Source organism: Pseudomonas sp. DVZ6, assembly GCF_024259445.1.
GTDB classification, from domain to species: Bacteria; Pseudomonadota; Gammaproteobacteria; order Pseudomonadales; family Pseudomonadaceae; genus Aquipseudomonas; species Aquipseudomonas peradeniyensis.
This window is the reverse complement of sequence record NZ_JANCLM010000039.1, coordinates 1-55,881: the sequence shown is the minus strand read 5'-3', so window position 1 is coordinate 55,881 and position 55,881 is coordinate 1. Positions and strand designations below refer to the sequence as shown.

Here is a 55,881-nt window from a genome sequence, read left to right as displayed (position 1 = left end):
GCATCGCACATCGGATCGTAGGCCGGATGCACGGCGACCAGCTGGCCGATCATGTGGGTGGTCAGCTCGCTGACCTGCAAGCCGCGCTCGGCCAGTCGCCCCTTGATCTCATCGCAGTAGCCCGTGCTCTGCGCGGCCAGTTCCAGGTCGAACAGCCGGGCATCCCAGGCCGGTACCTGCAGCCCCTTGAAGCCAAGCCCCGCCGCCCAATCGGCAATACTGTCCAGGCTGTCGAACGGCGGTTTTTCGCTGCTGAACTGCGCGAGGTGCAGGCTGGGTCCCTTGAGTGTTCTCATAATGCGATCTCATTATTTGTCGATCGACAAACAATAGAATCGAACGACGCTTCCCGTCAATCGCAAATTGGCTAGAATGCGCGTTTTGCGTAATCAGGCAGACGAGCGATGGCAGGGCGACCTCGGGAATTCGACAAGCAACAGGCGCTGCGCAAGGCGATGCGGTTGTTCTGGGAGCATGGCTACGAGGGCACCTCGATGTCGGCCCTGGTATCCGCGCTGGGCATTGCCTCCGCACGTATCTACGCGGCCTTCGGCAGCAAGCAGCAACTGTTCGAGGAGGCCGTGGCTTTGTACGAGTCAGCCGAGGGCGGCTTCGCCGACCGCGCCCTGGCCCTGCCGGACATCCACCAGGCCCTGGCGCGGATGTTCGAGGACGCCATCAGCACCTACACCCGCGCCGACGAGCCCAGGGGCTGCCTGGTGGTCAGCGCCGCCAGCGGCGTGGCGCCGGACAACCTGGCCGTCCAGCAGTGGTTGTCCGGGCACCGCCGGCAACGCACCGAGTCGATCGTCGAGCGCCTGCGTCTGGCCCGTGAACAAGGGCAACTGCCGGCCGACACGCAGGTCGAGGCACTCGGCCACCTCTATGCCACCTTCCTCCACGGCATTTCCGTGCAGGCCCGCGACGGCGTACCCGCGCACGACCTGCGCGACGCAAGCCGCCAGGCATTGACCCTGCTGCCGAACACCCAGGGCTGACGCGCTCACCTGTAGGAGCGGCCTCGTGCCGCGAAAGGGCTGCGTAGCGGCCCCAGGATTTCAGCTTCGCAGCCGAAATTGCCGGGGCCGCTCTGCGGCCCTTTCGCGGCACGAGGCCGCTCCTACAGGGATCGCGCACGGCCGTTTACCTCGGGCACGGCAAAGCTGTTAGCCTTGCCCTGTTCAGGTCACCACGGACAGCCCATGGCCAACCACAAGATCGAGATCCGCCGGCGCAATGTCGAGAAGATCCTGCAAGCCGCCGAGCAGGTGTTCGCCGACAAGGGCTACGGCGCCACTTCCATGGGCGATATCGCCGAGCTGGCGCAACTGCCGCGCTCCAATCTGCACTACTACTTCAGCACCAAGGACGAGCTGTACCGCGCCGTGCTGCAGGACCTGCTGGATGTATGGAAGCAGGACGCCCTGTGCTTCGAGCACTTCGACGACCCGCGGGTGGTGTTGACCAGCTACATCCGCGCCAAGATGGGACACTCGCGCTCAAGGCCGTTGGGCTCGAAGATCTGGGCCGAGGAGATGCTCCATGGCGCCCCGCTGCTCGGCGCCAGCCTGGACGACATCCTGGTGCCCTGGGCGCAGCTCAAGGAGGCGAAGATCCGCAGTTGGGTCGCGGACCGGCGCATCCTGCCAGTGGAGCCGTCGGCGCTGCTGTACATGATCTGGGCCGCGACCCAGCACTACGCCGACTTCGGTTACCAGGTCAACCTGCTCAATGGCGGCGAGCCGCTGTCCGACCTGGCGTTCGAGCAAGCGGTGCAGACCGTCACCGGCGTCATCCTGCGCGGTATCGGCCTGGAGCCTTAGCGCCCCAGGTGCTCACACAGGAAGTCGATGAACACCCGGGTCTTGTGCGGCACATGGTTGCCGTTGGGGTAGACCACGCTGATCGGCTGCGCCGGCAGACTGTAGTCCGGCAACACCCGCCGCAACTTGCCGGCGACCAGATCCTCCTCGACCAGCCAGGCAGGCAGCACCGCCACTCCCAGCGCGGCGCAGGCCATCGCGCGGATGGCGTGGGACGCATTGGACTGGTAGGCCGCCCTGCCCACCACGCTCGCGCTGCCCGTCCGCGCGCCGTGCAAGGTCCAGCTGGTCGGGCTGCGCAGGTTGCTGTTGGCGATCCAGGGCACATCCGCAAGGTCCGCGGGTTGGGCGATTACATGGCGGGCAAGAAACGCCGGTGAGGCCACCAGCAGAATGTCGTAGTCGGCCAGCTTGCGACTGCGCAGGTTCGAGTCGGTCAGGGCACCGAGGCGCACCACCAGGTCGAGCCGCTCGGCAATCAGGTCGCTCAGCGACGAATCGGTCTCGTAACTGATCGACAGCGCCGGGTAGCGCTCGGCGAACAACGGGATCAGCGGCAGGATGAAGCGCTCGCCGTACTCCCCGGTGGTACTGATGCGCAGCCTGCCCGATACGCCGTTGTGCCGACGCAGCACACTGTCGAAGGCGCCCTCGACATCGCTGACGATCACCTTGAAATCGTCGTAGAAACCCTGGCCGGTTTCGGTCGGGGCGATGGCCCGGGTGCTGCGCGCCAGCAGCGTCACCCCCAGGGCCTGCTCCAGTGCCTTGACGTGCTGGCTGGCCATGGCTTTGCTGATGCCGAGAAAATCCGCCGCCTTGGTGAAGGAGCCGAAATCGACCACCGCCAGAAACGTCTGCACCCGGTTGAGCTGGGTGTGGAGGGCCGTGCGCGGCATTGTTCACTTCCATCAAACAGAGTTTCAAGGGTAGCGACATCGACAGGGACAGTCCACGGCACCTACGCTGCGCGCCGAAAAGGAGTGGCAATGACGTACCGGTATCGCGTGGCAACGATCTTCCTGATGGGCTTCTTCATCGACTGCATCAACCTGTTCATGCCGACCGTGGCGTTGCCGCGGATCGCGGCCGAGTTCGCCATTGGCAATGCCAGCAGCGCCTGGGTCGGCAATGCCTACATGCTCGGGCTGACCCTGGCCGTGCCGGTGAGCACCTGGCTGGCAAGCCGCTGGGGTGCGCGGCGGCTGCTGTGTGCCGCCATGCTGGGGTTCAGCGTGGCCGTGTGGGGCTGCGGCGAAGCCACAAGTTTCGCCGCGCTGATCACCTGGCGCCTGCTCCAGGGCATGGCCGGTGGTTTGCTGATTCCGGTGGGCCAGGCGCTGACTTTCGAGCGGTTCCAGGGCCCGGAGCGCGCCCGCGTGTCCACCCTGGTGATGGCCGTGGCGCTGCTGGCACCGGCGCTGTCGCCCACATTGGGTGGGATGATTGTCGACCATGGCCGCTGGCCGTGGGTCTTCCACTGCAACATTCCGCTGGCCCTGCTGACGGCGGCGCTGGCCTGGGCCTGGATTGACCAGACACCAGGCCCGGCAGCGCCGCGCCCGGACTTCAAGGGATTGCTGCTGGTCAGCGCCGCCCTCGCCTGCCTGCTGCTGGGCCTGTCACTGTACGGCGCCGGCCATGGTGTCGCGCTGGCCAGCGCCTGCCTGCTGGCCGGCTTGTCCTGCGCCCTGCTGTACCGCGCTCACTACCAACGCTCGGCCGGGGGCATCATCGAGCTGAAACTGCTCGGCAGCCCTCGCCTGCGGGTCTCGATGCAGGTCTACCATGCGATCCCTGGGGTGTTCACCGGGGTCAACCTGCTGAACATCTTCTACCTGCAGGACGTGCTGGGCCTGAGCGCCCAGGCCACCGGCCTGTTCATGCTGGTCTATGCCGCCGGGGCCTTCGCCGCCATGCTGCTGGCCGGCCGGCTTTACAACCGCGTCGGTGCCGCCCGCCTGTTGCTGCTCGGCCTGCTCCTGCACAGCCTGGGTATCGGCCTGCTGGTGATGGTCGACGCGCAGACCGATAGCGCCGTGCTGATTGCGGCCTATGGCCTCATGGGCATTGGCGGCGGCATCGGCGCCAACACCGCCCAGACCACCGCGCTGCTCGACTTCAGCGGCAAGCGGATGCAGCAGGCCAGCGTGCTGTGGAACCTCAATCGGCAGATGGCTTTCAGCATTGGGGCCGCCTTGCTGCTGATGATCTTCAACCTGTTGCTGGTGGGCCTGAGTCCACCCGCAGCCTATCACCTGACCTTCACCCTGGCCGCGTTGCTGGGGCTGACGCCACTGCTGGCACTGAACACACTGCCCAAGGAGAACCACGCCCATGCCTGAACACGCGATTGCCCGCGCCGAACGCAGCATTCACCACGTCCATGAACTGATCCAGATGGTCTTCACTCGCCCGGTGGCCGAAACCCAGTCGGTGCTCGGTGGGTTGATGGCGGTGTTCGCCGATGATTTCAGCATGGTTGGTACGACAGGCACGCAGGTCTCCCGCCAGCAGGTCGAACAGTTGTTCAAGGGGGCCGCCGGGACCCGGCCAGGCCTGCAGATCACCGTCAGCGATGTGCAAGTGGTGTGGCAGGCCGGATTGAATGTGGCGATGCGCTACAAGGAAACCCACCATTCGCAGGGCATGGCGCAGGCGCGCTGGTCGCTGGCGTTGCTCGAATGCAGCGACCGCGGGGTGGTGTGGCGCTGCCTGCATGAAACCGCGATTGCCTAGGCGATTGCGCGTCTGCGGTCCCGCGCCAGTCAACCAGACAAGGACGGTTCCACAGCGTCGTGGGTACGCTCGAACTGCAACGGCGTCACCGTGACATGGCCACGCGCCAGTTCCGCCATTTCGCTGCCGGGCTCATCCTCGGTGCGGTGATTGTTCAGCTGCAACCAGTGGTACTCGAAGTGTCGCGGGTCGACCTCGGTACGCACCGAGACGCTGTTCAACGGCCCGACACCCTGGCGCGTCACCTTCAACGGCCGGACAGCCTTCAGGGCACAATCAGGGAAGTTGACGTTGAGGCAGGCATCGACCGGCCACGGCATGTCCAGCACGCCGAGAATCACCTCGGGCGCCAGGTTCAGGCCGATGTCCCAGGGCACCGCGTCGCGGTCGCTGTAGGCCTGGCTGAGGGCGATCGAGCGTACCCCCAGCAGCAGCCCGGTCATCGCCGCGCCGACCGTTCCGGAGAATACGGTTTCAGTGCCCAGGTTCGCCCCACGGTTGATACCGGATAACACAAGGTCAGGCCTGGCGTCCTTGAGCAGATGCCCCAGCGCCAGCGCCACGCAGTCACCCGGCGTGCCGGTGACGGCGAAGCGCCGCTCGCCATGGTTGCTGACCCGCAGCGGGGCGTGCAGGCTCAGCGAATGGGAAGTGCCGCTCTGGTCGCGGTGCGGCGCCACCACCCACACCTCCCTGGCCAGCCGTGCCGCCACCTGTTCCAGCACGGCCAGGCCGGGCGCGTCGATGCCATCGTCGTTGGTCAACAGAATGCGTTCGAATCGGTAGGTCATGGTTCATCCTGTGAAGTTGCCGGTCAAAGGTGCCCCGGCAACGATAGCTCAGACATGCTCCTCCACACGCCCGATGGTGCGCACGCCCTGCTTCCAGTCGAGCCCATCGGCGCAGCTGGCGGCATGGCGACCATTGATGTCCAACGCGGAGGTGAAGAAGAACTGGCCAACCGTCAGCTCGCCCACCGCATGGATCTGCCGGGTGCTGCCAGTCCGGCCCTGCACGCGATAGCTCGTCGGGTCGATGCAGATCCCCCCCTGCGGGTGGCGGGTCACCGTGCCATTTTCCAGCAGCGTGGCGAGCAACGGCGAGTCGAGCAGGCCGGCGTCGCGCGGAGAGCCGATGGCATGGATCAGCCGGTCGTAGACATGGCGCCAGCCGCTGCCCTGCACGACCAACCCGTCGCCGCCCTGCTGCGGCGCGGCGAATGACCCGGCGACGAACTCCAGTTGGCCACTGCGCAGGTAGCTGAGGATCTTGCGCGCATTCTGCGCCGGGATGGAGACCCGATAGGCCATGAAAAAGCTGAAGTACTCGCGCAGGAAGCGCGCCTGCGCGGCATCGTCCAGTGCCTGCCAGATGTCTTCGACGAAACCGTTGGTGGCATAGAGGATCGCCTGCCAGGTCCGTGGTGAGCGCGCATGCTCGAGTTCAGCCTCGATGAAACCGGCGATGTCGGCCGGCGGCGCGGGCATGGGGATCACCGCGCTGGCCTTGCCCGGCTCCTGGAAAGCCAGTTCCTTGCGGAACAGGCCGACCAGGTCGCTGATCTGCAGGCGGCCGTTCTGCGCCACCAGCGCATGGAGGCCTTCGCGGGTGAGGTAGCGCAGCGTGACCGGCTCCTGGGTACCCCGCACCACGGGAAAGTAGCCACTGCGCGAATGCATGCGGATGGGGCCTCTATGCCCCCGCTCGATCAGGGCTATGACGGTGTCGATGGCGCTCAGCCGTGCGCCGACCACCGCCACCCGCTCGTGGGGCGCCACCACGCGCAGCAGGCGGGAAACCGGATACGGCGTATCCAGCACCCGCGGGTCGCCGGACGGCTCCGGCTTCTTGCCCAACGGTCCGCAACACAGCACGACCTTGCCGGTCGGCAGGCTGAGGCCGCAGCGGGTGCGCAGGGTTTCCACGCCATCGATCAGGTCGATGGCGCAGACCTCCGCGTGCAATTGCACCAACTGGCAACCCAGGGTCGCGCCGCGCAGCACGATCTGCTTGAGCTGATGCTGCAGGTAGATGCCGAACAGGGCCCGAGGCGCGAAACCGTCCGCCTCGGGACGAAAATCGGGGTACGCGCGGCGCCAGGCCTGCGGGCTCTGCTGCAACCACTGCAGGAAATGCCCGGGCAGATGCGGGTATGGCGTAATGAGGCCGGTCCTGGTGTTGAGCAGGTTGCTCTCCAGGTCGGCCTCGTAGGCCGCGCCGCGCCCGAAATCATCCCGCTTCTCGAACAGGTGGATGACGCCGGCCGGCGCGCTGCCGGCGGCCACGCGGTCCAGATGGCGTTGCAGGAAGGCGATGGCCGTCGCGCCGCAGCCGACGATTGCAAAGGTGTTTTTCATCAACGTGCGTCCCTCTCCAGTAATGCGTCCCTGTCCACGGATTGCGTTCCAGCCTCAGGCGAGCTCGCCCAGGAAGGCCTTGATGCGCTCGGCACCGCCCAGGACGTTGCCGGCTTCGCCGGAATACGACAGCCGGGCATGCCCCGCCGCGCCGAAGAAACTGCCGGGAATCAGGGCAACGCCGAAGTCCCTGAGCAGTACGTCGCAGAACGACTCGTCATCACTGATCACCTGCCCGCGGAACGACCGGCCCAGCGCCTGGCCGATATCGAGGAACAGGTAGAACGCCCCGGCCGGCTCGCAAAAGCGCAGCAACGGCGTACCGCGCAGCACCTCGAGCAAGGCCTGGCGCTGCCCGGCCAGACGCTGCCGGGCGGCGATGGAGAACGCCTGGTCACCGTCGAGTGCCGCCGTTGCCGCCGCCGCCGCGGGGGCCGGCAGGTTGGAGATCGAGTTGGAGTTGAGCGTGGTGACCGCGTCGGCGATCCGCCGGTCCGCCGCCAGCAAGCCGACCCGCCACCCCGGCATGCCATAGAGTTTGGAGACGCTGTCGATCTTGATGATGCGCCCGGCGAGATCCGGCGCTACCGTCAGCAGGTCGGGACAGCGGTCCATGTCGTAGACGAAGCGCTGGTAGACGTCATCGCAAATGATCCAGACGTCATGCTTGCGCAGCACTTGCGCCAGCCCCTGGAGCTCCTCGACCGAGTACACGGCGCCCGTAGGGTTGCCGGGTGAATTGAGCAGCACCACCCGCACCTGTTCGTCGAGCGCCTGTTCCAGGGCCTGGGGGGACATCTTGTAGCCGCTCTGCGCGGTGCAGCGCACATCGACAACACCCGCCCCGACCAGATCGGCGATATCGAAGTAGGTCGGCCAGCACGGGGTCGACACCAGCAGCTTGTCGCCCGGGCGGATGATCGCCCGCAGCACGCTGAACAGCAGGTGCTTGGCGCCGAGGCCGGCGACCAGGTTGCGTTCGTCGAAATGCATGTGGCCAAGACGCCGCAGGTAACCCAGGTAGGCCTTGAGCAATGCCGGATCGCCACGGCTGGCGCCATAGCCGCCGGTGTCCTCGTGGGCCGCCCGCACTGCCGCCTCGACGATATGGGGCGCCGGCAGGAAGCCGGGCACGCCGACACCCAGGTCGATGACCGGCTGCGGCGCCTCCCTGACCTTCTGCGCCACCCCGAGGATCGGACAGAATCGCGCGAATTCCAGGTCTGCTGAAAGCGTAGGCATGCAGGATTCTCCAGAAGTCCGTTTCAGGCGGCGCGCACGGCCATGCGGCCACGCGCCATGAGCGCGGCCATGTGGGTGGCCGTCGCAGTGATGATGTCGAGATTGCCGGCACTCGGATCGAGGTAGTCCCCCGCCCCCTCGACCCGCACCATGGTGAACAGGCGACCTTCGCTGTAATGCAGGTCGACGATCACCTCGTAGCCCGGCACGGCCTCGCGCACCAGCGCCACGGCCCGCTCCACCTCGCGACGGGTGGCGGCCAGGTCGGCCTGGGCGATCAGTGCCGAGACCGCCGTCTGCATGTAGACATTGGGCTTGGCCGGGTTGATGTTGAGGATCGCCTTGACCTGAGCGCAGCCGGTGAAGCGCCGCAACGCCTGTTCGGTGGTGGTGATGTAGTTGCTCAGGTTGCGGCGGGTGGCGGGGCCTGCGCTTTCGGCGCTGATCGACGACACCACCTCGATGTAGCGCACCCCCGGGTTGGCCCGGGCGATGGCGGCGGCCAGCGGAATCGAGGCCTGCCCCCCACAGGTGATCATGTTGACGTTGCTCGCCCCGGTCAGCTCCAGGCCGTTGAGCGAAGGCACGCACAGTTGACCCAGGGCCGCCGGGGTGAGGTTGATGATCACCTTGCCGGCCTCGATCAGGTGTGGCGCGTGGCGCTCATGGTCGGCGGCCGAGGTGGCGTCGAACACCAGGTCGAACTCGCCGATCCGGGCGAACAGACCGTCGATGCCATCGGCGGTGGTGGCGACCCCGCGCTCCCGGGCGAAGGCCAGGCCCGCGGAGTGCGGGGAACGTCCGGCAACCAGCGTGCAGTCCAGGTCCGGGTGGGCCAGGACCTTGCACAGGATGTCGCAGCCAATGTTGCCGCTGCCGATGATGGCGGTTTTCAGGGACATGAATGCACTCCAGGGTCAGGCAACGGAAGGTTGGGAAAGGCGGCTGGCCACCGAGATGATCAGGTCTTCCTGGCCGGCCACCGCATTGCACTCGGCCAGGGCTTCATAGATTCGCCGTGGTTCGACGCCGAACTCGCTGGCGGCGCGCGCGACATGTTTCTCGAAACCGCTGCACACGCCATACAGGCCACTGATCAGGTTGGCGGTCTTGACGACCGTGGGCGTGCTGACCGGGGCGATGCTCTCCAGCTGCTCGATGGCGCGGCACAGGGCGAAGATGTCCACGCCGGTGGCGAAGCGGTAGCGCTCCAGCACCGCGCACAAGGTCTCCAGCTGGGTGTTGCCGGCGCCGGCGCCGAAGCCGCGCATGCAGCCGTCGACGATGGTCGCCCCGGCCTGGACCGCGGCCAGCGAGTTGGCGATGGCCAGGCCCAGGTTGTTGTGGCCATGGAAGCCCACCGGAATCGACAGTTCGCTGCTGAGCAAGGCAATACGCTCACGGGTGCTGTCCGGATCGAGGTGGCCCGCCGAGTCCATCAGCACAATGGCGTTGGCACCATAGCCCTGTTGTTTCGATGCCTCCTCGAGCAACCGCTCGGGGCTGGCCATGTGGCACATCATCAGTACGCCATGCACATAGGCGCCGTTGCCGCGGGCATGCTCGATATAGCTTTCGGTCACGCTCGCCTCGGTGCAATGGGAGGCGATGCGCAACACCTCGACACCAATCCGCAAGGCGGTATCGATATCGTCGAGCCTGGCGAAGCCTGGAATCATATGGATGCCCAGGCGCGTGCGACTGAGGTTGGCACGCGCCGTCTCGAGCATCTCGGTGTCAGCGTGGCGGGCCAGGCCCAGTTGCAGGGACGATGCCCCCAGGCCGTTGCCGTGGCCCACCTCGACCACGCTCAGGCCGCAGCCGTCTACGGCACGGCAATAGGCGGCGATATCCTCCAGGCTCAACGAATGGGAAACGGCATGGTTGCCGTCGCGCAGGGTCGGATCATGAATGGCGATTGCAGCGGTCATCGAGATCGAGTCCTTGTGATCGAAGGTTCAGTTGCGTGGAGCGTCGGCAGCCGGCTCGGGCTGGAGCAGCCGCTTGGGCAGGAACGCCGGCGAGATATGGATGATCGACATGCGCACCACGTGGTTGAGCATGACGAAGGCAGGGTCGAGCTTGAGCAACAGGGCTGCCGCGGTCATCACCTCGACACCGCCCGGCACCCAGGACATGAACAGCGCCAGGAAGGGCTTGCCGGTGATCTGGGCGGCGAGCGCGGCCACCAGCAAGGTGGTGCAGAACGTCAGCGTGGTCACCACCAGGCCAGCACGCACGTATCGCAGCACGTCCCCCAGGGTGATGTCGCGCAGGCGGATGCCGATCAAGCCGCCCAGCAGGATCAACGCCACCATCGCCACCGGGTCGGGCACATGCAGGTTGAACTGGGGCATGCCGATGTTCACCGCGGCGGCGCACACCAGCCCGGTCAGCATGTAGGGCGCAGGCACGTCCAGACGTTCCAGCAAGTAGCCGGCAACGACCGCGACGACCGCGACCGGCACGATGCGCAGGTAGTCGCCCAGGGTTCCGGCCGCATGCGCCGCGCTGTCGCCATGGCCACCGGCGATCAGGGTGACCACCAGCAACAGCGCGAGCAGGCGGACGATGTGCACGAAGGCGATGCGTCCGGAGGCCGGCCCCTCTTCCCCCGACACCGTCATCACCGCCGCCATGGCGCCCGGGATGGCACTGAGCAGGCTTTCGATATGGCCCCACTTCTCCATGCGTCGCAGCCAGTTGTAGCCCACCAGGATCTGCGTGGTCATGCACACCAGCAGCCCGAGCAGGATGCTGACGTCGGTGAGCTCGTGCATCATCGAGGCGGTGACCGTGGAGCCGACGCTGATGCCGAGCAGCAACTGCACGGTGGCCACGAACGGAAACGGCATGCGCATGCGCACGCCCCACTTGCTCAGCGCCGTGACCGCGCAGATGGCGCCGATCAGTTCACCGAGCGGCAGCCCGGTGAGAAATCCCAGCCAGGCGCCCAGGGCCGCGACCGGAATGGGGATGAGGCTCTCGATCAAAGGTTTCATGGCATCGTCACCTGTCTGCAGGCATGACCGTCCCGACTGGCGGCACGGTCAGCAAAAGTGATGGAGGAACGGGACGGATCAGCGGCTAGACGGCGGCCGCTTCGTTGCCCGCCCAGTCGCAGCTTTCGTGGAACCAGCGCTCGACTTCGCCAAGGCGCAATTGCAGTTCACGCTCGTTGCGCCCGGCGACGATGGCGTTGAGGATTTCCGAGTTGGTGAACTCCATCGACCGGTAGGCGGTCATCCGGCTCGCCGAGATGCGGTACTCCAGCACGCCGTCGAGCGGGCAGTCGCTCGGCACCTCGCGCAACAGGCCGACCCGCGGTGGAATGCTGATGTGCCCGACCATCTGCCGCGGCTCGATCATGGCCGCCGGACGATACTCGGGATCGCGCAGCGCGCGCAGGAAGCTCATGCGCGGGTCCAGGCCCCAGGCATGGCTGATCTCCTGGTTGAAGAACACCCCGCCCAGCCGCGAAGCGATTTCGCACAGGACGATCTCGCCCGCGTCGGTGACGAACAGTTCGAGGTGGAACAGCAGGGTCGGCTCGGAAGGCAACACGTCCTCGACCAGCGCGCGGGCGTAGCGCACCAGCTTGTCGCGCATCGGATTGCCGGCATCGAGCATGTGCAGGTCGTGGGCCTTGCCGCCGAGGAAGTCCAGCGCCGAGGTCATCACCCGTACCGGCGACACCAGGATCGGCTTGCCGTCGATGTACAGGCCGTTGACGATGTAGTGGCTGCCCCGCACATAGCGCTCGATCATCAGGTTGTGGAAAGTGGTGGCGCCGCGCGCGGCCAGCCACTGGCGCAGCTGCGGCAGGTCCCTGAGCACTTCCACGCCGTTCGAGCCACGACCATCGCGCGGTTTGACCACCACCGGGAAGCCGTGTTGCTCACTGAACTGGATCGCCCCGGTGGCGTGGGTCAGCGGCGCCATGTCGGCGACGGCGAAACCACGGTCGCGGGCCCGCTGCTTCATGAAGAACTTGTCGCGATAGAACATCGCGCGCCCCTCGGCGCCCTGGCTGACACCCAGTCGGTCATTGATGCGCGCCACCCGCAGCACGTCGATCTCGGCCAGTGCCACGCACAGCGGATCGCGCATCTCGCGGGCCATGTCATGGACATCCACCTCGACCAGCGCGTTGTCGTTGAAATAGTCGAACAACCGGTACGCCACCTGTTCGCCAAGGTGCGCGGTGATTTCCTGGGCGCGGGAGTTGCAGCTCAGCAGCATGCCTCCCGGCCCTAGCGCGTCGGCCCAGCTTTGCGCGCTGTGCTGGAGAATGATCTTGGGGGGACAGAAGACGATCAGCTGCATGGGGCGTTCCTTGCGTGCTTACATGAGTCAGAAAGTGACCAGGCATCAGGGCCAGGCTCACCAATGATTCTGCTGAGGAGTCGGTGGCCGATGCCAATACCGATTCAGTCGTTATTGATACTCCTCGCCTTGCCCGCGCAGGCGGTTTGCAAGGCGCGCGAAAGCGCTGCCATGTCGGGGAACATGGCAGGCGACTTTCACGCAGGATTCAGCCGGTCAGATCAGGCAGGCGGCGCAGTCGCGCATCACCTCGGCCTTGCGCTGCAGGTACTGGGCAAAGACTTCACGGGCCGTGGTCCTGTCCACCGCGATGCCCATGGCCTTGACGAAGGCCTCGACCGCCTCGACCGCGTGGGCGAAATGATTGCTCTCGGTCCCCCCGGTATGCACGGTGACCCAGGCCACGGTCTTGCGCACCTGCTCGGGCGGGACACCCATGTCGCGCTCGAACCAGCGGGTGTACAGCGGATGGATGTACTCCACCTCACCGTGGGTGTAGACCTCATGCACCAGCGTGGTCAGCAGGCCCTGGAGCAGGTCGCGATCACGCAGGCGGCGGGCATCGGTCCAGTCCTTGAACGCCTGCGCCGACGGCAGGCAGTTTTCCTTGAGCAACCACTGGTCGTCGCCGCAGAGGGGCGTGGCCATGTTGTAGAACAGGTCGGCATGCAAGGTGTTGCCCAGCGCCCCCAGGTCCTCGTCGGTGATCCGCTGCAGACTGCCACACACCTGGTAGATCTGCTGCGCCGCGGCGCTGCCCTGCTCGGAACGCACCAGCAGGGTCAGGCGATTGGCCAGGCCGGAGACGCTGGCGGCTGAATTGTTGGTCTTCGACCAACTGGCGAAGAACTTGCGCAACGCCGCGGCGCCATGGCGCCGCGAAGTCAGCACCTGGAACGCCTGCTCGATGTCGACCAGCGCGGCCTCCTGGTTGCGGAACTCATCCCATAGCGCCTGTTTCAGCACACCGGCAGGCATCTCCTGCAACACCGGTTCAATCACATACAGCAACTGGCTGTGCACGGTCGGCAAGTTACTCACGGTCATCTCACTCTTTTCCTTGTTGGATGATGATGTAGCGCGTTGAGGAAGCGATTCATTGCAATGGCTGGACCGCCGGCCCACGGACCGGCGCCACCCGCCAGCTGCCCCGCGCGATCAGCAGCGGCAGCAGCTGGAACACCACGATCAGGGCGACGCAGCCGCCCCACCCCCAGCGTTCCCACAGCCCGCCGGGCACGAAGGCGCCGAAGCTGCCACCCAGGTAGTAGCAGCTCAGGTACAGGCCGACCGCGGCGGATTTCTGCCGTGGCGCCTGGGCGGTGATGAAGGCATTGGCAGCGGCCTGGGCGAGAAACACGCCGGTGGAGCTGAGCGCCAGGCCCAGCACGATCAACCACAGCGACGCGGACAGGGTCAGGGCCGAGCCGGCGATGCCCAGGCAACCGGCTACCCGCACCAGGTCGGCATGGGGCCGCGCCTTGCTCAGGCGCCCGGCCAGCGGCACCACCACCAGCGCCAGCAGGAACACGGCGTAGATGGCACCCAGCGCGGCGGTACCCAGGGCAAACGGGGCCTCGCTCAGGTGCAGGCCGACATAGGTGAAGGTCGCGACCTGGGCAAACAAGACGCAGAACCCCACGGCATAGGCCCCCAGCAATGGCCTGCTGGCGAGTTCGCCAAGCGCCAGCGGCTCGCGCCTGGCTGCGGGTGGATTGCGCGGCAACAGCAGCGCGATACCCAGCGCGACCGCCAGGCTGAGCCCCGCCTGGACCGTCAATGCCACGCGCCAGTCGGCAAGCTCGGTGACCAGACCGGTGAGGAAACGCCCACAGAAACCGCCGAAGATCGTGCCGGCAACATAGACGCTGGTCATTTCGGTCACAGCACCGCCCTGCCAGCGCACGCCGATGTAGGCCACGCTGGTGGCGAACACCATCGGGATGAACATCCCCTGCACCGAACGCCACAGCAGGAATTCGCCATAGCTGCCCGCCCACGCCGCCAACAATGCAGGCAGCGCCAGCAACAGCGCCGCCCCGGCGATGACCCGGTGCTGTTCGCCGCGTGCCGTCAGCCAGCCGACAAAAGGCGCGGTCAAGGCCACGGCGAGGATGGTCACGGTAATGCTCCAACTGGCCTGGCGCAGCGTTACCGGAAAAGCCCGGGTCAGTTCCGTGAGCAGGCCCTGGGTGGAATAGAGGTTGAGAAATGCGGCACATCCGCCAAGAAATAGGGCAATTCGGGGGAAATCGGCGGGAAAACGCATACAAACACTCGTAAAAAATTGTTACAGGTTTATAAGGTAGGACGAACTTTGGATCCAATACCTATTCCCGACCGATTGATACTCAAGGATGAACATGATGGATTTGCGCCGTCTGCGCTGTTTCCTGGTTGTCAGCGAGGAATTGCACTTCGGCCGAGCGGCAGCGCGCCTGCACATGGCCCAGCCGCCGCTGACCCGACAGATATCGGCCCTGGAGACGGAGCTCGGGTTTCGCCTGTTCGACCGCAGCACCCGCAACGTCAGCCTTACCACCGCGGGCCGTCACCTGCTGCCCTACGCCCGCGGCGTGCTCGAACAGGTCGACCTGACCACGGCGATCACCAGCAAGCTGGCGGCGGGCTCGGCCGGCCAACTGACGGTCGGCTACGCCAGTTCGATCGCCCTGTCGGACACCTTCAGCCATACCATCCAGGCGTTCTGCTCGAAGTACCCGGATGTGCAACTGAATGTGGAGGAAGGTGCTTCCAGCACCCAGTGGACGCAACTGATCGAAGGCCGCCTGGATATCGGCATGAGCCGCATGCGCCCATCAGGTGACGATCCTCAGGTCCAGGCCATCTGTGTGGACAACGAGCCACTGGTCGCGGCCGTTCCCAGCGACAGCCCCCTCGCCCAGCAGTTGCAGGTCAGCCTGGCCGAGCTCGGCGAACTGCCGCTGATCACCTTCCCCCCGGACTACGGCTCGGGCTTGAACGAAATCATCCTCGGCCTGTACCGCCGCCACGGGCTGACGCCGCGCCCGGCGCCAAGCGGTCGGCAGATCACCTCGATCATCGCCCTGGTTGCCGCGGGTCGTGGTGTCGCGGTGGTGCCGCAGTGCACCCGGACCTTGGTCAGGCGTGGCGTGTCCTACCTGCCGCTGGCCGAGCCCGGCGCCTGCGCGCCGCTGCTGGTGCTGACCCGCAGGCACGAGCGCAGCCCGCTGGTGCGGGCGTTTGTCGAGGTGATCGAGCAGACCTTGCGCGGCGGTCTGGCCGGGTAGACGAAAACTTCGTGGGAGCGGGCTTGCCCCGCGATAGCGTTCGACCTGCGTCCAACGCTATCGCGGGGCAAGCCCGCTCCCATGAGAGAACTGCATGAGGTCTGCCTTGCGCCGACCTCAACCCGCCTCGCGATAGGGATTACGGGGATCCTGCGTCCAGTTCATGTACGGCTTGCCGGTGTCCTGCGCCTGCATGTCGATGCAGCCCTCCACCGGGCAGGTGATCTGGCACAGGTTGCAGCCGACGCACTCGGCCTCGATCACGCTGTAGGCGTGGGTGCCGTCGGCCTTGAGGGTGCTGGCGATGGCCTGGTGGGAGGTGTCCTCGCAGGCGATGTGGCAGCGCCCGCAGCCGATGCAGGCGTCCTGGTCGATGTGCGCCACCGACTGGTAGTTGATGTCCAGGTACTTCCAGTCGGTGGTGTGCCCCACGGCCTGGCCGCGAAACGCCTCGAGGTTGCGGTGGCCGTGCTGGTCCATCCAGCGCGCCAGGCCGTCCTTCATGTCGTCGACGATGCGAAAGCCGTGCAGCATCGCCGCCGTGCATACCTGCACCGCGCCACTGCCCAGGGCGATGAACTCGGCGGCGTCGCGCCAGGTGCCGATGCCGCCGATGCCGCAGATCGGCAGCCCATGGGTCTCCGGGTCACGGGCGATTTCCGCGACCATGTTCAGGGCAATCGGCTTGACCGCCGAACCGCAATAGCCGCCATGGGTGCTCTGGTCGCCGACGATGGGGTGGGCGACCATGCGGTCGAGGTCGACGCTGGTGATCGAGTTGATGGTGTTGATCAATGACACCGCATCCGCCCCGCCCCGGTGCGCGGCGCGCGCCGACTGGCGGATGTCGGTGATGTTGGGGGTGAGCTTGACGATCACCGGCAGCGCGCAGTGGGTCTTGCACCAGCGGGTGACCATCTCCACGTACTCCGGCACCTGGCCGACGGCCGCGCCCATGCCGCGCTCGGGCATGCCGTGGGGGCAGCCAAAATTGAGCTCGATGCCGTCGGCGCCGGTGGCTTCCACCAGCGGCAGGATGAACTTCCAGGATTCTTCGATACACGGCACCATCAGCGACACGATCAGTGCGCGATCGGGCCAGTCCTTCTTCACCTGGGTGATCTCGCGCAGGTTGATCTCCAGCGAGCGGTCGGTGATCAGCTCGATGTTGTTGATGCCCTGCACCTGGCGGTTGGCGCCGAAGTGCGCCGAGTAGCGCGACGACACGTTGACCGCCGCCGGATCCTCGCCCAGGGTCTTCCACACCACCCCGCCCCACCCGGCCTCGAAGGCGCGGACCACGTTGTAGGCTTTGTCGGTGGGTGGCGCGGAGGCCAGCCAGAACGGATTGGGTGCCTTGATGCCGGCGAATTCGATGGACAGGTCGGCCATTTACGCAGCCTCCACGTTGAGCATGAGTTGGGCATGAATGGCTTCGGCGGCCAGCTTGCCATGTTGCACGGCCTGGACGGTGAGGTCCTGGCCCAGCGCGGTGCAGTCGCCGCCGGCGTAGATGCCGGGGACCGAGGTCTGCATATGCGCGTCCACCTGGATGCGCTCGCCGTCGCGGGCCAGTTGCGCCGCCAGCGGGTCAGCCAGGCTTGCGTCGTCGAAGCGTTGGCCGATGGCCTTGAAGATCGCGTCGGCGGCCAGCTCGAAGGTCTCGCCGGTATCGCCCAGGCGTCCGTCGATCAGTTGCGTGTGTGCGAAGCGCATGCCGCGCACACGCCCGGTATCATCCAGCAGCACGGCATCGGGCCGGGCCCAGGTGTGCAGACGCACCTGGTTGTGCTTGGCAATCTCCTGCTCATGGTCGGTGGCGCCCATGTCGGACACGCCACGGCGGTAGACCAGGTTGACGTCGCGGGCGCCCAGGCAACTCATCTGCACGGCCATGTCGATGGCGGTGTTGCCGGCGCCTAGCACCAAGCAGCGGTCGGCCAGCGGCAGCTGGGTGAGGTCGTCGGCCTGGCGCAGCTCGCGGATGTACTCGGTGGCGGCGAGCAGGCCTGGCGCGTCTTCGTCCGCCAGGCCCAGCTGGCGCACGGCAGCCAGGCCCAGGCCGAGGAACACCGCGTCGTACTGGGCATGCAGCTCGCCCAGCGACAGGTTGGCGCCCAGGCGCTGGCCATGGCGGATCTCGATACCGCCGATACCCAGCAGGAATTCCACTTCGCGCTGGGCGTAGTCGTCCACCAGCTTGTAGCGGGCGATGCCGTATTCGTTGAGGCCACCGGCTTTCTCCCGCGCCTCGAAGATCACCACGTCATGGCCGTGCATGGCCAGGCGGTGCGCGCAAGACAGCCCGGCGGGGCCGGCGCCGACCACGGCGATACGCTTGCCGCTGGCCGGCGAGCGCTGGAACGGATGCTCGGTGAAGCCGGCGTGGTCCAGGGCGTAGCGCTGCAGCTGGCCGATCAGCACCGGCGCGCATTCCTGGGCGTTGTTGCGCACGCAGGCCTGCTGGCAGAGGATCTCGGTCGGGCACACCCGGGCGCAGCTGCCGCCGAGGATGTTGGCCGAGAGGATGCGCTCGGCGGCGCCCTGCAGGTTCTCGTCACTGATGCGGTGGATGAACGAGGGGATGTCGATTTCGCTGGGGCACGCATTGACGCAGGGCGCGTCGTAGCAGTACAGGCAGCGCGCGCTTTCGACGGCGGCCTGACGGGCGGTGAGCGGGGGCGCGAGGTCGCTGAAGGCCTCGGCCAGCTGGTCGGCGCCGGCCCGGGGGCGCGGCAAGTGGTTCAGGGCATCGATCACGGTGAGTAGCCTCTTTTTTATAGGTGCAGGCATGGCTCAACGTGGGAGCGGGCTTGCCCCGCGATGGCGGCCATGGTCATCGCGGGACAAGCCCGCTCCCACGCAGATCAGGGCATCAGCGCGAAACGGGGGTCGGTTTTTGGTGCTCGGCCCGGCGCTCCAGCACCTCGTACACCGACGGATACGCCGGCCGCTCCACGTAGCGCCCCGCGCCCGGCTCGGCACGCAGGTCGCCATCGGCCCAGAGCACCCTGCCCTGGCTGATGGTGTGGCTGGGGATGCCGCGCACGGTGCGGCCTTCGAAGATGTTGAAGTCGACCCGCTGGTGATGGGTCTGGGCGCTGATCGTGCGCGTGCCCTGCGGATCCCACAGCACCAGGTCGGCGTCGGCACCGACGCGGATGGCGCCCTTGCGCGGGTACAGGTTGAAGATCTTCGCGGTATTGGTGGAGGTCAGCGCGACGAACTCGTGGATCGACAGGCGCCCGCTGTTCACCCCGGCATCCCACAGCACCGCCATGCGGTCCTCGATGCCGGCGGTGCCGTTGGGAATGCGGCTGAAGTCGTCGCGGCCCATGGCCTTCTGCTCTGCGCAGAAGCAGCAGTGGTCGGTGGCCGTGGTGTGCAGGTTGCCCGACTGCAGGCCCCCCCACAGTGCGTCCTGGTGCTCGCGCGGGCGGAACGGCGGGCTCATCACGTAGCCGGCGGCGGTGGCCCAGTCCGGGTCGCGGTAGACGCTGTCGTCCAGCAGCAGGTGGCCCGGCAGCACCTCGCCGTACACCGGCTGGCCCTTGGCCCGGGCATAGGTGATCTCGTCCAGCGCCTCGCGGCTGGAGACATGCACCAGGTACAGCGGCGTGCCGAGGGTCTCGGCGATGCGAATGGCGCGGCTGGCGGCCTCGCCCTCCACCTGCGACGGGCGCGACAGCGGATGCGCCTCGGGCCCGGTCAGGCCCTGGGCCAGCAGTTTCTTCTGCAGGTGATAGACCAGCTCGCCGTTCTCGGCGTGCACCGTCGGCACCGCGCCCAGTTGCAGGCAGCGTTCGAAGCTGGCCACCAGGGTGTCGTCGGCGGCCATGATCGCGTTCTTGTAGGCCATGAAGTGCTTGAAGCTGTTCACCCCATGCTTGGCCACCAGCTCGCCCATCTCCTCGGCCACCTGCTCGCTCCACCAGGTGATGGCGACGTGGAAGCCGTAGTCGCTGGCGCTCTTCTGCGCCCAGCCGCGCCAGGTGTGGAACGCCTCGAGCAGCGATTGCTGCGGGTTGGGGATGACGAAGTCGATGATCGAGGTGGTGCCCCCGGCCAAGCCTGCGGCGGTGCCGCTGAAGAAGTCCTCGCTGGCCACCGTGCCCATGAACGGCAGTTGCATGTGGGTATGCGGATCGATGCCACCGGGCATCAGGTACTGGCCAGAACCGTCGAGGACTTCGCAATCGGTGGGGGTTTCGAGGTGGCTGCCGATGGCGCGGATCAGGCCATCGACACACAGGACATCTGCACGGTAGCTCTCTTCATGGGTAACCACGGTGGCGCCACGGATCAACAGGGACATGCCGTTTTCCTCGCAGGCTGACCGGTCTTCTGGCCGGTTCTTGGAATTGTTTCGGGCCGGGCGCTGGAGGCGATTCGTTCAATCCTGTCAGGCCTGACAAGAATCGAGGCTAGTATCTGATCGGATATTGATCAAGAAAAAATATATGCAAATATCTTATTTTGTATCTTATTGATTATTAACAATAATTTATCAAAATCACCAAAATGTGACACCCCTTCACCATTTTGACGCACTTGACAGGAAGCCAAATTGGTCAAGATTTCCTATGCAAAATCAGCTGTTTGTTTCCTGGCTGGATGGCGCAGGCCGCGCCGGTGGTTTCCCAGGTTGCACCCGTTTGAACCACGCGGGTGATGGACCGGCCAGACAGACGGCGTACCAGGGTGCCCACCCCGCCCTCGTCGTCGCGCTGAAGAATGCCTTTGCAAGACAGTGAGTTACCTCCGGTTGGCGGCGGCCGTCGGGAAGGCGCGGGCTTTCCCGGCACGTTTGTTGAAAACGCAGGCCACAACCGCCTGGCCGGGCCGCAGGTGCAGTACTGGTGGTGTGTGTACTCCGGCCATCGCGTCAGCCCGATGAGCGACAACTACAAGAAAAAAGACCTGGAGAACCCCATGCAACAGAGCAGATCGCAAGTGGTCGAGCAGCATGGCCTGTTCGAGCTCGACGCCGGCAGCGACGTCCTCGACAGCCCCCGCTACAACCACGACATCGCCCCGACCAAGGTGCACCAGCGCACCTGGAACAAGTGGCACATCACCGCGCTGTGGGTGGGCATGTCCATCTGCGTGCCCACCTACACCCTCGGCGGCGTGCTCACCGCCTACTTCGGCCTGAGCGTGGGCGAGGCGCTGCTGGCGATCCTGCTGGCCAACCTCATCGTGCTGATTCCGCTGACCCTCAACGCCTTCCCCGGCACCAAGTACGGCATCCCGTTCCCGGTGCTGCTGCGCGCCTCGTTCGGCGTCTTCGGCTCCAACGTACCGTGCCTGATCCGCGCCGTGGTGGCCTGCGGCTGGTTCGGTATCCAGACGATGTTCGGCGGGCTGGCCATCCACCTGTTCCTCGGTTCGCTGTTCGCCGAGTGGAAGGCCCTGGGCGGCACCGGTGAGGTGATCGGCTTCATGCTGTTCTGGTCGCTGAACCTGTGGGTGGTGCTGCGCGGCGCCGAATCGATCAAGTGGCTGGAGACGCTGTCGGCGCCGCTGCTGGTGGCGGTGGGTGTCGGCCTGCTGTTCTGGGCGCTGCCGCACATGTCGATGAGCGAGCTGCTGGCGCAGCCACCCAAGCGCCCCGAGGGCGCCAGCGTGGTCGGCTACTTCTGCGCCGGGCTTACCGCCATGGTCGGCTTCTGGGCCACGCTGTCACTGAACATCCCCGATTTCAGCCGTTACGCGAAAAGCCAGAAGGACCAGATTCTTGGACAGATCTTCGGCCTGCCCCTGACCATGTTCCTGTTCGCTTCGCTGGGCGTGATCATGACTGCCGCCTCCGCCTCGCTGGTAGGCAAGACAGTGTCCGACCCGGTGAGCCTGATCGGCCATATCCAGAGCCCCGGCTGGGTGGCCCTGGCCATGGCGCTGATCATCATCGCCACGCTGTCGACCAACACCGCGGCCAACATCGTCTCGCCCACCAACGACTTCCAGAACATCGCCCCACGCCTGATCGGGCGCAGCCGCGCGGTCTGGCTGACCGGCTTCATCGGCCTGGCGCTGATGGGTCACGAGCTGCTCAAGAAGCTTGGCTGGATCGTCTCCGACCTGAGCCTGGAGAGCGTCTACTCCAACTGGCTGCTGGGCTACTCCAGCCTGCTCGGGCCGATCGCCGGGATCATGGTGGTGGACTACTTCCTGGTGCGCCGCCAACAGCTGGACCTGGCCGGGCTGTACCGCGACGACGTGTACCCGGCCTGGAACTGGGCCGGGTTCGTCGCCTTCGGCGTGCCGGTGGCGCTGACCGTGATGGCCATCGGCAACAGCAGTTTCAGCTGGTTCTACGACTATGGCTGGTTCACCGGTTCGCTGCTGGGTGGCGGGCTCTACTACGCACTCGGCGGCCTCGCGGTGCGCGGGCCGGCGCGGCTGGCCAAGCCGTTGCCGTGATGCTCCCTGTGGGAGCGGCTTCAGCCGCGAAGCAAGCGACGCAGTGGATGGCACCGGCTTGGCCGGTGTTCGCGGCTAAAGCCGCTCCCACAGGCCCCTGCTAAATCGATAAGTGATGTGCAGCGCCATGAGAGCCGACTTGCCGGCGAACAGGGCCGAAGAATAAAACAACCTGAGGAGGCACCCATGACCACTCCCGCCAAGGAAGTCCTGCAGTCCACCGAACAGCATGTCAGCAGCGCCCGCCTGTGGCAGTCACTGATGGACCTCGCCTGCCTCGGCGCCACGGCCAAGGGCGGCGTCTGCCGCCTGGCGCTGACCGACCTCGACCGCCAGGCCCGCGACCTGTTCGTGCAGTGGTGCGAGGCGGCCGGCTGCACGGTGAGCATCGATGCGGTCGGCAACATATTCGCCCGCCGCCCAGGCCGCAATCCCAAGCTGCCACCGGTGATGACCGGCAGCCATATCGACACCCAGCCCACCGGTGGCAAGTTCGACGGTTGCTTCGGTGTGATGGCCGGGCTGGAGGTGATCCGCACCCTCAACGACCTGGGCGTGGAGACCGAGGCACCGCTGGAGGTGGTGGTGTGGACCAACGAGGAAGGCTCGCGCTTCGCCCCGTGCATGATGGGCTCGGGGGTGTTCGCCAGCAAGTTCACCCTCGAACAGACCCTGGCCAAGCGCGACGCCCAGGGCGTGAGCGTCGGCGAGGCGCTGAACGCCATCGGTTATGCCGGCAGCCGCGTCGTGACCGGCCACCCGGTGGGCGCTTACTTCGAGGCGCACATCGAACAGGGCCCGATCCTCGAGGACCAGCGCAAGACCATCGGCGTGGTGCTCGGCGCCCTCGGCCAGAAGTGGTTCGACCTGACCCTGCGCGGTGTCGAGGCCCACGCCGGCCCAACCCCCATGCACCTGCGCAAGGACGCTCTGGTCGGCGCCGCCGCCGTGGTCGAGGCGGTCAACCGCACCGCCCTCGCCCACCAACCCCATGCCTGCGGTACGGTCGGCTGCCTGCAGGCCTACCCTGGCTCGCGCAATGTGATCCCCGGCGAAGTGCGCATGACCCTGGACTTCCGTCACCTCGAAGGCGAGCAACTGGACGCGATGATCGCCGAGGTGCGCCAGGTGATCGAGGCCACCACCGCGAAACACGGGCTGAGCTACGAGCTGGTGCCCACCGCCGACTTCCCCGCCTTGTACTTCGACAAGGGCTGTGTCGAGGCGGTGCGCAACTCTGCGCGCAACCTGGGCCTGGCGCACATGGACATCGTCAGCGGCGCCGGGCACGACGCGATCTTCCTCGCCGAGCTGGGCCCGGCCGGGATGATCTTCGTGCCCTGCGAGGGCGGCATCAGCCACAACGAAATCGAGAACGCCGCCCCCGAGGACCTCGCGGCCGGTTGCGCGGTGCTGCTGCGGGCGATGCTGGCGGCATCGGAGGCGATTGCCAGCGGGCGGTTGGCGGCCTAGCAGCTTGTATGAGCCCTTGCGGTGAGAGGGCTGCGTGGGAACGGGCTTGTCGGAACGCCGCACCGCCCGGAATGCAGGCGACGCGATGCATGGCACGGGCGGTGCCGGTGTTCCGGGCGGTGCGGCGTTCCGACAGGCCCGCTCCCACGTTACACATTCACCGTCCGTGAGCCTTGGCTTAGCCCGGTGTCGGCCCCTTGGCGCAAAATTCCCGCGCGCGGCGGTATACTCGCCCACCTTCGAACCGCGCCCGGGAATCCGCCATGCAGCAAGTCCTGCTCATCGTCGATGTGCAATCCACCTTCAGCCCCTCCGAGAAACTGGTGGATGGCATCCGCGTGCTGTCGGCGCACATCCCCACCATCGCCTCGATCGAGCTGCACGACGAGCAGGTGACCCCGTTCCAGCGCCAGCTCGGCTGGCACCCGGCTGCTGAAGATGTGGCCCTGGTCGAGGCGGACAAGGTGTTCGTCAAGCATGGCTACGGCCAGACCACCGAGACCCTCGACTACATCAAGCGCCTCGGCGTCGAGCGGGTGCTGGTCTGCGGGTTGCAAACCGAAACCTGCGTGCTGGCCGCCGGCTTCGCCCTGTTCGATGCGGGCCTGACGCCAACGCTGGTTACCGACCTGACCATGGGCTCTTCGCTGGACCGCTCCGGGCAGCTGGGCATCGACCTGTGGAAACACCACTTCGGCCACGTCACTACCGCCGCCGAGGTGCTGTCCGGGCTGCGCGACCCACGAGGCAACCCATGAGCGCCAAGCGCGTATTGATCGTCGAGGACGACGCCGATAGTGCAAGCATTCTGGAAGCCTACCTGAAGCGCGATGGCTTCGAGGTGGACATCGCCGAGGACGGCGCCCGCGGGCTGGCCCTGTTCCGCCAGCGCACGCCAGCGATCGTGCTGCTGGACATGATGCTGCCAAAAATGTCAGGGCCGGAGCTGCTGACCGAGATCCGCCGCGGCGCCGACACCCCGGTGATCATGGTCACCGCCATCGGCGACGAGCCGGACAAGATCGGCGCCCTGCGCTACGGCGCCGACGACTACGTGGTCAAGCCCTGCAACCCCAAGGAAGTGGTGGCCCGGGTACACGCGGTGCTGCGCCGCTACGGCGCATCGGCCGACAGTCGCCAGCGCCTGGAATGCCTGGGCGTCTGGGTCGATGCCGAGCGTTTCGTGGCCGGGGTGCGGGCCAGCGATGGCGAGGAGCAGGTGCTCGACCTGACCCGCTCGGAACTGCTCCTGCTCGCCGCGCTGCTGCGCACTCCGAGCAAGGCCTTCAGCCGCGAGGAACTGCTCGAATTGTGCATGCCCGAGAGCGATGCGCTGGTACGTATCATCGACACCCACGTGCTCAACCTGCGGCGCAAGCTCGCAGCCCTGGGCGTCAGCGGCGCGCTGGTGACCGTGCGCTCCGTTGGCTATCGGTTCCGCTGACCGCCATGAGCAAACGTCCGCTATGGCTGTGGGTCGGCCTGAGAATGACCCTGCTCGCCGTTGGCGCGGTGATCACCATCACCGTGTGCATGTACCTGTACTTCTGGATCAGCGACTACCTGGTGCTGCAGTCGATGCGGCCCGAGGACCGCGCCGCGCTGCTGGCCGGCCTGGCCGATGTGCCGCGCAACGAGTCCCGGCTGTGGCAGTTGCTGCAGACCTACTACGACATCCACGACTTTCTCCCCGGCCCCGGCAACAGCATCGACTGGCTGGTGCTGTACGGCTTTGTCATCGTAGTCATCCCGTTCACCCTGATGGTCGGCCTGTACCTGTCCAGGCCGCTGTCCCGGCAGTTCCGCCAGATCGCCGTAGGGGCACGGCGGGTGGCCGAGGGCGACCTCAGCGTGCGGGTCAGCCAGCACCCGCGCCAGCCCAAGGAAATGCAGCGCCTGTGCACCGACTTCAACAAGCTGGTCGAGCGCCTGGCGCTGTACGAAAGCGAAGTGGCCGAGTCGAGCTCCAACCTGGCCCATGAACTGCGCACCCCACTCAATGCCGCGCTGGGCCGGGTACAGGGGATGCTCGACGAGGTGTTCCCGCTGTGCCCCGAGCAACTGCGCCTGGTGCAGAACCAGCTGTACAACCTCAATACCCTGGTGGGCGACCTGCACCTGCTGTCCCTGGCCCATGCCGGGCAGCTGCCCCTGCACATCAGCCTGTTCTCCCCGGCCAGGCTGGTCGAGGAGCGCCTGGCCTGGTTCGCGCCGCAGTTCGAGGCAGCCGGAATGCAATTGCACACGGCGCTGGCCGATGACGTGGTGATCGAGGCCGACCCGGCGCGGGTTGGCCAGCTGATCAACATCCTGATCGAGAATGCCCTGAAATATGCCTCCGACGGCCGCGAGCTCAGCGTCGCCGTGTGCCAGGCCAAAGGCTGCGTGCTGCTGGAGTTTCTTGATCGTGGGCAAGCGGTCGAGCAAAAGGACCTGGGCAACATGTTCGTGCGCTTCTGGCGCGCCGAACAGTCACGGGCACGGGTCAGCGGTGGTGGTGGCCTGGGCCTGTCGATCGCCCAGGCGATCTGCGAGGCCCATGGCGGCCGCATTTCAGCGCAGCGCCGGGCCGAGGGCGGGCTGGCGCTGCAGGTGACATTGCCTCTGGTCACCACAGCCTGAAGGCTTCACACGTTGCCCTGTAGGAGCGGCCTTGTGCCGCGAAAGGGGCGCGTAGCGGCCCCAGGATCTCTACATCATGCAAAATCGCCGGGGCTGCTACGCGCAGCCCTTTCGCGGCACAAGGCCGCTCCTACAGGGGAACACAAGCGCGGCTCCTGCCCTGATCGAGCTTCAGGGACACTGGCAGGTGGTTGGGCCGAACACCGGCCCGGCACATGGATCCTTACCTGGACCAAACACCGGGCACGACGCCTGGGCCGTGGCGACGAGCCCCCACGATAGCAGCACAGCCAACATGGCTTTCTTCACGGATAACCTCCTGGTCAATGATTGATTCTTCCTTGCGCCCTCAGGCGATCAGGGCTCGCACACGCAGGTCGTGGGGCCCAGCACCGGACCTGCGCACGGATCCTCCCCTGGCCCCAGTACCGCGCAGTCGGCCTGTGCCGTCAGCGAGAACATCCACAGCAGCATCGCGGCTGCCAGCCATTTTCCATTCATGATGACCTCCCTGGTCGAAACATCGATTGCGCCCATACGCTCGAACGTCGGGCATGCAACAGAAAAGACCATCCCCGCAAATGCGCCAATAGACCAATGTCTAGTGCTGCAAAACCGCACCCGATCACCAACGCAGCAGCCGAGGCCCTGCCAACGCCCCGACGACGGTCGGCAGCAACATCCCCAGCAGGTACCACAGCCCCCAGAACGGCACCGTCATTTCCGGGCAGTGCAGGCAGTACACGAGGGTCGCGGTGGATCCGGCGAGCAACCCGCCGGCGGCGCCTGCCTGGCGCAGCCGGGTCGGCGCCAGGCCGCGCAGGGCCCAGAACACGGCGGCGAATACGGGTGCCGAGAGCAGGGCGATGTTCAACGCGCAGGTGCGCCAGGTGCGGCCGAAGATCAGGTCGGCGCGGGCCTCCACCGGCGCGCCGGCCAGGCTGACGGCTGCCCCCAGCCACACCAGCAGCAGCGGCAGGCCGAGCAATCCCCACAGCGCGCCGCCGCGCACACCTGGCCTGGCCAGGCGCTGGGTCAGCCACAGGGCCAGCAGGCCCAGGCTGGTGGGCAAGGCCAGCTTGGCCCAGAACAACGGCGTGCGCGCCACCTCGGCCAGATCGCTGCGCACGCCGTAGATGGCCACGGTCATCAACAATGCGCCCAGCATGCCGGCCAGCAGCGCCAGCAGCAGGCGGCGCGCCAGCACGTGACGATCCACCGGCTCTGCGGCGGTCGCCAAAAGGCTGATCAACTCATCGGTCTTCATGGTCGTCTTTACCTCGAATCAACCTTCCCAGGGCCTTGAGCCCCCGGTGTATGCCCACCTTCACCGCCGAACTGGACAACCCGGTGATACGCGCGGTTTCCTCCACCGACAGCCCTTCCAGCTTGACGTGGACGATGGGCAGGCGCTGGCGGTCGGGCAACTGCCCGAGCAGCTTGTTCAGGTCCCGGCTGGCCTGGGCCGGCTCTTCTTCGCCACAGGCGAACAACTCGCTGTCATCCTCCAGCGGCTCGTGGCGCGCCTCGCGCCGGGCCTGGCCGCGCCAGTGGTCGGCCAGCTTGTAGCGGGCGATCGCCTGCACCCAGGCGGTCAACGGTTGCTGCGCCTGGTAGGTGTGGCGGGCATTGTGCACCGCCAGCAGCACCTCCTGCAGCAAGTCTTCGACCTCGGCCGGTCGTTGCGCCAGGCGCCGACGCAAAAAACCACGCAAGTGCACCGCCAGCGCCGCGAGGAATTCGCGATAGGCCCCGGCGTCACCGGCCAGACCAAGCAACAGCAGGGCCTGCAGCTGTGATTCGCGTGCACTGAGCACATCCTGTGGGTTAGTTCGTTGCATCGGCCGCCGGGGTTACACCGTCTGTGGGTTTCTTTTTTATCCAACCATCGCCGCAACGCCCTGCGCAAGCACCGACGCCGCTTCCTTACCTTAGGTGGCCGGCGCAGGTGGCGAAAAATATTTTGCAAGCGCTGTAACCGCCTCGCCTATCGCCGCGAACTACTCCATGAGCCGCCGGTACATCGCCACGGCCCCATCTTCTGGAGACGACACCATGAAAACCCTCGCCCTCGCCACCGCCGCCCTCGCCCTTGCCTCGCTGGCAGGCGCAGCCCTGGCCGACGACACCACCAAGGCGGCCACCATGGAGAAATGCTACGGCGTGGCCATGGCCGGCAAGAACGACTGCAAGGCCGGCGCCGGCACCACCTGCGCCGGCAGCGCGAAAAAAGACTACGACGGCATGCAGTGGAAAAACGTGCCGACGGGTACCTGCACCTCGATCAAGACCCCCAACGGCATGGGTTCGCTGACCCCGATCAAATCCTGAGCACAGGCCATCGACCATGAACGGAAATACGCCGATGGGCGCAGGGCTCGGCCTCAAGGCCGAGCACTATGACCAGGCCTGGGCCTGCCACGCCGAAGGGTTGTGGTTCGAAGTCCATCCGGAAAACTACATGGTCGGCGGCCCTCGCCTGGCCTGGCTGGCGCGGATGGCCGAGCGCCATCCGCTGTCGCTGCACGGCGTGGCACTGTCACTGGCGGCGGATGCCGAACCTGACGCCACGCACCTGCGGCGCCTGCGTACCCTGATCGACCAGGTACACCCGGGCCTGGTGTCGGAACACCTGGCCTGGTCGACCTGGCGCGGCCAGTATCATCCGGACCTGCTGCCCTTCCCCCGCAGCGACGAGGCCCTGGCCCGCATTGCCGACAACATCCAGCGCACCCAGGACGCTTTGGGGTGCCGCATCTCCATCGAGAACCCCAGCCACTACCTGCACCTGCAGGGCCATGACCTGGATGAGATCGACTTCCTCGCCGAGCTGGTGCGACGCACCGGCTGCGGCCTGTTGCTGGACGTCAACAATGTGTACGTCAGTGCCTACAATCTCGGCTTCGATGCCGCCAACTACCTCGCCCGTTTCCCTGCCCAGGCCATCACCGAGATCCACCTGGCCGGACACCGTCACGACGCCCAGGGCGCACTGCTGGTCGATTCCCACGACGCCGCCATCGCCGCGCCGGTGTGGTCGCTGTACCAGCAGTTGATCGCCCGCATCGGTCCGCGTCCGACCCTGATTGAACGCGACGGCAACATCCCCGCGTTTGACGAACTGCTCGCCGAACGCGCCCTCGCCCAGGCCACCCTCGACCTGGCAGGAGCCTTGCCATGAACCTGCGCCTCGGACAGTTCCAGAATGCCTTCATCGACGCCGTCTATCAGCGCCCCGCGCCTGAGCTGGCGGCACTGACAGCACAGCCCGCGTTCACGGTGTACCGCAACACGGTGCTGGCCGGTTGCGTCGAGGCCCTGCGCGCCAACTTTCCCAGCGTCGAAACCCTGGTCGGGCGCCAATGGATGCACGACGCCACCGCGGAATATGCCCGGCAATCGCCGCCCTGTGATGTGCGACTGATCCGCTATGGCGCGGCGTTTCCGGCATTTCTCGAGGCGTTGCAGCCCGTCCATGGGCTTTGCTACCTGGCGGACGTCGCACGGCTGGACTTCGCCTGGTGCGAAGCGTTCGGCGCCGACGACGAGCCCTGGCTGACATTGGCCGACCTGGCCGGCATGACCGCCTCGGACCTCGAACGCAGCCACTTGAGCCCGCGCTCCGGCGTACGCTGGCACTGGTTCGACCAGCATCCTGCCTACAGCCTCTGGCACCACAGCCGCGACGGCAGGGCCTGGCCCGAGGATCGGCCCTGGGTGGCCGAGGGCGCCCTGCTCAGCGGCGCCCGTGAAGGCGTCGTCCACCAGCCGTTGAGCCTGGGGGGATGCACCTTCCTCGATGCCTGTGCCGCCGGCTACACATTGGACAAGGCCTCACAGCTTGCCCTGCACGCCCAACCCGACCTGGACTTCAGTGACCTGCTTGGCGGGCTGCTGAATGCCCGGGCCTTGCGCCCGCTCGCCTTCACCTGAGGAAAACGCCATGGACATCAGCCACGCCAGCCCATCGCCCCACGGCCTGCGCCTTTACTGGAACCGCGCCGCCGCACAGCTGCAACGCTTGCTCGGCGACAGTGTCCTGTGCCTGGTCGCCCGCCTGGGCATCGCCTCGATCTTCTTTCTGTCCGGTCGGACCAAGGTCGAAGGCCTGCTGAGCATCACCCCCGGCACCTACGAGCTGTTCCAGAGCGAGTACGCCTTGCCACTGGTGTCACCCTGGCTGGCGGCGCACCTGGCGACTTACGCCGAGCACCTGTTCCCGCTGTTGCTGGTGCTCGGCCTGTTCACCCGACTGTCGGCCCTGGCCCTGCTGGGCATGACCCTGGTGATCGAGATCTTCGTCTACCCGGATGCCTGGCCCACCCACCTTTCCTGGGCCGGCCTGCTCCTGCTGCTGATCGCCCGGGGCGGCGGGGCACTGTCCCTGGACCGGGTGCTGCGGTTGCGCTAAAGAAAAAGGGTTGCCAGGCTAATGCCTGTGGGATTGCGCTTCATCGCACTTATTGGGGCTGCTTTGCAGCCCTTCGCGGGTAAACCCGCTCCCACAGGATCGCGCAAACGCTGAAGCGAGCGCTGTACTTGTGGGAGCGGGTTTACCCGCGAAGGGTCGCGCAGCGACCCAACGGTCTTAACTGACTGGCATTAGTCGCCAGGCGACCCTTTTCACTCATTCGAGCGGCTCGGCTCAGAGCCCTGCCGCCCGCGCCCGCGCCGCGTGCAGTTTCTTGTAGCTCTCCACCAGGCGCAGGTGGCGGTCCAGCCCTTCGAGTTGCAGGTTGGTCGGCGTCAGCCCATGGAAGCGCACGCTGCCATCCACCGAGCCCAGCACCGCGTCCATCCGCTCATTGCCGAACATGCGCCGGAAGTTGTGCTCGTAGTCGGCCATCTCCAGCTCATCGTCCAGCACCACCTCCAGCACCACGTTCAGCGCCTGGTAGAACAGCCCGCGCTCGACGGTGTTGTCGTTGAACTGCAGGAACATCTCGACCAGCTCCTTGGCGTCCTCGAAACGCTGCAGCACCAGATGGATCAGCAGCTTCAGTTCGAGGATGGTCAGCTGGCCCCATACCGTGTTGTCATCGAACTCGACGCCGATCAGCGTGGAGATGGTGGTGTAGTCATCCACCTCGGCGTTGTCCAGGCGCTTGAGCAGCAGCTTCAGCGAACGGTTGTCCAGCTTGTGCAGGTTGAGGATGTCGGCCCGGAAACCCAGGGCGCGGTTGGTGTTGTCCCAGATCAGGTCCTCGACCGGATAGATCTCCGAATAGCCCGGCACCAGAATGCGGCAGGCGGTGGCGCCGAGGTCGTCGTACACGGCCATGTACACTTCCTTGCCCAGGTCCTCGAGGATGCCGAACAGGGTCTGCGCCTCCTGCTGGTTGGAGTCCTCGCCGTGGCCCGAGAAGTCCCACTCGACGAACTCGAAGTCGGCCTTGGCGCCGAAGAAGCGCCACGACACCACGCCGCTGGAATCGATGAAGTGCTCGACGAAGTTGTTCGGCTCGGTCAGCGCCAGGCTGTCGAAGGTCGGTTGCGGCAGGTCGTTCAGGCCCTCGAAGCTGCGGCCCTGGAGCAGCTCGGTGAGGCTGCGTTCCAGCGCCACCTCGAAGCTCGGGTGAGCGCCGAACGAGGCGAACACGCCGCCGGTGCGCGGGTTCATCAGGGTCACGCACATCACCGGGAACTCACCGCCCAGCGACGCGTCCTTGACCAGCACCGGGAAGCCCTGCTCCTCCAGCCCCTGGATGCCGGCGACGATGCCCGGGTACTTGGCCAGCACTTCCTGCGGCACGTCCGGCAGGCACAGCTCGCCTTCGAGGATCTCGCGCTTGACCGCCCGCTCGAAGATCTCCGACAGACACTGCACCTGCGCCTCGGCCAGGGTGTTGCCGGCGCTCATGCCGTTGCTCAGGTACAGGTTCTCGATCAGGTTGGACGGGAAGTACACCGTCTCACCGTCCGACTGGCGCACGAACGGCAGCGAGCAGATGCCACGCTCCTTGTTGCCCGAGTTGGTGTCGTACAGGTGCGAACCGCGCAGCTCGCCGTCGGGGTTGAAGATCTGCAGGCAGTGCTCGTCGAGGATCTCGGCCGGCAGCGCGTCCTTGGGCCCTGGCTTGAACCACTGCTCGTTGGGGTAGTGCACGAACGCCGCGTTGGCGATGTCCTCGCCCCAGAACTGGTCGTTGTAGAAGAAGTTGCAGTTCAGCCGCTCGATGAACTCGCCCAGCGCCGAGGCCAGCGCCGCTTCCTTGGTCGCGCCCTTGCCGTTGGTGAAGCACATCGGCGACTGCGCGTCGCGCACGTGCAGCGACCAGACGTTGGGCACGATGTTTCGCCACGAGGCGATCTCGATCTTCATCCCCAGGCCTGCGAGGATCGCCGACATGTTGGCGATGGTCTGCTCCAGCGGCAGGTCCTTGCCCGGGATGTAGGTGGTGCTGTCGGACACCGGCATCAACAGTGCCTGGGCATCGGCGTCGAGGTTGTCGACCTCCTCGATGATGAACTCGGGGCCGGTCTGCACCACCTTCTTCACGGTGCAGCGGTCGATGGAGCGCAGGATGCCCTGGCGGTCCTTTTCGGAAATGTCCTCGGGCAGCTCGACCTGGATCTTGAAGATCTGGTTGTAGCGGTTCTCGGGGTCGACGATGTTGTTCTGCGACAGGCGGATGTTCTCGGTCGGAATATCGCGGGTCTGGCAGTACAGCTTGACGAAGTACGCCGCGCACAGGGCCGACGACGCCAGGAAGTAGTCGAACGGCCCCGGGGCCGAGCCGTCGCCCTTGTAGCGGATCGGCTGGTCGGCGATCACCGTGAAGTCGTCGAACTTGGCTTCGAGACGAAGGTTGTCGAGAAAATTGACCTTGATTTCCATGCGCAGGGGTACCAAAAGCGGGCGGGAACGGATAAATGGCGGGCATTATCCGGGATTTTTGCCGGGAAGTGTTGGCTGGCGACGAGTTGGAGGTCGGCCGCTCACCTGCATGCGGTGCCCGGGCTTTTCAAGGTGTTCGACGTTAGCGTTGCAGCGCCTATGAGATCGAGCGCCGCCCACGCGGCGCATCGCGACGCAAGGCCGCTCCCACATTTGTTGCAACGTGCCGAACCTGTCAGGCCATGGTTGCCCGCCTTGGCGCATGTCTTGAGACAGGTGGAGCGACAGTGGTGCCCACGCTGAAACCGCGTTGTACCAACAAGGCGGACCAGGTAATGGCACAGGAGAAATTGGCCCGAAACAGATGTGGGAGCAACTGTCTTGCTCAATTTTTAGAATCTGGCGCGATCCCTGTGGGAGTGGGTTTACCCGCGAAGCAGGCGACGCGGTACCTGGCACCGGCTATGCCGGTGTTCGCGGGCAAGCCCGCTCCCACAGCGACCGTGCAGCCCTAAAGCCACGCGCCACGCCTGTGGGAGCGGCCTTGTGCCGCGATGCGCCGCGCGGGCGGCGCTCGATCTGATAGGCGCTGTAACGGTTGCGGTGGACACCTGGAGGCCCTCACCCGGTCAATAACCCTTACACCCCAAAGGCCATAAAAGGGACAACCCCAGGCCCGAATCCGCCGCGATGCCTACTCCGCCCTGAAACTCCAGACGATCTCGACCACCCGCGACGCCAGGATCAGGTAGACCAGGCACAGGGTCACCTGCAGTACCGTGTGATAGGGCAACTTCGCCAGGCGGTGCAAGGTATCGCTGACATTCAGCAGAAACAGCAGCGCCGACACCAGGATCAACCCCCAGCCGGTGAAACTGAACACCCACAGCCCCAGCAGGACCTGCTGGTTGCCGTGGATCGCCTCGGTGCCTGCGGCGAACAGCAGCGCGCACACCAGCAGGTTCTTGAAATTGTCGAAGACCTTGGTACTGAGGTCGGCGTCGAGCAGTGCGAGGTACTTTTTCCAGAGTCTGCGCATGGGGCTCTCCCACGGATACGGTCGTCAGCGCAAGTCTAGGCCAGCCCTCTCAAGGTGTTCGGCGTCTCTCAGATCGAACGCCTGGCGTTTTTCTTGACGATGGCCTTCATCCGCGTCGCGGCCCGCTGCACGGTCGCCATCTTCTCCGGGCGTTTCATGCCCCGCCATTTGCGGATCTCGTCCCGGGTACGGCCGCAGCTCACGCACAACTCGCTGTTGAGCTGGCACAGCGAGACGCAGGGGTTGTCGATGTCTTTGGCCATGGTGCGCTCCAATGTCGGGCGCGCATGATAACGGTTCGGCTACCGCCCTTGAACCGACCAATCCCTGAGGGAGCGGCGCCGGTGGCTCGCCATTTCCCGCTCAAGCCCTCTAAAATGCCACTTTCAGCCTGAACGGAAGCAAGCCATGCCCGCCTCACTGATACGCCCTTCCGCTGCCCCACTGCTTGCGCCAGGGGAAACCGTGTTGCTGTTCGACGGTGTGTGCAGGCTGTGCAACAGCTGGGCGAGGTTCGTTATCCGCCATGATCGCCACCTGCGTATCCGCCTGGCCACGGTCCAGTCAGCGCAAGGCCAGGCCCTGCTGGCCTGGGCAGGCCTGCCGGTGACAGCGTTCGACACCATGGCGGTGATGCAACCCTCGATGCTGGTGGATGCCTTCAACCCGGTTTCGCTGAATGTGGCGGGGATGGCGCTGTGTGCCGTGGCCTGGCTTTCCCGCCAGGACGCTGCAAGCCAGTCCCCCGCGAATATCCCGAGCCATTGCTGAGCGACTGTTGCCACAGCAACACCCCACTGCTGCGCCACCAGCAGCCCCGCTCGCAGCCCCTGTAAAACCGTAGCCTGATCCCTGGCACGGCGATTGCGATACCTCGGTATCACCCGCCGTGCACAAGGTTCGCCATGTCCCCATTCAAAGCCCTCACCTGGCTGGTCTCTCCCCTGGCCCTGCTCGCCTTGTGGGCTGCAGTCGCCGACGCCGCACTGTTCCCGGCCAACCTGCTGGTGCCGCCCCTGGAGGTCTGGCGCAGCTTCGCCGACCTGCTGGCCACCGGCGAATTGCAGGAGCACCTGGCCGGCAGCCTGTCGCGCCTGTCGCTGGGCTTCGCCGCCGGCGCGCTGGCCGGCCTTGCGTTCGGCACGGCCATGGCCCTGTCAGACACGGTCGAGGCCTATTGCGCGCCGCTGTTCCATACCCTGCGGCAGATCCCCAGCATCGCCCTGATCCCGATGCTGGTGCTGCTATTGGGTATCGACGAGACCTTCAAGGTGGTGATCGTCGCCAAGACCGCGTTCTTCCCGGTGGCCCTGGCCACGGTCGAGGGCATCCGCGCCATCCCCCGCAGCCACTTCGAAGTGGCCGCCGTGTACCGCCTGCGCTGGCCGACCCTGGTCGCACGCATCGCCCTGCCCGCCGCGGTGCCGGCCATCGTCACCGGCGTGCGCGTGGCCCTGACCCGCGCCTGGGTGGTGCTGGTGGCCTGCGAGTTGCTGGCGGCCGACAGCGGCCTGGGGCAGATGATCGAGATGGGCCGGCAGATGCTGCGCATCGATGTGGTGATGGTGGGCGTGGCGATCACCGGGGTGATCGGTTTTGCCCTGGACTTCTCGCTGCGCCGTGTCGAGCGACGTCTGTCCGGCTGGCAAGTGGCCGGGAGGTGATGATGAAACTGCGCAACCTGCGTGGCCTGCTGCTGCCACTGCTGCTGATCGGCGCCTGGGAACTGGCCTCGCGCCAGGACGCCGCCGGCGCCTACGCTTTCGTGCCACTGGCAACCATCGGCCACGCCCTGGTGGAACTGCTGGGCAACGGCGAGCTGCTGGTCAACCTGCTGGCCAGCCTGGCCCGCACCAGCGCCGGCCTCGCCCTGGGCATCGTCGGTGGCGTCGCTCTGGGCGCGCTCATGGCCCTGTCGCCCCTGGCCAACCGCCTGGTGGCACCGTTGTTCCACGCCCTGCGCCAGGTGCCGATGCTCGGCTGGATCCCGCTGATCGCCCTATGGCTGGGCAACGGCGAAGCATCGAAGCTGCTGATCGTCAGCCTGGCGGCGCTGTATCCGATGGTGCTCAACACCTTCGAGGGTCTGCGCCAGGTCGATGTGCGCCATCGCGAAGTCGGCCAGGTACTGGCGCTCGGGCGCTGGCAGCAATTGCGCCTGGTCCTGCTGCCCGCCGCCCTGCCGAGCATCGCCACCGGCGTGCTGCAGGCCCTGGCCTTCGCCTGGGTCACGGCGGTCGGCAGCGAGCTGTTCCTCGCCTCCGGCGCCGGCCTGGGCAACCTGATGATGAACGCCGAGGCCGGCGCGCGCATGGAGATCATCGTGATCTGCGTGCTGTGCATCGGCCTGTGCGGCTACCTGATGACCTGGCTGTCCACCCTGCTCGCCCGCCGCCTGCTGCGCTGGCGCCCCACCCGTTGAAAGGCCCGACCATGAACGCCATCGCCCCATCCTTACCCGCCCACGTGCAGACCGGCGCGCTGAGCATCCGCAACCTGAGCAAGACCTACCCGCTCAAGGGCTGGCCCGTGCCGGTGCTGCAAGGCATCGACCTGGACATCCGCCCTGGCGAGTTCGTCAGCATCCTTGGCGCCAGCGGCTGCGGCAAGTCCACCCTGCTGCGCCTGATCGTCGGCCTGGACCCGGACTACCAGGGGCAGATCCTGCTCGACGGCCAGCCGCTCAACGGCCCGGGCCTGGAGCGCGGCATCGTGTTCCAGGACCACCGCCTGTTCCCCTGGATGACGTTGCAGCAGAACATCGCCCTGGCCTTGAAGAACCATGACCTGGGCACGGCGCAGAAGCAGCGCCTGGTCGATGAGCACATCGCCCTGGTCGGCCTGCGAGGCTACGAGCAGGCCTATCCGCACCAGCTCTCCGGCGGCATGGCCCAGCGCGGCGCGATCGCCCGGGCGCTGGTGAACAAGCCCAAGGTGCTGCTGCTCGACGAGCCCTTCGGCGCCCTCGATGCCCTGACCCGCGTGCGCCTGCAGCAGGAGCTGCAGCGCATCTGGGTGCAGGAGCGCTGCACGGTGATCATGGTCACCCACGATATCGAGGAGGCCTTGTACCTGGGCGACCGGGTGATCGTGATGGAGGCCAATCCGGGGCGCATCGGCGAGCAGGTGCAACTGGAGCTGGCACATCCGCGACAACGCGATACGGCGCTGTTGTTCCAGCACAAGCAGCGCCTGTTGGCGCAACTGGTCGGGCATTGACCTGTCCGGCGTGGGCATGGCCGGCTCGGTCATCAGCAGCTAACCGAGCATGTGGGCCAGCACCGTGGCCATCGCGCCACCGATGGCGCCGACATTAGACCGGGGGGCTCCAGGTGTTCGCCGAAAGCCTTGCAGCGCCTATCAGATCGAGCGCCGCCCGCGCGGCGCATCGCGACGCAAGGCCGCTCCTACATTTGTTGCAACGTGCCGAACCTGTCAGGCCATGGTTTCCCGCCTTGGTGCATGTCTTGAGACAGGTGAAGCGGCAGTGGTGCCCACGCTGAAACCGCATCGTACCAACAAGGCGGACCAGGTAATGGCACAGGATTGACTGGCCCAAAACAGATGTAGGAGCGGCCTTGCGTCGCGATGCGCCGCGCGGGCGGCGCTCGATCTGATAGGCGCCGCAACTCTGTCGTCGAACACGCTGCCACGAAGCGATACCTTCGCTTGGCAACATTTCGATGCAAAAATGCAACACACACCTGCGCCCGTACCGTTAGAATGGCCGCCTGGCGTGTGCTGCGTGCGCCCGGGAGCCTTCCCGAATACGGAGAACATTCATTTGTTTTCCGTGAGATTTGTCCATGTTGCACGCATGCCTCCATTCCCCATGGCCCTTCCTGCCCCGTGCCTTCACGGCGTGGGTTGCTGCGCCGCATTCCCCATCCTTCTTCTCGCCCTTCGCCGCAGTGGCCCGTCTTGTCCGGAGCCAGCGTCCCGCCGTGCCCGTTGCCCGCCGCGCCACTGCCACCGCGAGGGTGATGCCATGAACGAGGAGCGTTACATGACCGCACCCCTTCCACCCGTCAAGCCGCGCTCGATGCTGCGGCACCTGCTGGCCACCGAGGCGGCCGGCGGCGTCTTGCTGATGTTCACCGCCGCGCTGGCCATCGTCATCGCCAACAGCCCCTGGGCCAGTGCCTACCAGCACCTGCTGCACCTGCCCGTCGGCCCGGTGCTGACCGACAAGCTCGGCCCGATGACCGTGCACATGTGGATCAACGATGGCCTGATGGCGATCTTCTTCCTGCTGGTGGGCCTGGAGATCAAGCGCGAGCTGGTCGACGGTCGCCTGGCCAGTTGGGAGCAGCGTCGCCTGCCGGCCCTGCCGGCACTGATGGGCATGGCCGTGCCGGCGCTCATCTACCTGGCGGTGTCCCGTGGCGAGCCGGGCCTGGCCGACGGCTGGGCGATCCCGGCCGCCACCGACATCGCCTTCGCCGTCGGCGCCCTGGCCCTGCTCGGCCGGCACGCGCCGCTGTCGCTCAAGGTGATGCTGGTCTCGGTGGCGATCATCGACGACATGGGCGCGGTGGCGATCATCGCCGTGTTCTACACCTCGTCGCTGAACCTGCTGGCCCTGGCCGGCGCCGCCGGCATCGTCGCCGTGCTGCTGGCGTGCAATCGCCTGCGTGTGGTCAGCCTGTGGCCCTACCTGATCGGCGTGGCCGCGCTGTGGTACGTGACCCTGCTGTCGGGCGTGCACGCCACCATCGCCGGCGTGGTCGGTGCCCTGCTGATCCCCTACAGCACCGGCGACAGCGAGGCCCGCGAAGCCAGCCCGCTGCTCAAGCTGGAGCATGGCCTGGCGCCCTGGGTCGGCTTCCTCATCGTGCCGGCCTTCGGCTTCGCCAACGCCGGTGTCTCGTTCGGCGACCTGGGCCTGAGCGACATCTTCGCTCCGCTGCCGCTGGCCATTGCCCTGGGCCTGCTGCTGGGCAAGCAGCTCGGCGTGTTTGGCGGTGTGCTGCTGGCGGTCAAGACCGGCCTGGCCAGCAAGCCCCATGGCGCCAGCTGGCTGCAGATCTACGGCGTGGCGATGCTGTGCGGCATCGGCTTCACCATGAGCCTGTTCATCGGCGAGCTGGCCTTCCCCGGCCAGGCCGATAAGATCGACGCGGCCAAGATCGGCATCCTGCTGGGCTCGCTGCTGTCGGCGGTGATCGCCTGCCTGATCCTGCGTTTCGCGCCCAAACCGGCGGATTGATGCAAGCGCTCGGGGCTGCTAGGCAGTCCCGTTCAATCTACGGGTAACTGAACTTGCGTGTAGTAACTGGACCTGCGTGGGAGCGGGCTTGCCCCGCGATCGTTTCCACAGCACCACGCGGAACCTGCAGCCCACCTCACCCCCGCACCACCGAAACCCCGCCATCCACCACCATGGCCGTCCCGGTCATGAAACTCGATGCCTGCGACGCCAAAAACAACGCCGCCTCGGCGATTTCCTGCGGCCGGGCCAGGCGCTTGAGGGCATGCAGCCCTTCGACATGGGCCCGAGCCTCGGGGCTGTTCATCGCACTACGGCCCATGGGCGTATCGGTGCCGCCGGGCAGCAACGCGTTGGCGCGTATGCCGCGACTGCCCTGCTCCGCCGCAATGACCTGGACCAGCCCGACCAGCCCGGCTTTGCTCGCCGCATAGGCGGCCATGCCCGGCATGCCCACGCTGTGGCCGACAAAGGTCGAGGTGAAAATCAGCGAGCCGCCGCCACGGGCCAGCAACGCCGGAATCTGCGCCTGGGCGCAGAGGAAGGCGCTGGTGAGATTGGTGTGCAGGGTGTGTTGCCAGCCCTCCAGGGACAATTCGGGAACGGCAGCCAGTTCACCGAGGGTACCGGCATTGTTGAAGGCAATGTCCAGGCCACCGAAGCGCGCCACCGCCACGTCCACCAGTTCCCTGACCAATGCCGTATCGGTGATGTCGCCGGCCACGGCAACGGCCTGGCCTTGCCCTGCCGCCGCGATGTCCGCCGTCAACTGCTCAAGCTCGACCTCGCGCCGAGCCGTGAGCACAAGGTTGGCGCCGTGCCGGGCGAACAATGTCGCCGCAGCTCGGCCGATACCGGAGCTGGCGCCGGTGATGATTGCCACTTTGCCTGCCAGTTGCATGATAAGTACCTCGTCCTGAAGTTGGGTGCAGGGTGCGCGGGGTACTATCGGGTGGCGTGGTGCCGGGAAGCTCTCCGTTTCTTGTGCACTATCAACCTTGGCTCATATGGCCTGCGGTGCATCTGCGATAGGTTGCTGCAGCAAGGTACGCGGCAACTTGAAGCCCTTGAACGGCTGCTGGGTGATCGGGTTGAAGGCTTTCTCCGAACTGAGCCGATAGCGCATCACACCGTCACCGGTCTTGAAGCTCAGGTCCACCGCGGTGGCGCTGCGGCCATTCAGGGCGCCACGGCTGAGCAGGCGGAACATCGACCAGGGGCCCCGGTATTCCAGGCTGCTGCTGTTGCCATTGAGCCTGAGCAGGGTGAGGTTGCTGCGTACCTGCTGGCCAAGCGTGTTGGGCCAGATCACACCGGTGATCTGGCTGGGGCCGTGGGTGTAGGAGACCAGTTGACCATCGAGGTCCAGCAAGCTGGTGCTCTGATTGGCGCTGAGCCCCAGGGGCTCGATGCTGAACTGCACGCCGAGGTTGCCGCGCGGGTCAAAGAACGTTTCGCGAATACGGTCTGCCAGGGCGAGTTGGTCGATGACTTCGTTGCGAATCAGGTAGCCATCCTGGTTCTCGGCGTACAGCGCGTCGAGGTTGTCCTTGATGAATGCGTTCAGGTACCGCTCCTGGAACTGCTGCAGGCGCCCCTTGGGCCCGAAGAACGCCTCGAAATCATCGAGGGCAGCATCAGCCCCGCCGACCACAAAGGGATATCGTCCTGCCAAGCGCTGCTGGAAGAAGCTGTAGACGTCGGCATCCCAGCGCCGCTCGAGCTCACGCAGCGCCTCGACGACCAGCACTTGCGCCGTCTGGTCCGCGACGGCCCTCACCTGCTGTCCGACCGGCTCGGGCAGCCCTGTCGCAACCCGCTGCAAGGTGGCAATCGGGTCCGCGCCACTCATCGAAAAACGCTGTAGCACCGCCTGCAGAGCGGCCTTGCCCCTGTCGGGGCTGTCCTGTACCCCTCTCGCCTGATCGTGGACGGCGGCAATCGCGCTCAAGGTTTCATCGTAATAGCTGGGCCTGTCGCCTTTGGCCTGCAGCATGTCGTTCAAGCCCGAGAAGGCCCGGCGAATACCGACCAGATGCTGGTCGACAGCCGGCCCCGCCAGATTCGGGGCCCCTGCATCGTCCGCCAGCGTGGACATCGCCGTATTGGCGCGCACGCTCTCCAGCAGTCGACGCAACGGCTCTGCCGGCCCCGTCAATTGCCCCAGCACCGATACCCCATGCTCCAGGTCACGGAAATGGGCAATTGCGAGTGCGTTCAGGGCTCGTCGCCAGCTGTCGATATAGTCCGCGCTGTAGAGGTTGCGGATACCCTCGATCAATACATCGCGATCAGCCGGTGAATAGTCCAGCTGGCGGCGCTCGCCCAACGCCCACTGATCGACCATTGCCAGGTCGGTGACCTGTGCGCTGCGAGGCAGGAAGTATTCGCTGAAACCCTTGGCCGTCAGCATGGGCGCCAGGAACAGGTCAACGGGCACCTGGGCGTCGCCGGAGCGGAGCTGGAACACCGAATCGAAGGCAGGCCCGACCTCATGACGCAGGTCCAGGCCATTGTGCAACTGCTCCTGGGCCTGCTGCTTCAGGCTGACATACACACGTTGCGCCAGAGGTACCTCACGCAGGCCTTGCTGGGCCTGGCCAAGCCGCTGGCGGAACTGTGGCAGCTCGGTATCGGCATAGGCCAGGGCGTATTGCAGGTGACGCATCAGGGCCTGCTGCAATTGCCCCTGGCCAGGGAAGGCCGTCTGCCATTGCCGGGCCATCCACTGCTCGACCCATTCCGGCCGTCGATTGTGGCGGTCCTCGATCATCCGGTACACCCTGAGCGCGGCCATCTGCTGCTCGCTGCCCGCAGGCGCGGCATCCATGGCATCGATCACCCCGCTGGCGACGGCCGGCAGGAAGCGCCTGGACAACAGGCTCAGGTAGGCCTCATCGACCCGCGGCCCCAGCAGGCGTCCCTGGTAGAGCCCCAGGTCCGCCACCACCGGCCAGGCCGATCGATAGTCGCCGAACACCGCCACTGCCTCGCGAATCTGCTCCAGTGGCGCCAGCAGGTTGCGCCCGGTAGGGTCCAGCCGCTGATCCAGTTCATTGCTGCCGAATGCGCGGCTCATGTCCAGGACCCTGGCCACCTTGTCGCTGTTGGCCTCGTAGTAGCGCTGCCAGGCACTGCCCATGACGACCAGCGCCAATGCCCCGACCCCCGAGCCGGCCCACAGCAGGCGTCGCTTGCCTAGCGCCACCCTGATGTTGTCGCCGGCCAGCCCGGCCTCCGGATACACCACCTGCTGGAACAGGCGTTGGGCAAAGTACGCCTGTTGCCTGCCCTGGGGCTTGCCCTCGCTGACCGGCGCATCGGCCTTGAAGGGATGGGCCACATTGCGTTGGAAGGCGTTGAGCACCTGGCCCTGCTGAAGCATCGAGGACAGATACAGGCCCCGCACCAGTGCCGGCGTGGTGAAGCGATCACTTACCAGCATCTCGCGCAGGAACGCCAGCAGTATCGGACGCAGGCCAAGTAGCTGGCCCTGCAATGACACCAGCCGTTCACGCAGGTCGGTCTTGCCCAGTACGCCCAGGTCGTTGAGCACCTGCTCCTCGGTCCGCCTGACCAGCCAGTCGTATTGCTCGGCCAGTTCATCCAGCCAGGCATCGAACGCGCTGACGGCATCCAGCCTGAAGGTGAACCCGAGCAACCGCTCTCGCTCGGCTTGCGTCAGGCGCGCAAACAACTGCTCGAACCCATCCAGCAAATCGAACTTGCTCAGCACCACATACACAGGCAAACGCGCACCCAACTGGTTGCTTACCTCATGCAGGCGAGCCCGCAGCACCTGCGCCAAGGCCATGCGCTGCTGCGGCGTGGCCAGCTGCAAGGCGGCAAGATCGACGACCAGCACGACGCCATTGAGGGCGTTACGACTGCGCGTGCGGGCCAGCCAACCCAGCAGGTGCATCCATAGCCGCGCCTGGGTGCCAGCCGGCAGTACCGGCCTGGCCTTGTCGAGCGTGTCGGGCAGGTTGCCATCCGGGGCCTGCCGGGTCATGAGCGCCCCCGGCGGATCGATGACCACCGCATCGTCGCTGATCCACCAGTCCACGGGATAGGCCAACGCCTCGTCCTGGCGCCCGTGTGCCTGGACCTTGCCGATCCGCGTCAGGGAAAAGCGCTGGTCCGAGCGCTCCATCAGGCTGGTCTTGCCCGCGCCCTCGTCGCCCAGCAGCAGATACCAGGGCAACCGATACAGCGCACCATACCCGCCGGCATGCTCCAGGTAGCTTGCCAACCCCGCATCGAGGGCACGCTGCTGGGCCAGGAGCACAGGCAGTATTGGATCGGCGCTCGCCTCGATATCCCGCTGGCGTTCGGCCTGCAGCCGGCGAAAGCGCGCACGCAGCACGAACAGCCAGATCAGCAATGGCAACAACACCAGCAGCAGTGTGGCGACGCTGCGATGCGCCAGGCTGGCCAGTGGCTGCTGCCCGTGCCACTGCCATTGCGGCCCGAGCCACCAGATCAGCACCAGCAGCAACACCGCCCCAAGCCCCAGCAACAGCGGCATGGCCAGATTGATTCGGGACGCCAGCGGCAGGCCCCAACGTTTGAAAAGCGCCCAGAGTTTGCTCATGGCGGTTCAAGACTCCCTGTTCTGATCGTTCAATCCTGATGTCGCGGTGAACTGCTGCAGCTGCTGGTAGACCTCGGGCTCCCACGCCTCGGCAGTCATGCCACGCATGGTGCGAGCGACATTCGCGCACAGCTCCTGGGCGAGCCAGGACACGCCCCGTGAGGCCAGCAGGTCGGCGGCGATCACCGTGCTATGGCAACGCTCGCGTGGTGAGCGGTAGTCCGCTTGCAGCCCTTGCAGCTTCAACAACACCGGTTCCACGCCCTCGACCTCGAGCTGGCTGGCCAGCTCCTCGCGCAGGCCGATGAACGCCTGAGTGGCGCCATCCCCTGCCAGCGTTGCCTGGCTGCCCCTGAGCCAGGCCAGGCACTGGTCATCGACAAACGCGGTGCCATCGCTGAAGCACAATTGCTCAAGCGCCGGCAGGCGTCGCACAAACCTGGCGGTGGCACAGCGAATGGCCTCGGCGACTTCGTTCATTGCCAGGCGCGTGGCGATGCCCGCCGCCAGATAGCTGCCGCGAATCCAGTAAGGGGCGGCCGCGACACTTCGCTCGACTTTCATCAGCAGGGTCGGGTCGATCGCCGAAGCAGACAGCGCGTCCTCGTACCCGCCGACAATGTCGGCCGGCACCGCCATCAACTCGGTGCGAAGCCCCTGACGCGTGGAGGGCAGTGTCTGGATATGCGCCCACAGGCCGAAGCGCCTCAGCTGGTAGCCCGTCGGATCGTAGATATCCTGCTGGTTGATGAACTCGGCCATACCCAGTACCGCACGACGGGTCTCACGTTCGTTCCCCAGGGAGAGAGTGGTACTGGCAGGTCGAAACACATCGGTCAGTGGTGCGACGGGCGCCTGGGGTGGCGAGGATTCCTTGCGACTGGGTTGCGCAGTCCCCATCGCCTGCTCGGCCTGCTTGAGCAGCGCGCGCTCCAGCTCGCCCAGCGCGGCAGGATCGAGCTGCGCCAGGGGTGCCTGCTGTTGCAGGCAGGCCAATGCCTGCTGGGCGGCCTGCTTGCAGGCCGGGGTGTAACTGAAGCGGTCGAGGCCGGGCAGCGCCGCCGACAGGCGCCCGAGCAGCAGCCCGACCAGCTTGCGCTTGCCCAGGAAGCCCTTGGGGCCTGGCTTGGGATGGGCGCTTTCCCAATAGTGCTCGACCATGCCTGCCAGCAACGTCAGCGTGCAACACCAGCGCTCCCAGCATCCCGTGCGCAGCCAGGCGACACTGAGGTGCCCGACGATACGCAAGTGCTTGCACTGGCCGCTCAGGTAGTGACGGGAGGCTTCCTCGATGTAGGGCCAATCGATGGCGGCTTCATGCAGCCCTCCCAGCTTGACCATCTCCTGATCGATCGCCTGGTAGGTTTCGTCCTCGATATCGAAATAACCCGCTGGCGCGAGCGGGTCGACGGGCGCCAGCAACCTGGCGACCTCCTCGGTCGACACCGGCGCTACCAGCGACATGCTGTGCGCGCCTGGTCAATCAACGGGTCCAACCCCTGCGCATCGAAACGCAAGCCATCGAGGGCCGGATGATCACTGACCACAAGGATGCGCTGGGCACCCTGCAGTACCTTGATCTGCTCGATGGCGGGCAAGCCGCGCCCGGCATCCAGCACCTGGCCGTTTTCCAGCACCTGCCAGGCCAGCGAGCGGGTCGACCGATGCTCCGTACGCAGTTGCAAGGTCACCCGATTGCCCTGGACGGGTTCGGCGGTGAGCAACTGCAGCCTGGAGATGTTCTGTACACAGCTGACGGCGAGATAGGGGCGCGGCTCGGAGGTCGCGATAGCCGGTGCGGAGATCACGACCTGCCGCCGCCCTGTCCGCTTGTCGTCCTCGGCCCCCAGGATGAATGCCAGATTGTCGGGCGCTCGTCGGGTCTCGTTGGCCATGACCCGAGCCACGCTCGGGGCATCGAGCTCCGGGGCCGACCATCCCTTGCCGATCGTCGGCACGCGCGCCGGCGTTCCCGCCGCCTCATCGAAACACGCCAGGCGCTCGACATTGGAAACAATCCCCGTGCAGTCCCGCACAGGGGCTGCAAAGGTCGGTTCCAGCAGCGCGAACAATGCCAGACCAAGCACGCAACTATATGGATTGCACACCAGAATTAGACCTCACGGCTCGATGCAACTTCTTATTGGGAACATGCAAAGCAATAGAAAAAAGACAATTAGCCATCGCTAAAAAACAGACTTGACGCAAGCCTAGAACAACCTCACCACCACAAACAATCAAATATTTTCTTACATTTTTAGACTCGACTTTGATTACTTCATTTCAGCATCGTCTAAGGGCAATTTACAGCACCAAAACATTAACGTGTATATAAAAACAAATATGTAGGACCCCTCCTACAAAATTCTAAAAAACTTCCCACAAGCACAATACCCCACAAACTTCAGCATCAGGAATAAACTTACATCATGTCCAGAAACTCAAGTTCCGTTGCGCCCAAAGAGCGCATCAACATCAAGTATGTACCCGCCACGGGGGATCAACAGGCCGAGGTTGAACTGCCGCACAAGATGCTGGTGCTGGGTGACTTCGGCCTGGTCGACAACCGCAACCTGGAGGACCGCCAACCCATGCGCATCGACAAGCACAGCTTCGACAGCGTGCTCAAGGACGCCGACGTCAAGCTGAGCCTCTCGGTCCCTTCGGCACTCAACCCTGTCGCCGACGCCGAGCTGGCGGTCGAGCTGCAGTTCAGGACGATCAACGACTTCGGCCCCGACCAGATCGCTCGCCAGGTGCCGGAGCTGAACAAGCTGCTGGCGCTGCGCGAGGCCCTGGTCGCCCTGAAAGGCCCGCTGGGCAATGTCCCGGCATTTCGCCGGCACCTGCAGCACCTGCTGACGGACCAGCAGGCACGCAAGCAACTCGCGCAGGAGCTGGACCTGGTAGTCGAAGCCCCGCCAGCGGAATGAAAACGCACTTCTGACAGATGGCATATGACATAGACAACGGAGCGTCTCGGATGTCCACCACAAACAACACGACAATCACTGCCGATACCACGGCTGAAACCATCGGTAACTCGACACTGCTCGACCAGATCATGGTCGAAACCATGCTGGTACCCAGCCAGGAGGGATACCAGATCGCCAGGCAAGGCGTGGCTGCATTCATATCGGAAATGCTCAAGGACGATACCCCGGACCAGTTGGTCAACAAGCACCGGGTCGACCAGATGATTGCCGAAGTCGACCGACTTCTCGGCAAACAAATGGATGCCATTCTTCATCAATCCGAGTTCCAGGCGCTGGAGTCCGCATGGCGCGGGCTGAAACTTCTGGTCGACCGTACCGACTTTCGCGAGAACATCAAGCTGGAAGTCCTGCATGTCAGCAAGAGCGACTTGCTCGATGACTTCGACAATGCCGCGGACATCACTTGCAGCGGGCTTTACAAACATGTCTACACCGCAGGTTACGGACAGTTTGGCGGTGAACCCGTGGCGGCCATGATCGGCAACTACAACTTCGGTCCCTCCTCGCCTGACATCAAGCTGCTGAGCTATGTCGCCTCCGTGGGCGCCATGTCGCATGCCCCCTTCATCACCGCCCCCGCTCCCGAGTTTTTCAACCTGAGCAGCTTCGAGGACCTGCCCGACCTCAAGGAGGTCAAGGACATCTTCGAAGGGCCACGCTTCGCCAAGTGGCGGTCGTTGCGCGACAGTGAAGATGCCCGCCATATCGGCCTGGTGCTGCCGCGCTTCATGTTGCGCTCGGTCTATGACCGCCAGGAACACCCCATCAGCAGCTTCAGCTACGACGAAAACATCGACGCTCGACACCAGAACTACCTGTGGGGCAACGCCGCCTTCCTGATGGCCAGCTGCATCAACGACAGCTTTGCCCGTTATCGCTGGTGTCCGAACATCATCGGCCCACAATCCGGTGGCGCCGTGGACGACCTGCCGGTGCACCTGTACGAAGCCCTCGGGCAGTTGCAGGCAAAGATCCCGACCGAGGTGCTGGTCTCCGATCGCAAGGAGTTCGAGCTGGCCGAAGAGGGCTTCATCGCCCTGACCATGCGCAAGGACAGCGACAACGCCGCATTCTTCTCGGCCAACTCGGTGCAGAAACCCAAGCAGTTCCCCAAGACATCCGAAGGCTTGCAGGCACAGACCAACTACAAGCTCGGCACCCAGTTGCCCTACCTGTTCATCGTCAACCGGCTCGCCCACTACATCAAGGTGCTGCAACGCGAACAGATCGGCAGCTGGAAGGAGCGCAACGACCTCGAAGGCGAGCTCAGCCGCTGGCTCAAGCAGTACATCGCCGACCAGGAAAACCCCTCGGCCGACATCCGCAGTCGCCGCCCCCTGCGTGCCGCGCAGATCGAAGTCAGCGACGTCGCGGGCGATCCGGGTTGGTACCAGGTCTCGCTCGCGGTGCGCCCGCACTTCAAGTACATGGGGGCGAACTTCGAGATCTCCCTGGTCGGCCGGCTCGACACCCAATGAGCAGCCTCTTCGACCGCCTGGCCAGCGACGCTCCCGCTGGCCGCCGAGAAAGCACCGGGCGCACCGTCGAGCGGATCAAACGCCACCTCGAGACGCTGCTCAACGCCCGTCGGGGCTGCTCGCAGAGCTGCCCCGACCTCGGCTTGCGCGACTTCAACGGCCATGACCAGGGCAACGGCGACCTGCTGCGCCAGGTGAGCTCGGACATCCAGCGCACGATCCGGCGCTACGAGCCGAGGATCCAGGTGCTGAACCTGCAGGGGCAGCCAGACACGGACAACCCGCTGGAACTGCACTTTCGCCTGGATTGCCAGGTGCGGGTGGAAAACCACGCCGAACAGCTGCAGATCGAACTGCTGGTCAACGGCCACAACCGCAACACCCAGGTGAGGTAGGCCATGTCGTTGAAGGACCGCTTCGGCGAAGAACTGCGCTACCTGCGCGAACTGGGGGAGGACTTTGCGCGGGACAACCCCCAGCTCAGCCGCTATCTGGGCAAGGAAAGTGGCGACCCCGGCGTCGAGCGCCTGCTGGAAGGCCTCGCTTTCCTGACCGCCAAGCTGCGCCTGAAACTCGAGGACGAAGTGCCGGAACTGACCCATGGCATGCTGCAGCTGCTCTGGCCGAATTACCTGCGCCCCCTGCCCAGCGCGACGATCATTCAGTTCTCGCCCCTGGACGCTTCGCTCAGCCAGGCCCAGATCGTTCCCAGAGGCTCACGTCTGTTTTCCCGGCCGGTCGAAGGCGTGGATTGCGAGTTCCGCACCTGTACCGAGGTGAAGCTCTATCCCTTCACGCTCGGTGAGGTGGGCGCGACCCTGACGCCCGACAGCTCGGTCATTCACCTCCAGCTCGAGACCCAGGTGCAACGCCCGCTGAATACCCTGGGCTGCGACAGCCTGGAGTTCCACCTCGGTGGCGAGCGCAGCAACGCCCAGACCCTTTACCTGTGGCTGGCGCAATACCTCGAGCACATCAGCGTGACCATCGACGGCCAGGTGCGCCGCCTGCCGGCCAGCCACCTGAGCTTCTCCGGCTTCAGCCCCGACGAGGCGTTGCTTCCCTACCCGCGCAATGTGTTCGACGGGTACCGGATTCTCCAGGAGTACCTGGTCTTCCCGCAACGCTTTCACTTCTTCAACCTGACCGGCCTGGACAGGGTCTGGCCGGCGCACGCCAGCTCCACGATCCGCATCGAGTTCCACCTCGCGCGCCCACTGCCCGGCTCTACGCGGATCGGCCCCGATGACTTCAGGCTGTTCTGCGCCCCTGCCGTCAATCTGTTCGAGCACGGCGCCGAGCCCATCGACCTGTCCGGAACGGCTGACCAGCATCGCCTGGTACCCCACGGCCTGCGCCGCGACAGCCACGAGATCTTCAGCGTCGACCGGGTGATCAGCACCCGCACCAGCGCCGATGGCAGCCCTGGCGAGCAACTGCGGGTATTCCAGCCTTTCGAGTCGTTCGCCCACGAGATCGAGCATGTGCAGGGACGCACCGCGCTGTACTACCGCTGCCGGGTCGAGCAATCGCTGCTCGGTGACGGGCTGGATCACCAGATCGCCTTCGTGCGGGGCGACGAAAGCCAGTTCATCGGTCGCATGGAAACCGCCTCGATCGAGCTGACCTGCACCAATCGGGACCTGCCGATGGCGCTGGGCCTGGGCGATATCGATGTCATCAACCAGGCCACCGCGCCGTTGGTCCGCTACCGCAACATCTGCCTGCCGACCCGCCCGTACCGTCCGGTGCTGGATGGCCAGTTGCAGTGGACGCTCATCTCCAACCTCTCGCTCAACTACCTGTCGCTGCTCTCGGCCGCCCCGCTCAAGGCGGTGATCGGCGCCTACGATTTCGCCGCCCTGCACGACATCCAGCAGGCCAGGGCCACGCGCAAACGCCTGGACGGCATCGGCGAGGCGCACACCGAACCGCTGGACTGGTTGATCAAGGGCCTGCCCATTCGCGGCCTGCGTACCCGCCTGCGGCTCGACCAGCAGGCCTTCCTCTGCGAAGGCGACCTGTACCTGTTCGGCTGCGTGCTGTCCCACTTCTTCGCCCTCTACGCGAGCACCAACTCCTTCCACCAGCTGGAAGTGATCAATACCACCAACAACGAGCACTACACATGGCCACTGCTGACCGGCAGACAACCGCTGATCTAGCCGAAACGCTACTCGCCGAGGCCCACCGGCACAGCTTCTTCCAACTGCTGGAGCGGCTGCATGGCTTGCACGGTGACAACCTCGAGCCGCGCTGGCCAGATACCGCCACACGCCAGCGCGTGCACCTTGCCAGCGATCCGCGGCTGAGCTTTCCGGTGGCCGATGTGCTGGCCGCCGAGCGGATCGCCGAGGCGCCGTCGCGCTATCGCGTGCGCACCACCTTCCTGGGGCTGCACGGCACCGACTCGCCCCTGCCCAGCTACTACCTCGACGAACTGGCCTACGAATACGCCCAGGGCATTGGCGTGCGCCCCGCGCTGTTCGATTTCTTCAACCACTGCCTGCTCAGCCTGCTGCACCGCATCTGGCGCAAATACCGCTACTACGTGCGTTTCCAGACCGGGGCGAGCGATGACTTCTCGCGCTACGCCTTCGCCCTGATCGGCCTCGGCGACGAACGCCTGCGTGGCGACACGCCGCTGCCCTGGAGCCGCCTGCTGAGTTTCGTCGGCGTCATTGCCAGCCGCAGCCGGGCACCCGGTGTGGGCGCCGGGATCATTGCCCACTGCTTCGATCTGCCGTCGGTGCAGATCCGCGAGTTCGAGACCCGCACGGTGACCATCTCACACCGCCAGGTGGTGCGCCTGGGCCGCTGCAACGGGCAACTGGGCGAGAGCTTCATGCTCGGCGACCGCACGCGAACCCGCAGCAGCAAGTTCACCTTGCTGATCGGCGACCTCGATCTGGCACGCCTGCGCAGCCTGCTGCCCGGCGGCGTCGACTTCGAGCGACTGCGTGCACTGATCGACTTCCTGCTCCGCGACGGCCTGGCCTATGACCTCGAGCTGCGCCTGAAACCCCATGAACTGCCACCGTTCCGCCTGCACCGCGAGCAGGGTGCACACCTGGGCTGGACCAGCTTCATCGAAGACCGCAAGGGTGAAGTCAGCCCGGTCGTGCGGATACGGGGTCGCGCATGACCAGACTCGCCCTCAGCATCGCCAATCTCGATCGCCTGCACCACGGCGTCGTCGCGTGCCATCTGTTCGACCGCGATGGCGGCATCATCGGCAGCCGCAAAGCCGACTGGTTGCTGCTGGATCGCCAGCGGCGGATTCACCCCGCTCATTGTGCGATCCGCTGGCTGGAAGGCGGCTTCTGCGTGATCGACCTCTGCGGCCAGACCCTGCTCAACGACAGCCCGCTGCCTCCCGGCCCAGGCAAGCCGGTGCGCGTGGGCGAAGGCGACTGCCTGCAGGTCGGCCCCTATCAACTGCACGCCCGCTATCAAGCCGGGCCAAGCGATCAAAGCTTCATCCGCGGCGACCTGGATGACCTGCTCAAGCCTGGCCGGCAGGCGCTCGAAGCGCTGCTGGACAGCTCGTTGGCCAGCCCCTGGCATCCCGCGCCCCGTACAGCGAGTCTCCCGGTCGATATCTGCACGCTGTTCGATCGACTTCAGGCCCCGGATCCCCTGGCCGCACTAACTGCACCGCAGCAACCGGCCCAGCCTGGGGCAAGCGCCCTGCAGCGACTCATCGCCGGAGGGAAGCCATGACGTCTCATCCACTGAGGGTAGCCACGCTTCTGCTTGCCCTCGGGTCGGCCACAGGCTGCACGGCCCTCGGCAAGATCGGCCAGGTGTTGATGGACCCTTCCATCCCAGTGGGCGCGCTGTCGGACCAGCCCACCGAGGTCGCCTTCAGCCTGCACGCCAGCCCTACCATCAACACCAACCCCCACAGCCTCGATGCGACGGTACCCGGTGAAACGCTGGAGCCCACGCCTTATGCGGTCAGCCTCCGTGCAGGCGATCCGCTTGCGTTGACTGAGCAGGTCGCCGGTCTGCTGGAGCATCTTCAAGCGCTGTTTCCAGCCATGTCCCCCGTAGAGCCGAACGACGAACAGGCACCAGCCCATTCACCCACGGAGCATGAAGGCCCAGGCAGCTATGACGCCAAGGACGTCCGGTTCGACGTGGCCGCCCCCAGCCAGAAAGCGACGCCTGCGATCGCCACGCCCGTCGCGATCAAGATCCTGCAACTGCGTGACGACTCGCTGCTGCGCAACAGCCTGTATACGCAACTCGACCAGGACCTCGCCAAGGCCCTGCGCAGCACCTACATCCGCGACGACGACTACCTGCTGGCACCGGGGCAGTTCAAGTTCGTGCGCTTCGAGCCCATCGCCGCCGACACGCGCTTCATCGCCGTGATCGCCAAGTTCAACGACATCACCAACGCCGACTGGCGGCAAGTGATACGCATCGCGCCACGCGGCCGCCAGGTCGTGCTCGCCGTGACCCTCGATGGCACGCAGATCCTGCTGCAGGAGGAAAGCTGATGCCCCGCCTGCAGGTCTCCACCCTCCCCCATTATTTGGAGCGCCCATGAGCTCACGCAATCCAGTTCTCTGGCCCGAAGGCATGTTCGTCAAGCCACAGCATTTCCAGCAACAGGCCAGGGCCAGCGACGCCGCGGTCCAGCAGCGCGTCAGCAGCCTGAATGCGGCGTTCTACGGTTTCAGCGAACTGCAGCTGAACCAGGAGTACCTGAGCCTTGGCAAGGTGGCCATCACCCGGGCCCGCGGCATCATGCCGGACGGCACGGTATTCGACATTCCCGGCGACCTGCCGCCGCCGCCCGCCCTGGAAATCACCGACGACGGCACGCAACGCAACGAGGTGTTCCTGTGCCTGCCATTGCGCACCGAAGGGGGACGCGAAGTCAGCTGGCCCGAGAGCGGCGGCAACTACCGCTACGGCGCCCAGCCCCTGGAGATCAAGGACACCCACAGCGCCGACGGCGACCTGGTGCAGGTGGACCTGGCGGTCCCCAACCTTCAACTCATGCGCGAGACCGAGGACAACAGCGCCTACTCCCGGCTGCCCCTTGCCTGGATCCTCGAGCGCCGGCCCGACGGCAGCCTGCTGCTGGACGACGACTTCTACCCCACCTGTGTCTCTATTCAGGCGGCCCCGGCACTCAAGCGGTTTCTCGACGAAGTCAGCAACACCTTGCGCGAGCGCGCGCGCAACCTCGCGGCGCGTATCGGCTCGCCCGGTCAGTCGGGGGTGGCCGATATCCGCGACTTCAATCTGCTGCAAGCCATGAACCGTTGGTGGCCGTGCTTCCAGCACCTGGCCCGTCAGCCCCATACCCACCCTGAGCAGCTGTACTTGAGCCTGAGCCAGGCGTGCGGCGAGCTGCTGACCTTCACCGACGACGAGCGCCTGCCGCCGGAGCCGCCAGCCTACCGGCACAACGCCCTGCGCCAGTCGTTCAAGCCGCTGGAGGATGCACTGCGCCGTACCCTGAGCATCGTCCGGCAACCGCGGGCCGTTTCCCTGCCATTGGTGGAGCAGCCATTCGGCGTGCTGACCGTGACCCTGGACGATCGCCGCCTGATCGACGAGGCAACCTTCATCCTCGCGGTGCATGCCGACCTGCCCGCCGAGACATTCCAGCAGTCGTTCCTGCAGAAAACCAAGATCACCTCCCTCGAGGCTCTGGCTGACCTGGTGCCGCTGCAACTGCCCGGCATTGCGCTGCGACCGATGCCCGTGGCGCCGCGGGAGCTGCCGTTCCATGCCGGCTTCAGCTACTTCGAGCTCGACCGGCGCAGCCCGAACTGGGCCGCGATGAAGGACAGCAACGGCTTTGGCCTGCATGTCGCGGGGGAGTTCCCGGGGCTCCAGTTGCAGTTCTGGGCGATACGGAGCGAATGAAATGACCGAAGCTGCGAACAACCGACACCTTGTATCAGACGACAACATGCGAACCCAGCTCGCCGATAGGAGCCAGGCACAGCAACCCATACCGGCCCCCGCCAGCGCGATGGACCACCCGGACTACGTACCCGACCCGGACTTCCAGCTCCGTGGAGCCTTCAGCAACCAGATGATCGATGCGGCGATGCCCCTGTTCGGCCTGGTGATGCGTCTGCGCAAGCAGGAAAGCCACCGGGATATCCCGTTCCTCTACAACGCCGTCTACAACCAGGTCAACGCCATCGTCGAGGAGATGCGCCGGTACGACTACGAGCCGGCCCAGCTGCAGGCCCACTCCTACGCGCTGTGCCTGTATATCGACGAGGCCGTGATGTCCACGCCATGGGGCAAGAGCTCGCAGTGGAGCCAGAAGCCCCTGCTCAGCGTCTTCCACCACGAGACCTGGGGCGGCGAGAAAATCTTCACCGTGCTGTCGCGCATGATGCAGGAGCCCAAGCGCTACCAGGACGTTCTGGAGTTCATCTACCTGTGCCTGTGCCTGGGCCTGCGCGGCAAGTACGGCATCGACCCCAAGGGCGACGAGGCGCTGCAGGCCCTCATTCTCAAGCTGCGCGAAATCATCCTCGAACTGCGCGGCCCGCCCCCTGACCTCTTCGGCGATCCGCTGGCCAACGTCGCCCCGCGAGACGTGCGCCTGCGCCGCGAATGGCCCTGGTGGAGCCCGCTGGTGGTTTCGGCGATCGCCCTGGCCGGGCTGTACGGCTACTACCGCTACCGCCTGGACCTGCTCACCCGCGAGGCAATCGAGGCGCTGAACACCCTACTGCAGCCGTGAACGGCGCGCCCGAAGCAATGGATTTTCGGGGCCTGCGCCCCGTTGAAAAGCCCATCGAGCCCGATGGCCACGCCACTTCCCGTGTGCGTGTTTACCCACATGGATGCAGGAGATATCTGCCATGCCAACACCCGCTTACATCAAGATCGAAGGCAAGACCCAGGGCCTGCTCACCGCGGGCGCCTTCACCTCCGACTCCGTCGGCAACGTGTTTGTCGAAGGCCATGAAGACGAGATCCTGGTGCAGGAAATCAAGCACAAGGTGACCGTGCCCACCGACCCGCAAAGCGGCCAGCCGACCGGGCAGCGGGTACACAAGCCGTTCATCTTCACCAGTGCGCTGAACAAGGCGACCCCGCTGATGTACAACGCCCTGGCGTCCGGTGAAATGCTGCCCAAGGTCACGGTCAACTGGTACCGCACCTCGGTCGAGGGCAAGCAGGAGCACTTCTTCACCACCGAGCTCACCGACGCCACCATCGTCGACATCAACACCGTCATGCCCCATGCCCAGGACAAGGAGAACGCCGACTTCACGCAGTTGATCGAGGTGTCCCTGGCCTACCGCAAGATCACCTGGGATCACACCGTCGCGGGCACCGCGGGCTCCGACGACTGGCGCGCGCCCGTCGTCTGACCCGACCGCAGGGTTCCGGGCAGGCACGCCTGCCCGGGCTTCAGCCACCGTCAGAAGGCGGACAGGGACTTTCCATGCCTAAT

Annotated in this window: 54 protein-coding genes (1 of these 54 only partly in view); 29 read left to right on the top strand and 25 right to left on the bottom strand. The window is 65.7% G+C overall.

The window, feature by feature from the left end; all coding sequences use genetic code 11:
- Positions 1-296, bottom strand: the beginning of a protein-coding gene (locus NMG10_RS20920; RefSeq protein ID WP_254465070.1) for a sugar phosphate isomerase/epimerase. 775 nt of this gene lie to the left of the window's left edge; only the first 296 of its 1,071 coding nucleotides appear in the window; it begins with the start codon at positions 294-296; its stop codon lies off the left edge, out of view.
- A 108-nt stretch (positions 297-404) separates the two neighbouring features.
- On the opposite strand from NMG10_RS20920, the gene NMG10_RS20915 reads away from it, so the two are divergent.
- Together NMG10_RS20915 and NMG10_RS20910 are read left to right on the top strand one after the other, a co-directional pair.
- Positions 405-998: a TetR/AcrR family transcriptional regulator gene (locus NMG10_RS20915; protein WP_254465069.1), complete on the top strand. Its 594-nt coding sequence runs from the start codon at positions 405-407 to the stop codon at positions 996-998.
- A gap of 204 nt (positions 999-1,202) precedes the next feature.
- Complete coding sequence (locus NMG10_RS20910; protein ID WP_203652183.1) at positions 1,203-1,823, top strand: TetR/AcrR family transcriptional regulator; 621 nt, start codon at positions 1,203-1,205, stop codon at positions 1,821-1,823.
- On the opposite strand, the gene NMG10_RS20905 is transcribed toward NMG10_RS20910, so the two are convergent.
- Entirely contained in the window at positions 1,820-2,722 is a 903-nt protein-coding gene (locus tag NMG10_RS20905) for a LysR family transcriptional regulator (RefSeq protein ID WP_254465068.1), read from the bottom strand. The two genes, NMG10_RS20910 and NMG10_RS20905, sit on opposite strands and share 4 nt — an antisense overlap.
- Positions 2,723-2,812: 90 nt before the next feature.
- Between NMG10_RS20905 and NMG10_RS20900 the strand changes: the two genes are divergently transcribed.
- The gene (locus NMG10_RS20900) at positions 2,813-4,168 is read left to right on the top strand and encodes an MFS transporter (RefSeq protein ID WP_254465067.1); all 1,356 of its coding nucleotides are present in this window, start codon (positions 2,813-2,815) and stop codon (positions 4,166-4,168) included.
- Positions 4,161-4,562, top strand: a complete 402-nt coding sequence (locus NMG10_RS20895) for a DUF4440 domain-containing protein (RefSeq protein WP_254465066.1) — start codon at positions 4,161-4,163, stop codon at positions 4,560-4,562. Before NMG10_RS20900 ends, NMG10_RS20895 begins: the two co-directional genes overlap by 8 nt.
- Before the next feature lie 29 nt (positions 4,563-4,591).
- On the opposite strand, the gene surE is transcribed toward NMG10_RS20895, so the two are convergent.
- The 9 genes from surE to NMG10_RS20850 all read right to left on the bottom strand — a co-directional run bounded on the left by surE (position 4,592) and on the right by NMG10_RS20850 (position 14,756).
- Positions 4,592-5,353, bottom strand: a complete 762-nt coding sequence (surE, locus tag NMG10_RS20890; protein ID WP_254465065.1) for a 5'/3'-nucleotidase SurE — start codon at positions 5,351-5,353, stop codon at positions 4,592-4,594.
- A gap of 48 nt (positions 5,354-5,401) precedes the next feature.
- Positions 5,402-6,919: an FAD/NAD(P)-binding protein gene (locus NMG10_RS20885; protein WP_254465064.1), complete on the bottom strand. Its 1,518-nt coding sequence runs from the start codon at positions 6,917-6,919 to the stop codon at positions 5,402-5,404.
- 54 nt (positions 6,920-6,973) lie between these two features.
- The gene (locus NMG10_RS20880) at positions 6,974-8,161 is read right to left on the bottom strand and encodes a pyridoxal phosphate-dependent aminotransferase (RefSeq protein ID WP_254465063.1); all 1,188 of its coding nucleotides are present in this window, start codon (positions 8,159-8,161) and stop codon (positions 6,974-6,976) included.
- Positions 8,162-8,184: 23 nt separating this feature from the next.
- Positions 8,185-9,063 carry an acetaldehyde dehydrogenase (acetylating) gene (locus NMG10_RS20875; RefSeq protein ID WP_254465062.1) on the bottom strand — a complete coding sequence of 293 codons (879 nt, stop codon included), beginning with the start codon at positions 9,061-9,063 and terminating at the stop codon, positions 8,185-8,187.
- Between the two features lie 15 nt (positions 9,064-9,078).
- Positions 9,079-10,092 (bottom strand): 4-hydroxy-2-oxovalerate aldolase, encoded by a 1,014-nt coding sequence (gene dmpG / locus NMG10_RS20870; RefSeq protein ID WP_254465061.1) that lies wholly within the window; start codon positions 10,090-10,092, stop codon positions 9,079-9,081.
- A gap of 27 nt (positions 10,093-10,119) precedes the next feature.
- Positions 10,120-11,163: an AbrB family transcriptional regulator gene (locus tag NMG10_RS20865; RefSeq protein WP_203652167.1), complete on the bottom strand. Its 1,044-nt coding sequence runs from the start codon at positions 11,161-11,163 to the stop codon at positions 10,120-10,122.
- Positions 11,164-11,248: 85 nt separating this feature from the next.
- Positions 11,249-12,487 carry an acetyl-CoA carboxylase biotin carboxylase subunit family protein gene (locus NMG10_RS20860; protein ID WP_232857478.1) on the bottom strand — a complete coding sequence of 413 codons (1,239 nt, stop codon included), beginning with the start codon at positions 12,485-12,487 and terminating at the stop codon, positions 11,249-11,251.
- 216 nt (positions 12,488-12,703) lie between these two features.
- Positions 12,704-13,528, bottom strand: coding sequence for a hypothetical protein (locus tag NMG10_RS20855; RefSeq protein WP_254465071.1), 825 nt, complete (start codon positions 13,526-13,528; stop codon positions 12,704-12,706).
- A gap of 55 nt (positions 13,529-13,583) precedes the next feature.
- Entirely contained in the window at positions 13,584-14,756 is a 1,173-nt protein-coding gene (locus NMG10_RS20850; RefSeq protein ID WP_234562864.1) for an MFS transporter, read from the bottom strand.
- A gap of 94 nt (positions 14,757-14,850) precedes the next feature.
- Between NMG10_RS20850 and NMG10_RS20845 the strand changes: the two genes are divergently transcribed.
- Entirely contained in the window at positions 14,851-15,759 is a 909-nt protein-coding gene (locus tag NMG10_RS20845; protein WP_232857482.1) for a LysR family transcriptional regulator, read from the top strand.
- A 117-nt stretch (positions 15,760-15,876) separates the two neighbouring features.
- On the opposite strand, the gene preA is transcribed toward NMG10_RS20845, so the two are convergent.
- The 3 genes from preA to hydA all read right to left on the bottom strand — a co-directional run bounded on the left by preA (position 15,877) and on the right by hydA (position 20,074).
- Complete coding sequence (gene preA / locus NMG10_RS20840) at positions 15,877-17,151, bottom strand: NAD-dependent dihydropyrimidine dehydrogenase subunit PreA (RefSeq protein WP_203652156.1); 1,275 nt, start codon at positions 17,149-17,151, stop codon at positions 15,877-15,879.
- The gene (locus NMG10_RS20835; protein WP_254465060.1) at positions 17,152-18,519 is read right to left on the bottom strand and encodes an NAD(P)-dependent oxidoreductase; all 1,368 of its coding nucleotides are present in this window, start codon (positions 18,517-18,519) and stop codon (positions 17,152-17,154) included.
- 115 nt (positions 18,520-18,634) lie between these two features.
- The gene (gene hydA, locus NMG10_RS20830) at positions 18,635-20,074 is read right to left on the bottom strand and encodes a dihydropyrimidinase (RefSeq protein WP_254465059.1); all 1,440 of its coding nucleotides are present in this window, start codon (positions 20,072-20,074) and stop codon (positions 18,635-18,637) included.
- Positions 20,075-20,691: 617 nt separating this feature from the next.
- On the opposite strand from hydA, the gene NMG10_RS20825 reads away from it, so the two are divergent.
- The 5 genes from NMG10_RS20825 to NMG10_RS20805 all read left to right on the top strand — a co-directional run bounded on the left by NMG10_RS20825 (position 20,692) and on the right by NMG10_RS20805 (position 26,277).
- Positions 20,692-22,182, top strand: a complete 1,491-nt coding sequence (locus NMG10_RS20825; protein WP_254465058.1) for an NCS1 family nucleobase:cation symporter-1 — start codon at positions 20,692-20,694, stop codon at positions 22,180-22,182.
- 186 nt (positions 22,183-22,368) lie between these two features.
- Positions 22,369-23,655, top strand: coding sequence for a Zn-dependent hydrolase (locus tag NMG10_RS20820; protein WP_254465057.1), 1,287 nt, complete (start codon positions 22,369-22,371; stop codon positions 23,653-23,655).
- Between the two features lie 263 nt (positions 23,656-23,918).
- A complete protein-coding gene (locus NMG10_RS20815; protein ID WP_203652144.1) occupies positions 23,919-24,413 on the top strand; it encodes a cysteine hydrolase family protein in 495 nt (164 codons plus the stop codon).
- On the top strand, positions 24,410-25,099 hold the full coding sequence (locus NMG10_RS20810) for a response regulator transcription factor (RefSeq protein ID WP_203652142.1): 690 nt from the start codon (positions 24,410-24,412) through the stop codon (positions 25,097-25,099). The genes NMG10_RS20815 and NMG10_RS20810 overlap by 4 nt, the downstream gene beginning before the upstream one ends.
- Positions 25,100-25,104: 5 nt before the next feature.
- Entirely contained in the window at positions 25,105-26,277 is a 1,173-nt protein-coding gene (locus NMG10_RS20805) for an ATP-binding protein (protein ID WP_244670982.1), read from the top strand.
- A 171-nt stretch (positions 26,278-26,448) separates the two neighbouring features.
- Here NMG10_RS20805 and NMG10_RS20800 read toward each other — a convergent pair whose 3' ends face one another.
- The 4 genes from NMG10_RS20800 to NMG10_RS20785 form a co-directional block, all read right to left on the bottom strand.
- Positions 26,449-26,586: a hypothetical protein gene (locus NMG10_RS20800; RefSeq protein ID WP_232857492.1), complete on the bottom strand. Its 138-nt coding sequence runs from the start codon at positions 26,584-26,586 to the stop codon at positions 26,449-26,451.
- 48 nt (positions 26,587-26,634) lie between these two features.
- On the bottom strand, positions 26,635-26,778 hold the full coding sequence (locus tag NMG10_RS20795; protein ID WP_110738062.1) for a hypothetical protein: 144 nt from the start codon (positions 26,776-26,778) through the stop codon (positions 26,635-26,637).
- Between the two features lie 124 nt (positions 26,779-26,902).
- Positions 26,903-27,544 (bottom strand): DUF1109 domain-containing protein, encoded by a 642-nt coding sequence (locus tag NMG10_RS20790; RefSeq protein WP_203652140.1) that lies wholly within the window; start codon positions 27,542-27,544, stop codon positions 26,903-26,905.
- Entirely contained in the window at positions 27,531-28,118 is a 588-nt protein-coding gene (locus tag NMG10_RS20785) for a sigma-70 family RNA polymerase sigma factor (protein WP_110738064.1), read from the bottom strand. The genes NMG10_RS20790 and NMG10_RS20785 overlap by 14 nt, the downstream gene beginning before the upstream one ends.
- A gap of 214 nt (positions 28,119-28,332) precedes the next feature.
- Here NMG10_RS20785 and NMG10_RS20780 point away from each other — a divergent pair, with 214 nt between their 5' ends.
- Genes NMG10_RS20780 through NMG10_RS20765 form a run of 4 tightly spaced genes read left to right on the top strand, consistent with a single transcriptional unit; the run spans position 28,333 to position 30,688 of the window.
- Positions 28,333-28,608 carry a DUF2282 domain-containing protein gene (locus NMG10_RS20780; protein ID WP_203652138.1) on the top strand — a complete coding sequence of 92 codons (276 nt, stop codon included), beginning with the start codon at positions 28,333-28,335 and terminating at the stop codon, positions 28,606-28,608.
- Between the two features lie 16 nt (positions 28,609-28,624).
- A complete protein-coding gene (locus tag NMG10_RS20775) occupies positions 28,625-29,458 on the top strand; it encodes a DUF692 domain-containing protein (RefSeq protein ID WP_254465056.1) in 834 nt (277 codons plus the stop codon).
- Positions 29,455-30,210 carry a DNA-binding domain-containing protein gene (locus NMG10_RS20770; protein WP_232857495.1) on the top strand — a complete coding sequence of 252 codons (756 nt, stop codon included), beginning with the start codon at positions 29,455-29,457 and terminating at the stop codon, positions 30,208-30,210. Before NMG10_RS20775 ends, NMG10_RS20770 begins: the two co-directional genes overlap by 4 nt.
- A gap of 10 nt (positions 30,211-30,220) precedes the next feature.
- Positions 30,221-30,688, top strand: coding sequence for a DoxX family protein (locus NMG10_RS20765; RefSeq protein ID WP_203652135.1), 468 nt, complete (start codon positions 30,221-30,223; stop codon positions 30,686-30,688).
- A gap of 234 nt (positions 30,689-30,922) precedes the next feature.
- Here NMG10_RS20765 and NMG10_RS20760 read toward each other — a convergent pair whose 3' ends face one another.
- From NMG10_RS20760 to NMG10_RS20750, 3 genes are all read right to left on the bottom strand, one after another.
- Complete coding sequence (locus NMG10_RS20760) at positions 30,923-33,115, bottom strand: OsmC domain/YcaO domain-containing protein (RefSeq protein ID WP_254465055.1); 2,193 nt, start codon at positions 33,113-33,115, stop codon at positions 30,923-30,925.
- A 694-nt stretch (positions 33,116-33,809) separates the two neighbouring features.
- The gene (locus NMG10_RS20755) at positions 33,810-34,154 is read right to left on the bottom strand and encodes a hypothetical protein (protein WP_203652133.1); all 345 of its coding nucleotides are present in this window, start codon (positions 34,152-34,154) and stop codon (positions 33,810-33,812) included.
- 68 nt (positions 34,155-34,222) lie between these two features.
- Positions 34,223-34,417: a DUF1289 domain-containing protein gene (locus NMG10_RS20750; RefSeq protein ID WP_186734552.1), complete on the bottom strand. Its 195-nt coding sequence runs from the start codon at positions 34,415-34,417 to the stop codon at positions 34,223-34,225.
- Between the two features lie 145 nt (positions 34,418-34,562).
- Between NMG10_RS20750 and NMG10_RS20745 the strand changes: the two genes are divergently transcribed.
- The 5 genes from NMG10_RS20745 to nhaA all read left to right on the top strand — a co-directional run bounded on the left by NMG10_RS20745 (position 34,563) and on the right by nhaA (position 39,363).
- Positions 34,563-34,925 (top strand): DUF393 domain-containing protein, encoded by a 363-nt coding sequence (locus NMG10_RS20745; protein ID WP_254465054.1) that lies wholly within the window; start codon positions 34,563-34,565, stop codon positions 34,923-34,925.
- Between the two features lie 134 nt (positions 34,926-35,059).
- Positions 35,060-35,818 (top strand): ABC transporter permease, encoded by a 759-nt coding sequence (locus tag NMG10_RS20740; protein WP_186734555.1) that lies wholly within the window; start codon positions 35,060-35,062, stop codon positions 35,816-35,818.
- Between the two features lie 2 nt (positions 35,819-35,820).
- A complete protein-coding gene (locus tag NMG10_RS20735) occupies positions 35,821-36,576 on the top strand; it encodes an ABC transporter permease (protein WP_186715069.1) in 756 nt (251 codons plus the stop codon).
- 11 nt (positions 36,577-36,587) lie between these two features.
- Positions 36,588-37,373 carry an ABC transporter ATP-binding protein gene (locus tag NMG10_RS20730; protein WP_254465053.1) on the top strand — a complete coding sequence of 262 codons (786 nt, stop codon included), beginning with the start codon at positions 36,588-36,590 and terminating at the stop codon, positions 37,371-37,373.
- A gap of 787 nt (positions 37,374-38,160) precedes the next feature.
- The gene (nhaA, locus tag NMG10_RS20725; RefSeq protein ID WP_050706371.1) at positions 38,161-39,363 is read left to right on the top strand and encodes a Na+/H+ antiporter NhaA; all 1,203 of its coding nucleotides are present in this window, start codon (positions 38,161-38,163) and stop codon (positions 39,361-39,363) included.
- Between the two features lie 136 nt (positions 39,364-39,499).
- On the opposite strand, the gene NMG10_RS20720 is transcribed toward nhaA, so the two are convergent.
- The 4 genes from NMG10_RS20720 to vasI all read right to left on the bottom strand — a co-directional run bounded on the left by NMG10_RS20720 (position 39,500) and on the right by vasI (position 46,029).
- Complete coding sequence (locus NMG10_RS20720; protein ID WP_203652125.1) at positions 39,500-40,264, bottom strand: SDR family oxidoreductase; 765 nt, start codon at positions 40,262-40,264, stop codon at positions 39,500-39,502.
- A gap of 102 nt (positions 40,265-40,366) precedes the next feature.
- The gene (gene tssM / locus NMG10_RS20715; protein ID WP_254465052.1) at positions 40,367-43,957 is read right to left on the bottom strand and encodes a type VI secretion system membrane subunit TssM; all 3,591 of its coding nucleotides are present in this window, start codon (positions 43,955-43,957) and stop codon (positions 40,367-40,369) included.
- A 6-nt stretch (positions 43,958-43,963) separates the two neighbouring features.
- Positions 43,964-45,421: a type VI secretion system protein TssA gene (gene tssA / locus NMG10_RS20710; protein WP_232857773.1), complete on the bottom strand. Its 1,458-nt coding sequence runs from the start codon at positions 45,419-45,421 to the stop codon at positions 43,964-43,966.
- Positions 45,409-46,029 carry a type VI secretion system-associated protein VasI gene (gene vasI, locus NMG10_RS20705; protein ID WP_232857772.1) on the bottom strand — a complete coding sequence of 207 codons (621 nt, stop codon included), beginning with the start codon at positions 46,027-46,029 and terminating at the stop codon, positions 45,409-45,411. Before vasI ends, tssA begins: the two co-directional genes overlap by 13 nt.
- A 357-nt stretch (positions 46,030-46,386) precedes the next feature.
- Between vasI and tssB the strand changes: the two genes are divergently transcribed.
- The 10 genes from tssB to NMG10_RS20655 all read left to right on the top strand — a co-directional run bounded on the left by tssB (position 46,387) and on the right by NMG10_RS20655 (position 55,798).
- Positions 46,387-46,890, top strand: a complete 504-nt coding sequence (gene tssB / locus NMG10_RS20700) for a type VI secretion system contractile sheath small subunit (RefSeq protein ID WP_254465051.1) — start codon at positions 46,387-46,389, stop codon at positions 46,888-46,890.
- Positions 46,891-46,940: 50 nt separating this feature from the next.
- A complete protein-coding gene (gene tssC / locus NMG10_RS20695; protein ID WP_254465050.1) occupies positions 46,941-48,431 on the top strand; it encodes a type VI secretion system contractile sheath large subunit in 1,491 nt (496 codons plus the stop codon).
- The gene (tssE, locus tag NMG10_RS20690) at positions 48,428-48,826 is read left to right on the top strand and encodes a type VI secretion system baseplate subunit TssE (protein WP_203652113.1); all 399 of its coding nucleotides are present in this window, start codon (positions 48,428-48,430) and stop codon (positions 48,824-48,826) included. Before tssC ends, tssE begins: the two co-directional genes overlap by 4 nt.
- Positions 48,827-48,829: 3 nt before the next feature.
- Positions 48,830-50,596 (top strand): type VI secretion system baseplate subunit TssF, encoded by a 1,767-nt coding sequence (tssF, locus tag NMG10_RS20685; protein ID WP_254465049.1) that lies wholly within the window; start codon positions 48,830-48,832, stop codon positions 50,594-50,596.
- Positions 50,560-51,576: a type VI secretion system baseplate subunit TssG gene (tssG, locus tag NMG10_RS20680; RefSeq protein ID WP_254465048.1), complete on the top strand. Its 1,017-nt coding sequence runs from the start codon at positions 50,560-50,562 to the stop codon at positions 51,574-51,576. Before tssF ends, tssG begins: the two co-directional genes overlap by 37 nt.
- A complete protein-coding gene (locus NMG10_RS20675) occupies positions 51,573-52,154 on the top strand; it encodes an FHA domain-containing protein (protein ID WP_254465047.1) in 582 nt (193 codons plus the stop codon). Before tssG ends, NMG10_RS20675 begins: the two co-directional genes overlap by 4 nt.
- Positions 52,151-52,939 carry a type VI secretion system lipoprotein TssJ gene (tssJ, locus tag NMG10_RS20670; protein ID WP_254465046.1) on the top strand — a complete coding sequence of 263 codons (789 nt, stop codon included), beginning with the start codon at positions 52,151-52,153 and terminating at the stop codon, positions 52,937-52,939. Before NMG10_RS20675 ends, tssJ begins: the two co-directional genes overlap by 4 nt.
- A gap of 46 nt (positions 52,940-52,985) precedes the next feature.
- Positions 52,986-54,323, top strand: coding sequence for a type VI secretion system baseplate subunit TssK (gene tssK / locus NMG10_RS20665; protein ID WP_028691397.1), 1,338 nt, complete (start codon positions 52,986-52,988; stop codon positions 54,321-54,323).
- Between the two features lie 46 nt (positions 54,324-54,369).
- The gene (gene icmH / locus NMG10_RS20660; RefSeq protein WP_254465045.1) at positions 54,370-55,161 is read left to right on the top strand and encodes a type IVB secretion system protein IcmH/DotU; all 792 of its coding nucleotides are present in this window, start codon (positions 54,370-54,372) and stop codon (positions 55,159-55,161) included.
- Between the two features lie 121 nt (positions 55,162-55,282).
- Complete coding sequence (locus NMG10_RS20655) at positions 55,283-55,798, top strand: Hcp family type VI secretion system effector (RefSeq protein WP_062574481.1); 516 nt, start codon at positions 55,283-55,285, stop codon at positions 55,796-55,798.
- Positions 55,799-55,881: the final 83 nt, after the last annotated feature.

Bases quoted from the DNA above. Each gene is read 5' to 3' on its own strand.
- NMG10_RS20915 (WP_254465069.1), top strand. From the start codon at position 405: ATGGCAGGGCGACCTCGGGAATTCGACAAGCAACAGGCGCTGCGCAAG.
- NMG10_RS20910 (WP_203652183.1), top strand. From the start codon at position 1,203: ATGGCCAACCACAAGATCGAGATCCGCCGGCGCAATGTCGAGAAGATC.
- NMG10_RS20905 (WP_254465068.1), bottom strand. From the start codon at position 2,722: ATGCCGCGCACGGCCCTCCACACCCAGCTCAACCGGGTGCAGACGTTT.
- NMG10_RS20900 (WP_254465067.1), top strand. From the start codon at position 2,813: ATGACGTACCGGTATCGCGTGGCAACGATCTTCCTGATGGGCTTCTTC.
- NMG10_RS20895 (WP_254465066.1), top strand. From the start codon at position 4,161: ATGCCTGAACACGCGATTGCCCGCGCCGAACGCAGCATTCACCACGTC.
- surE (WP_254465065.1), bottom strand. From the start codon at position 5,353: ATGACCTACCGATTCGAACGCATTCTGTTGACCAACGACGATGGCATC.
- NMG10_RS20885 (WP_254465064.1), bottom strand. From the start codon at position 6,919: ATGAAAAACACCTTTGCAATCGTCGGCTGCGGCGCGACGGCCATCGCC.
- NMG10_RS20880 (WP_254465063.1), bottom strand. From the start codon at position 8,161: ATGCCTACGCTTTCAGCAGACCTGGAATTCGCGCGATTCTGTCCGATC.
- NMG10_RS20875 (WP_254465062.1), bottom strand. From the start codon at position 9,063: ATGTCCCTGAAAACCGCCATCATCGGCAGCGGCAACATTGGCTGCGAC.
- dmpG (WP_254465061.1), bottom strand. From the start codon at position 10,092: ATGACCGCTGCAATCGCCATTCATGATCCGACCCTGCGCGACGGCAAC.
- NMG10_RS20865 (WP_203652167.1), bottom strand. From the start codon at position 11,163: ATGAAACCTTTGATCGAGAGCCTCATCCCCATTCCGGTCGCGGCCCTG.
- NMG10_RS20860 (WP_232857478.1), bottom strand. From the start codon at position 12,487: ATGCAGCTGATCGTCTTCTGTCCCCCCAAGATCATTCTCCAGCACAGC.
- NMG10_RS20850 (WP_234562864.1), bottom strand. From the start codon at position 14,756: ATGCGTTTTCCCGCCGATTTCCCCCGAATTGCCCTATTTCTTGGCGGA.
- NMG10_RS20845 (WP_232857482.1), top strand. From the start codon at position 14,851: ATGATGGATTTGCGCCGTCTGCGCTGTTTCCTGGTTGTCAGCGAGGAA.
- preA (WP_203652156.1), bottom strand. From the start codon at position 17,151: ATGGCCGACCTGTCCATCGAATTCGCCGGCATCAAGGCACCCAATCCG.
- hydA (WP_254465059.1), bottom strand. From the start codon at position 20,074: ATGTCCCTGTTGATCCGTGGCGCCACCGTGGTTACCCATGAAGAGAGC.
- NMG10_RS20825 (WP_254465058.1), top strand. From the start codon at position 20,692: ATGCAACAGAGCAGATCGCAAGTGGTCGAGCAGCATGGCCTGTTCGAG.
- NMG10_RS20820 (WP_254465057.1), top strand. From the start codon at position 22,369: ATGACCACTCCCGCCAAGGAAGTCCTGCAGTCCACCGAACAGCATGTC.
- NMG10_RS20815 (WP_203652144.1), top strand. From the start codon at position 23,919: ATGCAGCAAGTCCTGCTCATCGTCGATGTGCAATCCACCTTCAGCCCC.
- NMG10_RS20810 (WP_203652142.1), top strand. From the start codon at position 24,410: ATGAGCGCCAAGCGCGTATTGATCGTCGAGGACGACGCCGATAGTGCA.
- NMG10_RS20805 (WP_244670982.1), top strand. From the start codon at position 25,105: ATGAGCAAACGTCCGCTATGGCTGTGGGTCGGCCTGAGAATGACCCTG.
- NMG10_RS20795 (WP_110738062.1), bottom strand. From the start codon at position 26,778: ATGAATGGAAAATGGCTGGCAGCCGCGATGCTGCTGTGGATGTTCTCG.
- NMG10_RS20790 (WP_203652140.1), bottom strand. From the start codon at position 27,544: ATGAAGACCGATGAGTTGATCAGCCTTTTGGCGACCGCCGCAGAGCCG.
- NMG10_RS20785 (WP_110738064.1), bottom strand. From the start codon at position 28,118: ATGCAACGAACTAACCCACAGGATGTGCTCAGTGCACGCGAATCACAG.
- NMG10_RS20780 (WP_203652138.1), top strand. From the start codon at position 28,333: ATGAAAACCCTCGCCCTCGCCACCGCCGCCCTCGCCCTTGCCTCGCTG.
- NMG10_RS20775 (WP_254465056.1), top strand. From the start codon at position 28,625: ATGAACGGAAATACGCCGATGGGCGCAGGGCTCGGCCTCAAGGCCGAG.
- NMG10_RS20770 (WP_232857495.1), top strand. From the start codon at position 29,455: ATGAACCTGCGCCTCGGACAGTTCCAGAATGCCTTCATCGACGCCGTC.
- NMG10_RS20765 (WP_203652135.1), top strand. From the start codon at position 30,221: ATGGACATCAGCCACGCCAGCCCATCGCCCCACGGCCTGCGCCTTTAC.
- NMG10_RS20760 (WP_254465055.1), bottom strand. From the start codon at position 33,115: ATGGAAATCAAGGTCAATTTTCTCGACAACCTTCGTCTCGAAGCCAAG.
- NMG10_RS20755 (WP_203652133.1), bottom strand. From the start codon at position 34,154: ATGCGCAGACTCTGGAAAAAGTACCTCGCACTGCTCGACGCCGACCTC.
- NMG10_RS20750 (WP_186734552.1), bottom strand. From the start codon at position 34,417: ATGGCCAAAGACATCGACAACCCCTGCGTCTCGCTGTGCCAGCTCAAC.
- NMG10_RS20745 (WP_254465054.1), top strand. From the start codon at position 34,563: ATGCCCGCCTCACTGATACGCCCTTCCGCTGCCCCACTGCTTGCGCCA.
- NMG10_RS20740 (WP_186734555.1), top strand. From the start codon at position 35,060: ATGTCCCCATTCAAAGCCCTCACCTGGCTGGTCTCTCCCCTGGCCCTG.
- NMG10_RS20735 (WP_186715069.1), top strand. From the start codon at position 35,821: ATGAAACTGCGCAACCTGCGTGGCCTGCTGCTGCCACTGCTGCTGATC.
- NMG10_RS20730 (WP_254465053.1), top strand. From the start codon at position 36,588: ATGAACGCCATCGCCCCATCCTTACCCGCCCACGTGCAGACCGGCGCG.
- nhaA (WP_050706371.1), top strand. From the start codon at position 38,161: ATGACCGCACCCCTTCCACCCGTCAAGCCGCGCTCGATGCTGCGGCAC.
- NMG10_RS20720 (WP_203652125.1), bottom strand. From the start codon at position 40,264: ATGCAACTGGCAGGCAAAGTGGCAATCATCACCGGCGCCAGCTCCGGT.
- tssM (WP_254465052.1), bottom strand. From the start codon at position 43,957: ATGAGCAAACTCTGGGCGCTTTTCAAACGTTGGGGCCTGCCGCTGGCG.
- tssA (WP_232857773.1), bottom strand. From the start codon at position 45,421: ATGTCGCTGGTAGCGCCGGTGTCGACCGAGGAGGTCGCCAGGTTGCTG.
- tssB (WP_254465051.1), top strand. From the start codon at position 46,387: ATGTCCAGAAACTCAAGTTCCGTTGCGCCCAAAGAGCGCATCAACATC.
- tssC (WP_254465050.1), top strand. From the start codon at position 46,941: ATGTCCACCACAAACAACACGACAATCACTGCCGATACCACGGCTGAA.
- tssE (WP_203652113.1), top strand. From the start codon at position 48,428: ATGAGCAGCCTCTTCGACCGCCTGGCCAGCGACGCTCCCGCTGGCCGC.
- tssF (WP_254465049.1), top strand. From the start codon at position 48,830: ATGTCGTTGAAGGACCGCTTCGGCGAAGAACTGCGCTACCTGCGCGAA.
- tssG (WP_254465048.1), top strand. From the start codon at position 50,560: ATGGCCACTGCTGACCGGCAGACAACCGCTGATCTAGCCGAAACGCTA.
- NMG10_RS20675 (WP_254465047.1), top strand. From the start codon at position 51,573: ATGACCAGACTCGCCCTCAGCATCGCCAATCTCGATCGCCTGCACCAC.
- tssJ (WP_254465046.1), top strand. From the start codon at position 52,151: ATGACGTCTCATCCACTGAGGGTAGCCACGCTTCTGCTTGCCCTCGGG.
- tssK (WP_028691397.1), top strand. From the start codon at position 52,986: ATGAGCTCACGCAATCCAGTTCTCTGGCCCGAAGGCATGTTCGTCAAG.
- icmH (WP_254465045.1), top strand. From the start codon at position 54,370: ATGCGAACCCAGCTCGCCGATAGGAGCCAGGCACAGCAACCCATACCG.
- NMG10_RS20655 (WP_062574481.1), top strand. From the start codon at position 55,283: ATGCCAACACCCGCTTACATCAAGATCGAAGGCAAGACCCAGGGCCTG.